Annotated in this window: 46 protein-coding genes, 4 tRNA genes and 1 riboswitch; of the genes, 19 read left to right on the top strand and 31 right to left on the bottom strand. The window is 62.3% G+C overall.

The window, feature by feature from the left end:
• Nucleotides 1-252: 252 nt before the first annotated feature.
• The 13 genes from PSET11_RS15195 to PSET11_RS15135 all read right to left on the bottom strand — a co-directional run bounded on the left by PSET11_RS15195 (nt 253) and on the right by PSET11_RS15135 (nt 14,222).
• Nucleotides 253-328: transfer RNA gene (locus tag PSET11_RS15195), tRNA-Ala, on the bottom strand.
• Nucleotides 329-630: 302 nt separating this feature from the next.
• A tRNA-Ala gene (locus PSET11_RS15190) sits at nt 631-706 on the bottom strand.
• Between the two features lie 113 nt (nt 707-819).
• The gene (gene rsfS, locus PSET11_RS15185; RefSeq protein WP_124093162.1) at nt 820-1,221 is read right to left on the bottom strand and encodes a ribosome silencing factor; all 402 of its coding nucleotides are present in this window, start codon (nt 1,219-1,221) and stop codon (nt 820-822) included.
• A gap of 87 nt (nt 1,222-1,308) precedes the next feature.
• Complete coding sequence (locus tag PSET11_RS15180) at nt 1,309-2,937, bottom strand: hypothetical protein (protein ID WP_124093161.1); 1,629 nt, start codon at nt 2,935-2,937, stop codon at nt 1,309-1,311.
• Between the two features lie 7 nt (nt 2,938-2,944).
• Complete coding sequence (gene nadD / locus PSET11_RS15175; RefSeq protein WP_282432717.1) at nt 2,945-3,601, bottom strand: nicotinate-nucleotide adenylyltransferase; 657 nt, start codon at nt 3,599-3,601, stop codon at nt 2,945-2,947.
• Between the two features lie 13 nt (nt 3,602-3,614).
• Nucleotides 3,615-3,848, bottom strand: coding sequence for a hypothetical protein (locus tag PSET11_RS15170; protein WP_124093160.1), 234 nt, complete (start codon nt 3,846-3,848; stop codon nt 3,615-3,617).
• Nucleotides 3,849-3,921: 73 nt separating this feature from the next.
• Nucleotides 3,922-5,295 (bottom strand): glutamate-5-semialdehyde dehydrogenase, encoded by a 1,374-nt coding sequence (locus PSET11_RS15165; protein ID WP_124093159.1) that lies wholly within the window; start codon nt 5,293-5,295, stop codon nt 3,922-3,924.
• 26 nt (nt 5,296-5,321) lie between these two features.
• The gene (gene proB, locus PSET11_RS15160; RefSeq protein WP_124093158.1) at nt 5,322-6,446 is read right to left on the bottom strand and encodes a glutamate 5-kinase; all 1,125 of its coding nucleotides are present in this window, start codon (nt 6,444-6,446) and stop codon (nt 5,322-5,324) included.
• Nucleotides 6,436-8,025, bottom strand: a complete 1,590-nt coding sequence (gene obgE, locus PSET11_RS15155) for a GTPase ObgE (RefSeq protein ID WP_124093157.1) — start codon at nt 8,023-8,025, stop codon at nt 6,436-6,438. The genes proB and obgE overlap by 11 nt, the downstream gene beginning before the upstream one ends.
• 116 nt (nt 8,026-8,141) lie before the next feature.
• The gene (rpmA, locus tag PSET11_RS15150) at nt 8,142-8,405 is read right to left on the bottom strand and encodes a 50S ribosomal protein L27 (protein ID WP_120949928.1); all 264 of its coding nucleotides are present in this window, start codon (nt 8,403-8,405) and stop codon (nt 8,142-8,144) included.
• 62 nt (nt 8,406-8,467) lie between these two features.
• A complete protein-coding gene (rplU, locus tag PSET11_RS15145; RefSeq protein ID WP_124093173.1) occupies nt 8,468-8,776 on the bottom strand; it encodes a 50S ribosomal protein L21 in 309 nt (102 codons plus the stop codon).
• A 264-nt stretch (nt 8,777-9,040) separates the two neighbouring features.
• Nucleotides 9,041-10,588, bottom strand: coding sequence for a bifunctional hydroxymethylpyrimidine kinase/phosphomethylpyrimidine kinase (gene thiD, locus PSET11_RS15140; RefSeq protein ID WP_377947625.1), 1,548 nt, complete (start codon nt 10,586-10,588; stop codon nt 9,041-9,043).
• Nucleotides 10,578-10,675, bottom strand: a riboswitch (TPP riboswitch). Its footprint overlaps the gene before it by 11 nt.
• A 112-nt stretch (nt 10,676-10,787) precedes the next feature.
• Nucleotides 10,788-14,222: an Rne/Rng family ribonuclease gene (locus PSET11_RS15135; protein WP_124093156.1), complete on the bottom strand. Its 3,435-nt coding sequence runs from the start codon at nt 14,220-14,222 to the stop codon at nt 10,788-10,790.
• A 90-nt stretch (nt 14,223-14,312) separates the two neighbouring features.
• On the opposite strand from PSET11_RS15135, the gene PSET11_RS17200 reads away from it, so the two are divergent.
• Both PSET11_RS17200 and PSET11_RS15130 read left to right on the top strand, forming a co-directional pair.
• Nucleotides 14,313-14,381: a hypothetical protein gene (locus PSET11_RS17200; RefSeq protein WP_377947632.1), complete on the top strand. Its 69-nt coding sequence runs from the start codon at nt 14,313-14,315 to the stop codon at nt 14,379-14,381.
• Nucleotides 14,382-14,657: 276 nt separating this feature from the next.
• Nucleotides 14,658-15,326 (top strand): vitamin K epoxide reductase family protein, encoded by a 669-nt coding sequence (locus PSET11_RS15130; RefSeq protein ID WP_124093155.1) that lies wholly within the window; start codon nt 14,658-14,660, stop codon nt 15,324-15,326.
• 97 nt (nt 15,327-15,423) lie between these two features.
• Here PSET11_RS15130 and ndk read toward each other — a convergent pair whose 3' ends face one another.
• Genes ndk through ileS form a run of 4 tightly spaced genes read right to left on the bottom strand, consistent with a single transcriptional unit; the run spans nt 15,424 to nt 21,037 of the window.
• Nucleotides 15,424-15,837 (bottom strand): nucleoside-diphosphate kinase, encoded by a 414-nt coding sequence (ndk, locus tag PSET11_RS15125; RefSeq protein WP_124093154.1) that lies wholly within the window; start codon nt 15,835-15,837, stop codon nt 15,424-15,426.
• A gap of 38 nt (nt 15,838-15,875) precedes the next feature.
• Nucleotides 15,876-16,349 (bottom strand): DUF4233 domain-containing protein, encoded by a 474-nt coding sequence (locus PSET11_RS15120; protein WP_124093153.1) that lies wholly within the window; start codon nt 16,347-16,349, stop codon nt 15,876-15,878.
• Nucleotides 16,350-16,351: 2 nt separating this feature from the next.
• Nucleotides 16,352-17,710, bottom strand: a complete 1,359-nt coding sequence (locus PSET11_RS15115) for a bifunctional folylpolyglutamate synthase/dihydrofolate synthase (RefSeq protein ID WP_124093152.1) — start codon at nt 17,708-17,710, stop codon at nt 16,352-16,354.
• 3 nt (nt 17,711-17,713) lie between these two features.
• Nucleotides 17,714-21,037: an isoleucine--tRNA ligase gene (gene ileS, locus PSET11_RS15110; RefSeq protein WP_124093151.1), complete on the bottom strand. Its 3,324-nt coding sequence runs from the start codon at nt 21,035-21,037 to the stop codon at nt 17,714-17,716.
• Nucleotides 21,038-21,412: 375 nt separating this feature from the next.
• Between ileS and PSET11_RS15105 the strand changes: the two genes are divergently transcribed.
• Entirely contained in the window at nt 21,413-22,465 is a 1,053-nt protein-coding gene (locus PSET11_RS15105; RefSeq protein ID WP_124093150.1) for an endonuclease/exonuclease/phosphatase family protein, read from the top strand.
• Between the two features lie 22 nt (nt 22,466-22,487).
• Here PSET11_RS15105 and PSET11_RS15100 read toward each other — a convergent pair whose 3' ends face one another.
• Nucleotides 22,488-23,240 (bottom strand): SDR family oxidoreductase, encoded by a 753-nt coding sequence (locus PSET11_RS15100; protein ID WP_124093149.1) that lies wholly within the window; start codon nt 23,238-23,240, stop codon nt 22,488-22,490.
• Nucleotides 23,241-23,353: 113 nt separating this feature from the next.
• Between PSET11_RS15100 and valS the strand changes: the two genes are divergently transcribed.
• Nucleotides 23,354-25,972: a valine--tRNA ligase gene (gene valS / locus PSET11_RS15095; RefSeq protein WP_124093148.1), complete on the top strand. Its 2,619-nt coding sequence runs from the start codon at nt 23,354-23,356 to the stop codon at nt 25,970-25,972.
• 329 nt (nt 25,973-26,301) lie between these two features.
• On the opposite strand, the gene PSET11_RS15090 is transcribed toward valS, so the two are convergent.
• From PSET11_RS15090 to PSET11_RS15065, 6 genes are all read right to left on the bottom strand, one after another.
• On the bottom strand, nt 26,302-26,916 hold the full coding sequence (locus PSET11_RS15090) for a mycothiol-dependent nitroreductase Rv2466c family protein (RefSeq protein WP_124093147.1): 615 nt from the start codon (nt 26,914-26,916) through the stop codon (nt 26,302-26,304).
• A 65-nt stretch (nt 26,917-26,981) separates the two neighbouring features.
• A complete protein-coding gene (gene clpX, locus PSET11_RS15085; protein WP_124093146.1) occupies nt 26,982-28,262 on the bottom strand; it encodes an ATP-dependent Clp protease ATP-binding subunit ClpX in 1,281 nt (426 codons plus the stop codon).
• A 177-nt stretch (nt 28,263-28,439) separates the two neighbouring features.
• Complete coding sequence (locus tag PSET11_RS15080) at nt 28,440-29,099, bottom strand: ATP-dependent Clp protease proteolytic subunit (protein WP_124093145.1); 660 nt, start codon at nt 29,097-29,099, stop codon at nt 28,440-28,442.
• 41 nt (nt 29,100-29,140) lie between these two features.
• The gene (locus tag PSET11_RS15075) at nt 29,141-29,758 is read right to left on the bottom strand and encodes an ATP-dependent Clp protease proteolytic subunit (RefSeq protein ID WP_124093171.1); all 618 of its coding nucleotides are present in this window, start codon (nt 29,756-29,758) and stop codon (nt 29,141-29,143) included.
• A 232-nt stretch (nt 29,759-29,990) separates the two neighbouring features.
• Complete coding sequence (gene tig / locus PSET11_RS15070; protein ID WP_124093144.1) at nt 29,991-31,379, bottom strand: trigger factor; 1,389 nt, start codon at nt 31,377-31,379, stop codon at nt 29,991-29,993.
• 81 nt (nt 31,380-31,460) lie between these two features.
• Nucleotides 31,461-31,535: transfer RNA gene (locus PSET11_RS15065), tRNA-Pro, on the bottom strand.
• A 139-nt stretch (nt 31,536-31,674) separates the two neighbouring features.
• Between PSET11_RS15065 and PSET11_RS15060 the strand changes: the two genes are divergently transcribed.
• Nucleotides 31,675-31,745: transfer RNA gene (locus PSET11_RS15060), tRNA-Gly, on the top strand.
• Between the two features lie 52 nt (nt 31,746-31,797).
• On the opposite strand, the gene PSET11_RS15055 is transcribed toward PSET11_RS15060, so the two are convergent.
• The 3 genes from PSET11_RS15055 to PSET11_RS15045 all read right to left on the bottom strand — a co-directional run bounded on the left by PSET11_RS15055 (nt 31,798) and on the right by PSET11_RS15045 (nt 34,336).
• On the bottom strand, nt 31,798-32,751 hold the full coding sequence (locus PSET11_RS15055) for an Fpg/Nei family DNA glycosylase (protein ID WP_124093143.1): 954 nt from the start codon (nt 32,749-32,751) through the stop codon (nt 31,798-31,800).
• On the bottom strand, nt 32,751-33,245 hold the full coding sequence (locus tag PSET11_RS15050; RefSeq protein ID WP_124093142.1) for a ribose-5-phosphate isomerase: 495 nt from the start codon (nt 33,243-33,245) through the stop codon (nt 32,751-32,753). The genes PSET11_RS15055 and PSET11_RS15050 overlap by 1 nt, the downstream gene beginning before the upstream one ends.
• Nucleotides 33,246-33,322: 77 nt before the next feature.
• Nucleotides 33,323-34,336 carry a hypothetical protein gene (locus PSET11_RS15045; RefSeq protein ID WP_124093141.1) on the bottom strand — a complete coding sequence of 338 codons (1,014 nt, stop codon included), beginning with the start codon at nt 34,334-34,336 and terminating at the stop codon, nt 33,323-33,325.
• Nucleotides 34,337-34,469: 133 nt separating this feature from the next.
• On the opposite strand from PSET11_RS15045, the gene pepN reads away from it, so the two are divergent.
• Nucleotides 34,470-37,022 carry an aminopeptidase N gene (pepN, locus tag PSET11_RS15040; RefSeq protein ID WP_124093170.1) on the top strand — a complete coding sequence of 851 codons (2,553 nt, stop codon included), beginning with the start codon at nt 34,470-34,472 and terminating at the stop codon, nt 37,020-37,022.
• Between the two features lie 49 nt (nt 37,023-37,071).
• The gene (locus tag PSET11_RS15035) at nt 37,072-37,542 is read left to right on the top strand and encodes an OsmC family protein (protein WP_124093140.1); all 471 of its coding nucleotides are present in this window, start codon (nt 37,072-37,074) and stop codon (nt 37,540-37,542) included.
• Between the two features lie 52 nt (nt 37,543-37,594).
• Here the strand turns inward: PSET11_RS15035 and PSET11_RS15030 are convergent, their stop codons facing one another.
• Nucleotides 37,595-38,584 carry an NAD-dependent epimerase/dehydratase family protein gene (locus tag PSET11_RS15030; RefSeq protein WP_124093139.1) on the bottom strand — a complete coding sequence of 330 codons (990 nt, stop codon included), beginning with the start codon at nt 38,582-38,584 and terminating at the stop codon, nt 37,595-37,597.
• A 66-nt stretch (nt 38,585-38,650) separates the two neighbouring features.
• Between PSET11_RS15030 and PSET11_RS15025 the strand changes: the two genes are divergently transcribed.
• Together PSET11_RS15025 and PSET11_RS15020 are read left to right on the top strand one after the other, a co-directional pair.
• Complete coding sequence (locus PSET11_RS15025) at nt 38,651-39,334, top strand: mechanosensitive ion channel family protein (protein WP_124093138.1); 684 nt, start codon at nt 38,651-38,653, stop codon at nt 39,332-39,334.
• Nucleotide 39,335: 1 nt separating this feature from the next.
• Complete coding sequence (locus PSET11_RS15020; RefSeq protein ID WP_124093137.1) at nt 39,336-39,779, top strand: globin; 444 nt, start codon at nt 39,336-39,338, stop codon at nt 39,777-39,779.
• 26 nt (nt 39,780-39,805) lie between these two features.
• Here PSET11_RS15020 and PSET11_RS15015 read toward each other — a convergent pair whose 3' ends face one another.
• Complete coding sequence (locus PSET11_RS15015; protein ID WP_124093136.1) at nt 39,806-40,471, bottom strand: DUF8185 domain-containing protein; 666 nt, start codon at nt 40,469-40,471, stop codon at nt 39,806-39,808.
• 63 nt (nt 40,472-40,534) lie between these two features.
• Between PSET11_RS15015 and PSET11_RS15010 the strand changes: the two genes are divergently transcribed.
• The gene (locus tag PSET11_RS15010) at nt 40,535-41,464 is read left to right on the top strand and encodes an acyl-CoA thioesterase (protein ID WP_124093135.1); all 930 of its coding nucleotides are present in this window, start codon (nt 40,535-40,537) and stop codon (nt 41,462-41,464) included.
• 115 nt (nt 41,465-41,579) lie between these two features.
• Here PSET11_RS15010 and ettA read toward each other — a convergent pair whose 3' ends face one another.
• Both ettA and PSET11_RS15000 read right to left on the bottom strand, forming a co-directional pair.
• On the bottom strand, nt 41,580-43,262 hold the full coding sequence (gene ettA / locus PSET11_RS15005) for an energy-dependent translational throttle protein EttA (protein ID WP_124093134.1): 1,683 nt from the start codon (nt 43,260-43,262) through the stop codon (nt 41,580-41,582).
• 103 nt (nt 43,263-43,365) lie between these two features.
• Nucleotides 43,366-43,809 carry a single-stranded DNA-binding protein gene (locus PSET11_RS15000; RefSeq protein WP_238989183.1) on the bottom strand — a complete coding sequence of 148 codons (444 nt, stop codon included), beginning with the start codon at nt 43,807-43,809 and terminating at the stop codon, nt 43,366-43,368.
• Here PSET11_RS15000 and PSET11_RS14995 point away from each other — a divergent pair.
• The 9 genes from PSET11_RS14995 (at nt 43,808) to PSET11_RS14960 (ending at nt 53,713) form a co-directional block, all read left to right on the top strand.
• On the top strand, nt 43,808-45,244 hold the full coding sequence (locus PSET11_RS14995; RefSeq protein WP_238989182.1) for a recombinase family protein: 1,437 nt from the start codon (nt 43,808-43,810) through the stop codon (nt 45,242-45,244). The genes PSET11_RS15000 and PSET11_RS14995 overlap by 2 nt on opposite strands.
• 423 nt (nt 45,245-45,667) lie before the next feature.
• Nucleotides 45,668-45,799: a hypothetical protein gene (locus PSET11_RS17020; RefSeq protein WP_282432715.1), complete on the top strand. Its 132-nt coding sequence runs from the start codon at nt 45,668-45,670 to the stop codon at nt 45,797-45,799.
• Nucleotides 45,800-46,099, top strand: coding sequence for a hypothetical protein (locus PSET11_RS14990; RefSeq protein ID WP_124093131.1), 300 nt, complete (start codon nt 45,800-45,802; stop codon nt 46,097-46,099). It begins immediately after the preceding gene.
• Nucleotides 46,100-46,386: 287 nt separating this feature from the next.
• Nucleotides 46,387-47,868 (top strand): AAA family ATPase, encoded by a 1,482-nt coding sequence (locus PSET11_RS14985; RefSeq protein WP_124093130.1) that lies wholly within the window; start codon nt 46,387-46,389, stop codon nt 47,866-47,868.
• Between the two features lie 338 nt (nt 47,869-48,206).
• Nucleotides 48,207-48,392: a hypothetical protein gene (locus PSET11_RS14980; RefSeq protein ID WP_124093129.1), complete on the top strand. Its 186-nt coding sequence runs from the start codon at nt 48,207-48,209 to the stop codon at nt 48,390-48,392.
• Nucleotides 48,389-48,598: a hypothetical protein gene (locus PSET11_RS14975; protein ID WP_124093128.1), complete on the top strand. Its 210-nt coding sequence runs from the start codon at nt 48,389-48,391 to the stop codon at nt 48,596-48,598. The genes PSET11_RS14980 and PSET11_RS14975 overlap by 4 nt, the downstream gene beginning before the upstream one ends.
• A gap of 938 nt (nt 48,599-49,536) precedes the next feature.
• A complete protein-coding gene (locus PSET11_RS14970) occupies nt 49,537-50,970 on the top strand; it encodes a hypothetical protein (RefSeq protein ID WP_124093127.1) in 1,434 nt (477 codons plus the stop codon).
• A 149-nt stretch (nt 50,971-51,119) separates the two neighbouring features.
• Nucleotides 51,120-52,154, top strand: coding sequence for a hypothetical protein (locus PSET11_RS14965; RefSeq protein ID WP_124093126.1), 1,035 nt, complete (start codon nt 51,120-51,122; stop codon nt 52,152-52,154).
• A gap of 2 nt (nt 52,155-52,156) precedes the next feature.
• Nucleotides 52,157-53,713 (top strand): phage major capsid protein, encoded by a 1,557-nt coding sequence (locus PSET11_RS14960; protein WP_124093125.1) that lies wholly within the window; start codon nt 52,157-52,159, stop codon nt 53,711-53,713.
• The last annotated feature ends 53 nt before the right edge of the window (nt 53,714-53,766 follow it).

The following is a 53,766-nucleotide window of genomic DNA, read 5'->3' as shown; positions in this document are numbered from 1 at the left end:
TGAAGACCTCTTAGTCGTTCGGTGTGTGTGGTAACCACCAACCTAAGAGGTCTTCACCCTTTTACGATGTAACCAACGTCCTGGCCGAGTACAGCTAGCTGGCGGGCACGTCGGCTGTAACCCGAAGCGGGGACAGCCGCGGTCAGCCAACTCGCTAGGCACGTCGGCTGTGACCCGGCGCGGGCTCGCGGTCCGGCGCATCTCGTTCCCAGCGAAAAAAATACCCCGGTCCAGAGACCGGGGTATTTTGTTTGGTGGAGCTGAGGGGACTCGAACCCCTGACCCCCTGCATGCCATGCAGGTGCGCTACCAGCTGCGCCACAGCCCCAAACCCTGCCGCTGCCGGTCGTAATCTCCGGAGCAACCTGATCAGCTTAATGCACTTTGGCGTCCGGCGCCAATCGGTTGGCAGACCGGGACGGACGCCGATTTACGGGCCGCTGATCCGACACCACTTGCTACCGGGTCGCCAATCCTAAGCTTGTTCGCAGATCTGGGCCTTCAAGGCCAGGATATGCGAACAAGCTTAGGATCTGTGGCTCAGCTGCCCAGGATTCTTGACATGGAGTGGGGCAGAGACAGAAATACCCTCGATTCACAGGTGCGAACCGGGGGTATTTCTCGTTGATCTGGTGGAGCTGAGGGGACTCGAACCCCTGACCCCCTGCATGCCATGCAGGTGCGCTACCAGCTGCGCCACAGCCCCAAACCCATTGCAATCCTTGCGGATATTTTCAGGTTTCCCCGAAGCAACTGAAATATCTTAGAACAGCCCCTCAGGGAATTCCAAATCGGGCAGCTTGGCGTCGCGACAGGAGATTATTCGCTGTCCGCGTCCGCTGGAGCCTTGGCTGAAGCGTCGTCACCAAGCTGAAGATCGACGACGGGGCAGTCCTTCCAGAGGCGTTCCAAGGCGTAAAACACGCGGTCCTCTTCGTGCTGAACGTGGATGACGATATCTGCGTAGTCCAGGAGGACCCAGCGACCGCCTGAGCGGCCTTCGCGCCGGACCGGGCGGAGGTCCTGCTTGGCGAGTTCTTCTTCGATGCCATCCACGATCGCGTTGACCTGACGTTCGCTGGGTGCTGACGCAATCAGGAAAACGTCCGCCAGCGCCAAGCGCTCACTGACGTCCAGGGCCACGATGTCTTGGGCAAGCTTGTCTGCGGCGGCCTTAGCGGCTGCCCGGGCAATGGTGATTGATGCTTCGATAGCAGTCATGGGACTTCCTTGTTGTCGAAAAAGATGATTCCGGCGATGCCGGTTGGCCCCGCCCGTTTAAGGCAGCGCCGGAGAAAGATCAGTGAGTCAGCTGGACAGTCCGCTGACGATGAGGATGATGCCGGAGATAAGGGCTACGACGCCGAACGCCAGGATGCCGATCTGCAGGAGTCTGCTTCGCTTGGCCCTGCCCAGGCCAGCGGTTGCGGCGTCCAGCGGTTCCAGTCCATGCGCCGCAACGGCCGGAATACGAGGCAAGTCGGCAAACAAGTCATCCGAGTTACCTTCGCGCGGTTCAGCTGACACTGCACCAACAGCCGGTTCCCCCGTGGTGCGGGCCACGGCTTCGGCCCGGGCGATAACCTGCGATGCTCGGCCAGCCGACTTCTTCCGCTGACCGGCAGGCTTCGCCTTCTTCGTAGGTGCGCCCGGACCAGGCATTCCCGGGGCACCGGGAATTGACAAGCCCGAAGCACCAGTCACCGCTGAACCGGAGCGAGTTACGACCGGGACATGCGAAGTGGCTGGACGTTTCATCACCGGACGGTCGAAGCCTGGCACCGTCTCGAATTCCAGCGGCGTGACCATGGCCAAGTTGTTGGCTGTGGACGGTGCAGCCGCATCCTGCGCAGGCTTCGCCGCCGGAGGCTTCGCAGCCAGAATCTTGGCTGCAGGAGTGTCGCCCGGCTTCGCCGAAGGCTTCGAGGGACGAGGCGTTTCAGCAGGAGCGACGGGGGCTTGATTGACTGCAGCGGCGCGTTTGGCCAGCGCAATCTGCTGCGTCAGGAGCTCGGGATCAACTGCCTCCGGGTCAGCCGCGGCGATGTGTTCCATCTTCGCGATCTGGTTCCGGGCCTGCTCGGCAATGAGCGCGCGCGCAGCCAGGGCCTGCTCAACCGTCATTCCTTTCGGGGACTTGGCGGGCTTCGGTGCCGGCGTCGCCGGCACGGGACCTGGAACTGCGGGATCCGGCACGGCGGGACTAGGCGCCGCCGGACCCGGCACCGCTGGCTTGGGATCCTGCACAGCCGAACCAGGCACCGCTGGCTTGGGACCCGGCGCCGCCGGACCCGGCACCGCAGGATTGGAATCCTGCACAGCCGAACCAGGCACCGCTGGCTTGGGACCCGGCTTCGGCGCAGCTGGCTTGGCGATTGCTGGCGCAGCTGACTCTGCATCTGGCAACGGAACCACGGGGTGCGCTGCCGTGAGCGCCTGTTCCTTGAGTTGCTGCAGACGCAACTGGCGGCGGGTGACCGGGCCGCCGTCGGCCTGCTGCCCGTCCTTGGCGTCTTGCTCCTTCTGTGTGCGCAGTGCTTCCCGGTCTCGGGCGCGGATCTGCGAGGATCGCTGCGTGAACGTCTCTTCCGGCGCTTCCGGAGTCCGCGGCACTGGACGCGCCGGGGCGTGGCCAGAATCAGCCGGGATGGAAGCCGGCTCTACTGGTTTAGCGGCAGCAGGTACAGCTGCTGGGCTGGCAGGTTTGGGCGCAGCAGGTTTGGGCGCAGCAGGTTTAGGCGCAGCAGGTTTGGCCTGGCCTGGCGTGGGCGAACCAGCACTCGTTGGGTTGCTGGCGGGTTGCGTCGGGGCAGGCGGGACTGCCGCTGTCGCCTGGGGCGCAGCGTCCTGCTGGTCCGTTGCTACGGACAACTGCTCGGCCTCGCGGGCCTTCCGGAGTTCCCGGCGGCTTCGGAAAGCTGGCTGTTCCTGACTCATTAAGAACTCATTCAGTGCTTGCTGGTTCGCGTACTTCGGACGTTGGTGCCGTCACGGACGTTTGTTTGTCAGCGTACAGCCCGTATTTGGCGATGTATTGGACCACGCCGTCCGGCACCAGGTACCAGACGGGGTTGTTCTCGGCCACCCGAATCCTGCAGTCGGTGGACGAAATCGCCATGGCCGGGACTTCCAGGAGGCTGACGTCGGTCCTGCCCATGTCATCGAGCACGTGCCCTGGCCGGGTCACGCCCACGAAATGCGCCAAAGACCAGAGCTCGTCGATGTCCTTCCAGGAAAGAATCTGTGCCAGGGCGTCGGCGCCGGTGATGAAGAAAAGATCAGCGTCTGGGCGTTGGGCGCTGAGGTCACGCAGGGTATCAATGGTGAACGTTGGACCCGGCCGGTCCACGTCCACCCGGCTGACCGTAAACCGCGGATTGGAGGCAGTGGCGATCACTGTCATCAAGTACCGGTGTTCGGACTCGCTGACCTTCTTGTGCATTTTCTGCCACGGCTGGCCGGTGGGAACAAAGACCACCTCATCCAGGTCGAACTTTGCTGCCACTTCGCTGGCTGCCACGAGGTGGCCATGATGGATGGGGTCGAACGTCCCACCCATCACTCCCAACCGCAGCTTGTCCGGTGAACTCCGGTGCCGCAAGGTACGGGAAATGTTAGTGGCCCTGGCCGTGATCGTGCTTGTTGGGGTGCTGGCGGTGCGGGTCAGCGTGCTCCTCGGTTGCGGTGTGGCGCAGGCCAAGGTTGCCATAGGACAGGGTCACGAACAGCAACAACAGCAGGATGCCGAAGATCACAACACCGAATACCCATGCGTCTGCCCACAAGGGGGCGAGCTCGTGCTCTTCGGCCTCGGCGGCAACGGACGTGATGATCTGCTGGAACAGCATTTCTTCCCCTAAGAATCAAGGTTGGGCAGCGGACATCCGCTGCAAATGACTTATCGACTATGTTACCGCGTTGCTACCCGCGAATCTGGCCTTCACCCTGGACGATCCACTTGGTGGTGGTGAGCTCGGTGAGCCCCATGGGTCCGCGGGCGTGCAGTTTCTGGGTGGAGATTCCCACCTCGGCACCCAGGCCGAGTTCGCCGCCGTCGGTAAAGCGCGTGGAGGCGTTGACAATCACCGCTGCAGAATCCACCTCGGCGATAAATCGTTCGGCGTTGGCCAAGTGGTTGGTCAGGATGGCTTCGGTGTGGCCGGTGGTCCATGTGCGGATGTGGCTGATGGCCTGATCCATGGAATCCACCATGGCCACCGCCAGGTCAAGGTCCATGTACTCGGTAGCCCAGTCCGTGTCATCGGCGGGCACCGACTCGATGGAAGCCGGCAGCGCCTGGCGCACGCGCTCGTCGACGTGCAGCCGGACACCTGCGGCGCGCAAGGCGGCCGCTACAGCGGGCAAAACGGTGGATCCGGAGTGGACCAGCAGCGTCTCCACGGTGTTGCAGACGCTGGGGCGTTGCGTTTTCGCGTTCAGGAGGATCTCCACGGCCATTTCTTCGCTGGCTGACTCGTCGATGAAGATGTGCACGTTCCCCTCCCCCGTCTCAATGACGGGAACGGCGGCATTGGTCACCACCGACTGGATCAGGTCACGGCCGCCGCGGGGAATCAGGACGTCCACCTTGCCCCGTGCACGCATCAACACAGCAGCACCCTCGCGGCCGTACTGGTCAACAGTCTGCACTGCGTCTGCGGGGAGGCCAACGGAGTCCACGGCCTCGCGCAAAATACTCACCAGGACCTTGTTGGTAGCCTCGGCGGCACTGCCGCCGCGGAGGATCACGGCGTTGCCGCTCTTCAATGCCAGCCCGGCAATATCAACCGTCACGTTGGGGCGGGCCTCGTAAATCGCGGCCACCACACCCATGGGGACGTTGACCTGGCGCAGGCGCAGGCCGTTGGGCAGGGTCTGGCCGCGGACCACGTTCCCCACGGGATCGGGCAGGCCAGCCAGGTTATCGAGGGCAGCTACCAGGCCGTCGATCCGGCTGCGGGTAAGCGTCAGCCGGTCCAACATGGCCGCCGACGTGCCGTTGGCCCGGCCTGCGGCAACGTCCTTGGCATTGGCCTCGAGGATAGCCTCGCTGTTGTCCCGCAGCAGACGGCCAATAGCCTCAAGTGCGCGGTCTTTCCACGCCCGGTTGGCCATGGCCATCCGGCGGGCAGCCTTGCGGGAGCGGTCAGCGATCGCGTGGACGGCGGCTTCCACATCAGCTGCTGAGCGCGGGACATCCACCGGCACGGTGGCAGGTACCACGGTGGCCGCCTGGAAATCGGCGGCGGCATCGCCAGCGGAGTCAGGTGCGGTGTGGGTCAGGGCCTCAGTCATCCCCCCAGTTTAGGCGAGTTGACCTGCTACACCAGCACCAGGTCATCAACGTGAACAACTTCACGGTCATATCCTGAACCGAGCTCAGCTCCGAGGTCCCGCGTTGACCGGCCAAGCATCCGCGGCAGTTCCACAGCGGAATAATTCACCAGCCCCCGGGCCACCACAGTCCCATCCAAACCGGCGATCTCCACGGCGTCTCCGGCCTCGAAATCACCCTGCACGGATGAGATGCCGGCGGGGAGCAGTGAGGTGTGGTGGTGTTGCACGGCGCGAACGGCGCCATCGTCGAGCACCAGCCGCCCCTGCACGGACGCCACATGGGCCAGCCACAGCAGCCGGACCGGTTTGCGCGCGCCGTTGACGGTGAACCACGTACCCACGTCCTCGCCGTTCAGCGCCGCAGCAGCATTCGGCGTCGACGTCACCAGGGTATGGATGCCAGAGCCAGCGGCCATGCTCGCGGCCTCCACTTTGGTCTGCATTCCGCCTGTGCCAACGCCGGCCTTACCGGGTTTGCCGATGGATACGTCTGCGAGATCCTTCGGTCCTGTCACCAAGGGAATCCGAGTGGCACCCAGGTCGGGCGGCCCATCGTAGAGGGCGTCGACGTCGGACAGCAAGATGAGTGCGTCAGCCCGCACCAGGTGCGCTACCAAGGCCGCCAAGCGGTCGTTATCGCCGAACCGGATTTCGTGGGTGGCCACGGTGTCATTCTCATTGACCACCGGAACCACGCCGAGGTTGAGGAGGCGGTTCAGTGCTCGGAAGGCATTGGTGTGCTGGCTGCGCCGCATCAGGTCTTCAGCAGTGAGGAGGACCTGGCTGACAGTGACACCATGCGCAGCAAATGCGTGGGTGTAGCGCGCCATCAGCAACCCTTGGCCAACACTGGCTGCGGCTTGCTGGGTGGCGAGGTCCCGTGGCCGTTTGGCCAGTCCTAACGGCGCTAAGCCAGCAGCGATGGCACCGCTAGAGACCAGGATGATCTCCGTCCCGGCGTTGCGCTTGGATGCCAGCGCATTGGCCAAGGCAGTGAGGGACTTCTCCGAAATGCCACCCTTGATGCTGGTCAGCGAGGAGGAGCCCACCTTGACCACAATGCGGTGCGCCTCGGAAAAGACACTCCGATCCGCTTCCTTACTCGCCATCGTTGACGTCCAGTCCACTCTCCTTGACGGGCTTCGGTGCTCGGCGGCTGCTTACGGATTCAGTCCAGATGCCAGCTTGGCGCTCAGTTTCAAGCTCGGCGCGGGCTGCAGCACGCGCGTCCTTGCGTTCCTGCTGCTCTTCGCGTTTCTGGCCACGGGTAGGTCGGTCGCCGAGGTCAGCAAAGCGCACGTCGGTGCCACGCGGGGAGGCCAGCAGTTCGGCGCCAGCCATCATGGTGGGCTCCCAGTCGAAGACGACGCCGTCGTCTTCGCCGATGACCACCATGTCGCCGGGCTTGGCGCCCTGTTTGAACAGTTCGTTCTCCACGCCCAGCTTTGCCAGCCGGTCCGCGAGGTAGCCGATGGCTTCCTCGTTGGTGAAGTCGGTCTGCTTGACCCAGCGGACGGGCTTGTCGCCGATGACGCGGAACAGGGGCTCCAGGGCCTTCTCTTCGCGGCGGATCTTGAAGCCGGACTCGTTGACGGCGCGGGGACGCAGCACGGGGGCCTGGACCTTGGGGGGAGCTGCGGCGAGCTCATCACGGGCAGCCTTGACGATCTCAGCCATGGCAAAGCCGAGCTGGCGCAAGCCCTCATGGCTGGTGGCGGAGATTTCGAAGACGCGGTAGCCGCGGGACTCCAGCTCGGGCCGGACAAACTCGGCCATGTCCTTGCCGTCGGGGAGGTCCACCTTGTTGAGGGCCACCAGCCGGGGGCGGTGGTTCAGGGGCACTACCTCGCCGTCCTGGCCGGCGTAGCTCATGTCTACGGCATACTTTTCCAGCTCGGCTTCGATGACGGCCAGGTCTGAGAGCGGATCCCGCTCGGATTCCAGGGTGCCGCAGTCCAGGACATGGACCAGGGCCGCACAACGCTCCACGTGGCGCAGGAAGTGGTGACCCAGTCCCTTGCCCTCACTGGCACCTTCAATCAAGCCGGGGACGTCGGCGATGGTGAACCGGACCTCGCCAGCCTGGACAACGCCAAGGTTGGGAATGAGTGTGGTGAAGGGGTAGTCGGCAATCTTGGGCCGCGCCGCAGACATCGCGGCGATCAAGCTGGACTTGCCGGCGGACGGGAATCCCACCAGGGCAATGTCAGCAATGGACTTCAGTTCCAGGACAACGTCACTGGATTCGCCTTCAATGCCCAGCAGGGCGAAGCCTGGGGCTCGGCGCTTTTCCGAGGACAGTGCTGCGTTGCCCAAACCGCCAATGCCGCCGGCAGCTGCAACGTACTCGGTGCCTTCGCCCACCAGGTCGGCCAGGACGGTGCCGTCCTTGGACTTGACCACGGTGCCATCGGGGACGGGGAGGATTAGCGTTTCGCCGTTCTTGCCGCCGCGCCAGTCACCCATGCCGGGGCCACCATTGGTGGCGTGCCGGTGCGGTGCGTGGTGGTAGTCCAAGAGCGTGGTGGTCTGGTGATCCACGCGGAGGATGACGTTGCCGCCGTCGCCGCCCTTACCGCCGTCGGGACCGCCCAGGGGCTTGAACTTCTCGCGGTGGACGGAAACGCACCCGTGGCCGCCGGTACCGCCGGATACGTGCAGTACTACCCGGTCTACAAAGCTGGCCACGTGGATCTCCTCAAAGCTGTTTCCTGGCAACCTGGCGGCGCCAAAATGATTGTCATGCGGTTAAAAGAACAGTGGAGCGGACCATCAGGCCCGCTCCACCGCTTCAGAACTTGGTATTACTCTGCAGCTGCAGCAGTAACGATGTTGACGACGCGACGACCGCGGCGGGTGCCGAATTCAACAGCTCCCGGGGTCAAAGCGAACAGGGTGTCGTCGCCGCCACGGCCAACGCCAGCGCCGGGGTGGAAGTGGGTGCCACGCTGGCGAACGATGATTTCGCCTGCGGAAACAACCTGGCCACCGAAGCGCTTGACGCCCAGGTACTGTGCGTTGGAATCGCGGCCGTTACGAGTGGAGCTCGCGCCCTTTTTATGTGCCATCTGAAATGCCTGCCTCTAAATTCTGGGGAATCTGCTGTAAACCTGAAACAGTAACCGGGTGGTTACTTGATGCCAGTAATCTTGACCTTAGTCAGTTCCTGACGGTGACCCTGGCGCTTTTTGTACCCGGTCTTGTTCTTGAACTTCTGGATGACGATCTTCGGACCACGAAGGTCTTCGAGGATCTCAGCCGTCACGGTCACCTTGGCAAGCTCAGCAGCTGCAGTGGTGATCTGGTCACCATCTACCAGGAGCAGCGCGGGCAGCTCAATGGTGCTGCCAGATCCACCGGCGACGCGGTTCAGGGTTACGTAGTCTCCAACGGAAACCTTCTCTTGCCGGCCGCCTGCGCGGACAATCGCGTACACCACTTGGGAACTCACTTCTCTCGACGTTTATACAAAAATTTGCGTGCGGAATCCAACGCATTTGATGGCTGGTTTCTCGCTGTGCCTCAACGCCGTGGGGTCGTAACCCAAGTGTTGGCGTAAGCACCGAAGATCTAGAATACGCTAATTCCGACGTCGGCCGCAAATGAGGCTGGTACCGGCGGGCTTCCCGTGATGTGAACCACAGGGATGCAACGGCGCGGTACCGTGCCCCACAATCCTACCGGGATCTGGACAGCCAGTCGTTCAGGCATGCACTCGCGGCGCGTCGAAAAACTCCACCTCGAGCCTGCACGCATGATTGAAAGCCTCCACCATCGCCGCCCGCTCACGTTCAGACGCGTCCCGCCCGGCCTGGTCAACGATCTTAATGGCCCGCCGCGTGGCGGCCGCAAAATCCTCGTCAGCGTAAGTCCGCAGCCACGCCGCGTAGGGGTGTCCCGCCGGTTCACCGGCTTCGATGAATTGGGCGTGGAGCGTCTGGCCCACCTCGGCGTACAGCCAGAAGCACGGCAACACGGCGGCTGCGAGGGTGCCGTAGCTGCCCGACGCCGACACTGCCGTCAGGTGGTCCACGTAGGCCTTGGTCACGGGTCCGGTCTGCCGCGGCGCCGGTCGGGAGGCCAGCCAGGTACGGTGCAGGTCCGACTCAACCTCAAGGCATTGCTGAGCAGAGCCAGCCCAGAAGACCTGTTCGGCTTCGGTGGGTGCCAGTGCGCTGGTCCGGGCCAGGACACGGGCGTAGCCGTTGAGGTAGATGGCGTCTTGGCTGAGGTAGTCGGCGAATTCATGCTCGGGCAGGGAGCCGTCCACCAACGCCCTGATGAACGGCAAGGTGTAGATCGCCTCGAGGTCCTTGGCTGCGCCAGCCCACAGCTGGGCGGCGAAGCTACCGGGCACCCCCTGGGTGAGATGGTGGAAGTGGTGGACCGGACCGTTGCCGGCCCCAACGTCAAGCTGGTCCGACGCCGTCAGCGCGCCAGCAAGCCAGGGTTTCACGGCCCGGAGCGCTGCTTCCCAGTCCCCCACCTGCGCCTGCACGGTGGCCATGGCGGAGGACAGTGTGCAGCCGGTGCCGTGACTGTTACTCGTGCTGATCCGCTCCCCCGCAAACTCCACCACCTCGGTGGCGAGCAGCCCGGTGGTGTTGACCAAGGCATCGGGGCAGCTGTCTCCTGGCAGGTGGCCGCCCTTGACCAAGACGGTGGCACCCGTAATGCTGGCCAGCTGCCTGCCTTGCGCCAACGCGCCGGCCCAGGTTTGCTGTTCCGCACCGCCCACCAACACAGCCAGTTCGGCAAGGTTGGGCGTGATGAGGTGGGCGAGCGGCAGCAACGCCAGCAACTCCGCCTCCGCGTCGTCGGCCAGGAGCCGGTCACCGCTGGTGGACACCATCACCGGATCGAGAACCACGACGGCGGGGCGCACCTCTTCGAGCCAGACCCGGACTGCGCGGATCACTGCGGCGTCGGCCAGCATGCCGATTTTGACGGCGTCAATGGTGATGTCAGCACTGACGGCCGCCAACTGCTGGGCCAGGAATTCTGCTGGCGGCACGTGAACTGCCTGGACGCCCAGGGTGTTTTGCACGGTCAAAGCGGTGATGGCTGCCATGCCGTAACCACCGTGGGCTGCAATGCTTTTCAGGTCGGCCTGAATGCCCGCTCCGCCGGACGGGTCAGACCCTGCGATGGACAGGACCCGGGGGATGGCGCGGATGCTGGGGGGTGCGGCCAGGCTCGCTGCGTGGGTGGAGTGGGCAGGAGCAGCCGAATCGATTAACGTCGATGACAAGAGACATCCCTTCGCCGGTGCTAACCGGACAGGTTCAACGGGTGTGAATCTCAGCCGGCTCTCTGCGCGGCACCCCGTGTCGAAGTTTCAGCCTAGCGGGCCTGCAACCGGGGACGTAAAGATGACTGTCATTTAACAGCCGAAGGCCCGGCGCTACCCTGATGGGCAAGTGCCGGGCCTTCTCCGCTGCTGGGGAGGCCTAGAGCTCCGAAGCCGGTACCCCCACGCCCAAGATGATGGGCTCGTTGGCTGGCTTGCTAGCCGGTACCGCCGCCGGCTCGGGAGCCTTGGCTTCGTGGCTGTGCCCGTAGCTGGCGGTGGCCACGTTTTGGTGCTGCTCCACCTGTGTCTCATTTGCGGCGCCCTGGGCACGGCTCGCGCTGCGCTGGCGCCGGACCCGGCGTTGAGGGGCTCCATCCTGCGATCCCGCAGCCTGTGCCTGCGCACCAACAGCGGGAGCTGCAGCTGCGGGCACGACGGCGGCCGGCTCAACGACGGCGGTAACTGCGGCCACCGTTTCGGGCGCCACCACCACAGCCACCTCTGCTGCCGGCTCACCGAGGTGCGCAAATGCTTCAGCCAACCGATCCAACGACAGTGCAGGAGCAGCAGGCGCCTCGCCGGCATGATCAACGAACGGAAGGACTACTTCCTCGCCGCCAAACGTCAGGACAGTCCCCGGACGTGCGGGTACGTCGGCGTCGTGCGCTTCGGGGTGCGACATCAGCGTTGCATCCGCAACCGGTGCTGCCGGCGTCCCCACAGGGGCAGAGCCGAGCCGGGCGGCCGCTACCTGATCGTCGTGGACGTGGGCCGCGTGTGCCGCTGCGGCGATGTTGGCCAACGCCAGGCGGGTGGCTTCTGCCTTGGCGGTGCGTTCCGGATCAACCGGCTCCGGGTGGACGGTGTGGGTCTGGACTGGCGCTGGCGGGGCCACCTCCACCGGCTGGCCGCCGCGACCACGACGACGCTTGCGCTCCGGACGGGTACCCGCCTGGGCGTCGGGACGCTCGATGCGGGGCTCGCTGGGGGTGCGGTGTTCCTGGCGGTTGTCCACCCGCTGCACGTGGTGTTCGGCGGCAACGCTGTTGGCCCGACGGTGCTCCACGGGATCATCGTGGGTCACGACGCCGCGGCCAGCACAGGCCTCGCACTGCTCGCCGAAGACTTCCAGCAGGCCGGTGCCCATCCGTTTACGCGTCATCTGGACCAGGCCCAACGAGGTGACCTCAGCGACCTGGTGCTTGGTCCGGTCGCGGCCCAGGCACTCCACCATGCGGCGAAGGACCAGGTCACGGTTGGATTCCAGGACCATGTCGATGAAGTCGATGACGATGATGCCGCCAATGTCGCGGAGCCGCAGCTGGCGGACCACTTCCTCGGCTGCTTCCAAGTTGTTCTTGGTGACGGTTTCCTCGAGGTTGCCGCCGCTGCCGGTGAACTTGCCGGTGTTGACGTCTACCACCGTCATGGCTTCGGTCCGGTCGATGACCAGCGAACCGCCGGAGGGCAGGAAGACCTTGCGCTCCAGTGCCTTGTGGATCTGCTCGTCGATCCGCCAGGCGGCGAAAATGTCCTGGTCCTTGGTCCACTTTTCGAGCCGGCCCACCAGGTCTGGAGCCACGTAGGTCACGTAGGCCTCGATGGTGTCCCACGCTTCTTCGCCGGAGACGATCAGCTTGGAGAAATCCTCGTTGAAGACGTCCCGGACCACCTTGATGGTCAGGTCGGGTTCGCCGTAGAGCAGTTCAGGGGCCAGGATCTTGGTGGACGTGGACTGGCTTTCAATGCCATCCCACTGGGCGCGGAGCCGGTTGATGTCGTGCGTGAGCTCCTCTTCCGAGGCGCCTTCCGCAGCGGTCCGGACGATCACGCCGGCCTGTTCAGGCAGGCGGTCTTTCAGGATGCGCTTGAGGCGGTTGCGCTCCACGTCGGGGAGCTTCCGCGAAATCCCGGTCATGGACCCGCCCGGGACGTACACCAGGTAACGGCCGGGCAGCGAGATCTGGCTGGTCAGGCGCGCACCCTTGTGGCCAACGGGGTCCTTGGTCACCTGGACCAGGACGGTGTCGCCGGACTTCAAGGCGTTCTCGATGCGGCGCTGCTTGCCTTCGAGGTTCACTGCTTCCCAGTTGACTTCACCGGCGTAAAGCACGGCGTTGCGGCCACGCCCAATATCCACAAACGCAGCTTCCATAGACGGCAGCACGTTCTGCACCTTGCCCAGGTAGACGTTGCCGATCAAGGAATCCTGCTGGGTCTTGGACACGAAGTGCTCGGCCAGAACGCCGTCTTCCAAGACGCCGATCTGGATTCTGTCGTCGCGCTGGCGGACGATCATTTGCCGGTCCACCGATTCACGTCGGGCCAGGAATTCGGCCTCGGTAATGACGGTACGACGGCGGCCGGTATCGCGGGAGTCGCGGCGCCGCTGCTTCTTGGCTTCGAGCCGGGTGGAGCCCTTGACGCTGGTCACCCTGTTGTTGACCACGGGCTCGGAGGCGGCACGCGGCGCCCGGACGCGGGTCACCGTGTTGGGCGGATCGTCGTCCTCGCCGCCGGTGAGTTCGAGGTCCTGGTCGCCGCGGCGGCGGCGACGACGCCGGCGGGACGTCACGCCGTCGTTCAGCTGGCCGGCGTTGTCTCCGTCGTTGTCAGCGTCGTCGGAGTCGGTGTCCTCGCCCTCAGCGGACTCGTCTGTCTCGCGATCGAAACGGGTACGGCCCCGGCGGCCACGGCTGCGGCGGCGGCGGTTGCGGTTGCCGGCGTCGTCCTGGTCCGAATCCTCAGCGTCGTCCTCGGCGTCATCAGCAACAGGTTCCGGACGGACCACCGTGCTCAGGTCCGGCGCCTGGAACAGCACGGAACTTGCGGCGCCGGGCTCTAGGAAGAGGGAACCGAAGGGGGACATGGGGGCGTCAGCGGCGTCCTGGCCAGCAGTTTCGGCTGCGGCAGGGGCCGCCAGCGGGGTGCTGAGGGGGGATTCTTCCACTTCGGCGGGGGTTTCTGCTACGGGTGCGACGTCCAGGGCGGCGGCGGAGACTTCTGCGGTCAGCGCTTCAGGGGCCACGACGGGTTCGGCAAGCACCGGCTCGGCAAGGACGGCTTCGCCCACCACGGGCTCGGCAATTCTCGGCTCCACGGCAGCGAGGGTGGCAGCAGCAGCTTCGACGAGCTGCTCGGTGGCGTCTGCGGGCAGGGCGGCTGGCTCGACAGCAGAGGGCTCGACGGCGGCGGGCTGGGTCGCAGGAGCTGACGTCTTCCGGGTGGCTACCCGACGGCGGCGGACCGGTTTGGTCTCGGCCTCGACCTGCGCGGCGGGCTCAGTGGCGGCGGGCGCTGCATCGACTGGTTCGGCGACGGCGGTCTCAGCGACGGCGGCGGTCTCAGCAACAGCGTCGGCGAAGGCGGGCAGCGGTTCGGTGGTGTCCACCTTTTTCTTTGCCCGGGTCCGGCGGACGGGCGCTTTTGGCTCTTCGGCGACCGTTACGGGCGCGTCTGTGGTTCCGGCGTCGGGCGCCAGATCCGTGGCTTTGGCCACAGCCTTGCGGCGCGTACGCGGCGCTTTCTTGGGGGCCGCAACGGCGTCTGCTGCTGTTGCTTCGTTGCCGGCCGGTACCTGTTCATTGTCCATATTTGGAACCACTCCTGCCCCGGACCTACCGCCACATCCGGTACCCGTAGGGCACATATTGTCAAAACCCGCAGGCGTTGACAGAAGTCGATGGGATACCTCCAGGTTCGCACCGACGGTGGGGTGCGGCAGCCCGTGGAAGCCGGTGAGGTGTTCTGAAAACCCGTTGCTCTTATCGATCAACCAGGTGCCATCCAATGGCGTCGCGGGCGGATTCGGAACATCCCGAAGCGTGCCCTGCGCATCACTGGCGGTCTTGGGAACAAGACACCGGACCGGAGTCCGAATGTGGATCGGCCTCCAGCCATGATCATTCTCTCATACCGGGCGGTAATCCCTGCGGAGGGTTGGCTACGAACCTTTCCTGAACTGTTCATCCAGCAGCGAGCGTTAGAATCTGCCAAGACGCACCCAACGCAAAAGGACGCAACGCACATGCCAAGCACCCGCCACCTCAGCGCCACCACCGCCCAAGGAGGTGAAACCCAGGCTCAATCGGCCGGGTCCTCGCTTCCCACCATGACGCAGGCCAAGCCATTCGGCTGGCTGCTGGTGATCACGGGCACCGTCGGCTGGCTGGCGGCGGGCACACTGGTCCTGGAAAAGCTCGCCGTCCTGCAAGATCCCAACCACGTCACCGTCTGCGACGTGAACCCTTGGATCTCCTGCGGCGAGGTAATGAAGACCTGGCAAAGCTCACTGTTTGGCTTCCCCAACATGTTCATTGGCATCGTGGCGTTCGCCGTGGTCATCACCGTGGGGATGGCGCTGCTGGCCGGGGCCCAGTTTGGCCGCTGGTTCTGGGTAGGTCTGCAGACCGGCGTGACCCTGGGCTTCGTCTTCGTGGTGTGGCTGTGGTCGCAGGCGCTTTACGACATCCACGTGCTTTGCCCGTTCTGCATGATCGTGTGGGCGGCCATGATCCCGATGTTCGTCTGGACCACTGTCCGGAACGTTGTGCACGGCGTCATCCCGCTGCCGGCCAAGGCCACCCGCGTGGTGGGCGACTCCGGCTGGATCGCTACCGCCCTGCTCTACGTGGCAGTGATCGCCACCATCTTCTTCGCCTTCATCCAGGTCTTCGCCGGGACCTCGGGCTTCTAGGCCCGTAACTCTCCCAAACACCTGCCCGCCGAGACAGCCAAGGCCAATGTTCGAGTCGAACATTGGCCTCAGCTGTCTCGGCTGGGGTTTGGACCGCTTAGAACCAGATGTTGATCTCGCGCTCGGCTGACTCCGGCGAGTCGGAGCCGTGGACGAGGTTCTGCTGGACCTTCAGGCCCCAGTCGCGGCCGAAGTCGCCACGGATGGTGCCCGGTGCGGCGGTGGTGGGATCGGTGGTGCCGGCGAGTGAGCGGAAGCCCTCAATGACACGGTGACCCTCGAAAATGGCCGCCACAACGTGGCCGCTGAGCATGAATTCCACCAGTGGCTCGTAGAACGGCTTGCCCACGTGCTCCTCGTAGTGCTGCTCCAACAGCTCGCGGGTGGCTGCAACCTTTTTGAGTTCCACCAGGGTGTAGCCCTTGGCTTCAATCCGGGCAACGATGGCGCCGGTCAGGTTACGGGCAACGCCGTCAGGCTTGACCAGGACGAGGGTGCGCTCAATGCTCACAACTGCTCCAATGTAGGGGTGGGGTTTTCGGACTAAGTCTACGGTGACTGCGGCAGGCCAGGACCCGCTGCAGCACTCGGCGAATCGGGGTGGGCGGCATCCCATTCGGCCTGCTCGCGGGCTCGCTGGGCGGCCTCACGATCCAGCCGGATCCCGGTGCGGATGCCATACCACCAGGCGATGGCGAAGAGGAGCCCCACCAGGAACATGGCCGGTTCGAAGATGCCTGTCAGGATCAGCACCAGCTGCAGGATCCAGCCCAGGCCGATTCCCCACGGCTTGGTCAAGACAGCGCACGCCACGATCATCACCACGCTGAGGCCTATGCCCACGCTGAGGATCAGGGCCGGTGCGAAGTCGTCGCGCCGCAACCCGAAAACAACCAGCGTGGCGAAAAACATCACAAAGGCCTCGAGCAGCAACACCGTGGAGGCAAAGAGCACCTTGGTGGAGCGGCGTTTCTTGGGCATCCCTGGGCGCCAGTCACGCTGGGCTTTGGTGAGCTTGGCCATTCCTACGCCTCCGTCTTTCCGAGCAGGATCCGGGCCTCAGCCACAAGCGTGATGGAGCCCGTCACCAGGACGGCACCCGAGAGGTCATCATTGGCTTCGGCCCGTGCCACCGCCCATTCGATGGCGTCGTCGAGCTTCTCTTCGACGTGGACGTTGTCCTCGCCAAAGCCCATTTCGATGGCCAGCTCCGCAAGGTCCGCGGCTGGCACCGCCCGTGGCGAGTTGGACTGCGTAAAGCAGAACTCCTCGACCTCACCGCCCAAGGATTCTTTGAGCTGGCGCAGGATTTCTTCGGCGTCTTTTTCCTTGAGCACACCAATGACGGGGACCAGCCTGGTGAAGGTGAAGGCCTCGTGCAGGGCGGCCGCGGTGGCCTTGATGCCGTCAGGGTTGTGGGCCGCGTCCACCACGATGGTCGGTGCGGTGCGGACCACTTCGAGGCGGCCGGGCGAGGTGACGGCTGCGAAGCCTTCCTGCAGGAGCTCGAAGTCGAGTTCCTTTTCGCCACCGAAGAAGGCCTCCAACGCGGCAATGGCCACCGCTGCGTTTTGCGCCTGGTGCGCACCGTGCAGCGGAACCAGCAGGTCCGGGTAGCGGCCAGCTATGCCTTGGACAGTGACCATCTGGCCACCGACTGCGACCGTGAGGTCTTCGACGCCAAACTCCACGCCCTCAAACCGGAAGGGAACGTCTGTCTCGCGGGCCTTTTCCAACAGGACCTGGGCAGCATCAAGGGGCTGCGCTGCGCTGATCAGGTAGCCGCCGGGCTTGATGATGCCCGCCTTTTCCAGGGCGATGTCACCAGTTGTATCGCCGAGCAGCTCGGTGTGGTCCAGCGAGATCGGGGTGATCACAGACACCTGGCCGTCGCCCACGTTGGTGGCGTCAGTAATGCCACCCAAGCCCACTTCGATCACCGCCACATTGACGGGCTGGTCCGCGAACACAGCGAAACCCAAAATCGTGAGGCACTCGAAGTACGTCAGCCGGGGTTCACCGTCTGCCACAAGCTCGGCATCCACCATTTCCAGGTAGGGCCGAATCTCGTCCCAGATGCGGACAAACGTTTCGTCGGACACGGGATGCCCGTCGATGCTGATCCGCTCGGTGACCTTGGACAGGTGCGGACTGGTGTACCGGCCCGTGCTCAAGCCGTAAGACCGGAGCACCGATTCGATCATCCGCGCGGTGGACGTCTTACCGTTGGTGCCGGTGACGTGGATGATCGGGTACGCCTTGTTGGGCTCACCCAACACGTCCATGGCGCGGAACAGCGGCGCAAGCCGGGGTTCCATTTTGTTTTCGGGCGCGCGGCCCAGCAACTCGGCGTAAACGCTTTCCACGGAAAATTCGTCAGTCATGTCCTAGACCTCCACCTTCGCCACCACGACGGCGGGTTCATCAACGTCTGCGGGTTCCACGCTCAGTTCTACAGTGAGCGTTTCTCCCTTGACCAGGTCGGCGTTCGCCAGGAGGGCGTCCACCACGTCCTGCGCTGCGGACACGGTGGTCCGGATCCGGTCGCTGACGTTCAGCCCGGCGTCTTTACGTGCCTGCTGGATGGCACGCACCAGGTCCCGGGCCAGGCCTTCCGCGGCGAGTTCCGGCGTGACCTCGGTGTTCAGGACCACGAAGCCGCCACCGGGCAGAACCGCCACGGCTGACGTTGCCGCCTCGCCGCCGTCGGACGCTGCCACCACCGTTTCCAGGGTGTATTCGTGCGGTTCCAGCGGCAGGCCGCCGGCCACCACCAGTCCGGCGTCATCCACGGACCAGTCGCCGGACTTTGAGCCCTTGATGGCCACCTGGACGTTCTTGCCCAGGCGCGGTCCCGCCGCGCGGGCGTTCACCACCAGCTTCTGCTCGATACCGAACTCCTCCGGCGAGGCCGTGGCCGCGTCGAGGAGACGGACGGAGCGCAGGTTCAGTTCATCAGCGACGACGCCGGCAAACCCGGACAGCGTATCTGCACCGGGTGCCACCACGGTCAGTTCTTGCAGGGGCAGCCGGACGCGCAGGTTTGCCGCCTTCCGCAACGAGGACCCGGTGGAGCAGATCTGCTGGACCCGGTCCATGGCGGTGACCAGGTCAGGGTTGGCGGGGAACAGGGCAGCGTCGGGCCAGTCGGCCAGGTGCACGGAACGGCCCCCAGTGAGCCCCCGCCAGATCTCCTCGGACACCAGCGGCAGCAGCGAGGCAGCTGCCCGCGACACGGTTTCCAACGCGGTGTAAAGGGCGTCAAAAGCGTCGTGGTCTTCGTCGAAGAAGCGTTGCCGGCTGCGGCGGACGTACCAGTTGGTGAGCATGTCGAGGTAACTGCGGAGTTCATCGCACGCACCGGAGATGTCGTACTCGTCCAGCCGCACCGTCATGGCTCGCACCAGGTCGCCGGTGTTGGCCAGGAGGTACTGGTCCAGGGTGTCGGCGTAGCCGTCGTAGCGCAGTTTCGCGTCGTAGCCGGTGCCCCCGCCAGCGGCATTCGTGTAGAGCGTGAAGAAGCTGTAGACGTTCCAGAGCGGCAGGATGACCTGGCGGACGCCGTCGCGGATGCCTTGTTCGGTGACCACCAGGTTGCCGCCGCGAAGGATGGGGCTGGACATCAGGAACCAGCGCATGGCGTCGGAGCCGTCGCGGTCCAGAACTTCGGACACGTCCGGGTAGTTGCGCAGGCTCTTGGACATCTTCTGTCCGTCCGAGCCCAGCACGATGCCGTGGCTGATGACGTTGCGGAACGCTGGCCGGTCAAAGAGCGCTGTGGACAGGATATGCAGCATGTAGAACCAGCCGCGGGTCTGGCCGATGTACTCCACGATGAAGTCGGCCGGGTTGTGGGTGTCGAACCAGGCTTCGTTCTCGAAGGGATAGTGCACCTGGCCGTACGGCATGGAGCCGGAGTCAAACCAGACGTCCAGCACATCCTCCACCCGGCGCATGACGGACTGGCCCTGTTCGGGGGTGCGCGGATCGTCGGGGTTGGGCCGGGTCAGTTCGTCGATGAAGGGCCGGTGCAGGTCAACCTGGCCCTCCTTGTTCAGCGGCAGCCGGCCAAAGTCGGCTTCGATCTCGGCGAGGGAACCGTAGACGTCGGTCCGCGGGTACTCCGGATCGGTGGACTGCCAGACCGGGATGGGGCTGCCCCAGTAGCGGTTGCGGCTGATGGACCAGTCGCGGGCGTTGGCCAGCCACTTACCGAACTGGCCATCCTTGACGTTGCCGGGGATCCAGTTGATCTCCTGGTTCAGCTCGGACATCCGGTCCTTAAACTGGGTGACCTCCACGTACCAGGAGGACACAGCGCGGTAGATCAGCGGGTTGCGGCACCGCCAGCAGTGCGGGTAGCTGTGCTCGTAGCTGGCCTGCCGGACCAACCGGCCCTGGGCGCGCAGCACCTGGGTGATGGGCTTGTTCGCCTCAAATACCTGCAGGCCCACGATGGTGTCCAGGTCACCGCCACGGAACAGCGGCAGGAACTTGGCGCCCTCGTCGACGGAGAGGACCACCGGGATGCCGGCTTCCTCGCAGACCTTCTGGTCGTCTTCGCCGTAGGCAGGAGCCTGGTGGACGATCCCGGTGCCGTCGGTGGTGGTGACGTAGTCCGCCACGAGGATCTGCCAGGCGTTTTCGGTGCCGTATTTTTCGGTGTCGCTGAAGTCGTTCCACAGCGGCTGGTAGGCAAGCCCTGCCAGGTCGGCGCCAACGTAGGTGGCCACCACGGCGTACTGGGCGGCTTCGAAGCTCTCGTAGCCCAGGTCCTTGGCGTAGGCTCCCACCAGATCCGCGGCCAGCAGGAAACTGCCGGTCACGGGCGCGTCCGGGGCTGCAGCCTTCACGCCTGCAGGACCGGCCGGCAGGACGGCGTACGTGATGGCAGGGCCGACGGCGAGCGCGGCGTTGGTGGGCAGCGTCCAGGGGGTGGTGGTCCAGGCGAGGGCCTGGACGCCGTCGAGCGCCTTGGACAGTTCCGAATCCCCGCCGAGGAGGGGGAACGTCACCGTGACGGTCTGGTCCTGCCGGTTCTTGTAGACGTCGTCGTCCATGCGCAACTCGTGGTTGGACAGCGGCGTTTCGTCCTTCCAGCAGTACGGCAGGACCCGGTAGCCGTTGTAGGTGAGGCCCTTGGTGTGCAACTGCTTGAAGGCCCAGAGGACCGATTCCATGTATTCGACGTTGAGTGTTTTGTAGTCGTTCTCGAAGTCCACCCAGCGGGCCTGGCGGGTGACGTAGCTCTTCCACTCGTCCGCGTACTTCATCACGGAGGCGCGGCAGGCGTCGTTGAACTTGTCGATGCCCATGGCTTCGATCTGGGTTTTGTCCGTCATGCCCAGCTGCTTCATGGCTTCGAGTTCGGCGGGCAGCCCGTGGGTGTCCCAGCCGAAGCGGCGCTCCACGCGCTTGCCACGCTGGGTCTGGTAGCGGCCCACCAGGTCCTTGGCGTACCCCGTCAGCAGGTGGCCGTAATGCGGGAGGCCGTTGGCGAAAGGCGGGCCGTCGTAGAACACGAATTCGTTGCTCCCCGGCTTGCCGCCTGGCAGGTCGGCGCTGCGCGCGTCAATGCTCGCCTGGAAGGTGCCGTCCTGGTCCCAGTACTTGAGGATCCGCTCCTCGATCTCCGGGAACTTCACGGAGGCCGACACGCCAGCGGCGCGGTGGGCGGGATCGGCGGCTGAGGCCTTGGGGTAATTCGTCATTCTCAACATCCTGGGGTGAGCGGGGCGAACTGCCGGCATGCGCCGGACGGTTCCGTTCAGGATGCGAGGACGGATTGCGTACTCTCCAAAGACACTGTCCAAGGACTGCACGATGACCGCGGTACCACCTCACTTACCAATGCCGCCCGTCCCCGGAGGACGCTTCGGCAGTGGCCACTTCATGACTGCTATGACGGGCATACCCGTCCGGGTCTACTGGCCTGCCTTGCCGCGGGGGCAGGGAAGGTGTTCTTCCGGAAGCTCACCGGTGATTGCCGGGTCAACGCCAGTTCCCAGTCTACGCTGGCCCGGCGGCGGTTCGCCATTCTGGGCCCCGGTTCAGTCGAATCGGTCCCGGGATCGGATAATGAACGCATGCGCCGTCCCTCCCCCGACTCCCCGCCGGCACGCCATCCTTGGCGCCGGACGCTCTGGTGGTGGGCGTTGGCAACCACCCTGGCGCTGCCGGCGATCGTCCTGACGGTGCTGCGGATCCACGTCTGGGACGTGGGCACGCCATGGGTGCAACTCCTCTCGGGCTACCCGCTGACACTGCCGCTGACGGTCCTGGCACTGGTGGCAGCCCTGCTCGGCGCCAGGAGCGTACGACGTCGGTTGGGTCGGCCAGCTGCCGCCGTGGCGGTTCCGGTGGTGGTCCTGGCTGTCCTCCTCACCCAGGCGGTCATGCTCGCACCCCGGGTGATCCCCGTGCTGGGCACCCCGGCAGCAGCGAGCGCTGCAGCCGGCACCCCTGCCAGCCAACGAACGCTGACCGTGATGGCGCTCAATATTGGCAGCAAAGGGTGGGATGCTCCCGCCATCCTTGCCGCCGCACAGGAGAATCAGGTAGACCTGCTGGCGTTGCCGGAACTGGGCCCGCTCAGCCTCGAGGCGCTGGACGCCGCCGGGATCGATGCTGCTTTCCCGCACAAGGTGACCGACGTGAACTGGGAAGACATCGGCAGTGGCATGTTTTCCCGGTTGCCGCTGGTGTCAGGTGGCAAGGTGCCGGGGTCCGAGTTCAACCAAAGCACCGGCACCCTGGACCCCGGATCGAGCTCAGGCCCGCCGGTAAAGGTGACAGCCGTGCACATCGATTCGCCCCGCCCCGGCCACATCCCCCGCTGGCGAACCGAGCTGGCGTACTTCTCCCAGCCGGCGTCGGCAACCATCCTGCTGGGCGACTTTAACGCCACCGTCGACCACCCGGAGTTCCGTTCCATCCTCTCGGCAGGGTTTACCGATGCGGCACTGGCGACGGGAGGTGGGTTGCAGCCCACGTGGCCGGTCAACAGCTCGTTCCCCGCGTACACCACGCTGGACCACATCCTGGTGAGCTCCGACATCACCGTCCAGTCCTACCGAACGGTGCAACTGCCGGGAACTGACCATGCAGCGGTTGTTGCCGTGCTCCAGCTTCCCGGCTGACCGCGGGGGCCACGGCGCTACATCAGTTGCGAATCAACTTGTGGTTGGCGGGCTGGGCCAGGGGCCGGATGACAATCTGGTCCAGGTTCACGTGATGCGGGGCGGTGACGGCGTAGCGCAGCACGTCCGCCACGTCCTCGGCCGTCAGCGGATTGGCCACGCCCTGGTAGACCTTGGCGGCAGCGGCTGAGTCACCGAGTCGATTGAGCGCGAACTCTTCGGTGTGCACCAACCCTGGTGCCACCTCAATGACGCGGACGTTGTGTTCCGCTTCTTCGAGGCGAAGGGCATTGGTAAAGGCCCGCTCGGCGAACTTAGCGGCGTTGTAGCCTGCGCCGCCTTCGTAGGCCGTCAGTCCGGCGGTGGAGGTGACGTTCAGGACGGTGCCCTGACCTGATTCCCGCAGCATGGGCAGGAACGCCCTGGTAATTTTCATGGTGCCAATGACGTTGACCTGGAACATCCATTCCCACCCTTCGGTATCGGCCTCTGCAAACGTGTCGGCGCCGCGGGCGCCGCCCGCGACGTTGACAAGGGTGTCAATGCCACCGGCTTCGGTGACAGCCGCCAGTAGGCTGGACACGTCGCCGTCGGCCGTGATGTCTGCAGGAATCGCGACGGCGCCGGTCGCCTCGGCCAGCGCGGCGAGCCGATCTGCGCGGCGCGCCACGCCGAAGACAGTCCAGCCTTCCGCCCGGAGGGCTTTAACGGTAGCCTCACCGATTCCCGTGCTGGCGCCGGTTACTACTGCTGCTTTGTTCGCGTTCGAAGTCATGAAACCACCCTAACGGGGGCACCTGGCTGTGTGTCGTCGGATGAACGGGAACCAGAATCTGGCAGCAGCCGGCGACCGTCGAGAGCGCCGTCCGGGCATGAAACAATTGGCAGATGGCTGAAAACACTCAGGGTACAGACACGCCCTCCACCGCGCCCACGAACGTTCCCGACAAGCCGGCCCTCGAGGGCCTTGAAGCTGCCCTGACGCAGCGCTGGTTGAGCGAAGGCACCTACACGTTCAACCCCAACACCACCCGGGAGGACGTCTACTCGATCGACACTCCCCCGCCCACTGCATCCGGTTCGCTGCACGTGGGACACATGTTCTCCTACACGCAGACAGACGTGCTGGCCCGCTACCAGCGGATGACCGGCAAGAACGTCTTCTACCCCATGGGCTGGGATGACAACGGCCTGCCCACCGAACGCCGCGTCCAGAACTACTACGGCGTCCGCTGCGATCCCACCATCCCCTATAACCAGGGCTACCGGCCGCCGGCCGAGCCGGCCAAGAACCAGCGCGACTTCGATGTGGTCTCGCGCCGGAACTTCATTGAACTCTGCGAAGAGCTCGCGGTTGAAGACGAGAAGATCTTCGAGAACCTCTTCCAGACGCTGGGCCTGTCCGTGGACTGGAACCTGACGTACCGCACCATCGATGACACCTCCCGGGCCATCTCCCAGCGCGCCTTCCTGGCGAACCTGACCAACGGCGACGCCTACATGGCAGAGGCTCCCACGCTCTGGGACGTCACGTTCCGCACAGCAGTGGCGCAGGCCGAACTCGAGGACCGCGAGGTGGCCGGCGCCTACTACCGGTACCCGTTCTTCACCGAAGACGGCGAAAAGATTTTCATCGAGACCACCCGGCCCGAACTCCTGGCCGCGTGCGCCGCGCTGGTGGCGAACCCCGACGACGAGCGGTACCAGCCGCTGTTCGGCAAGAAGGTCACCTCACCCGTCTTCGGCGTCGAGGTTGAGGTCCGGCCGCACCCGCTGGCCAAGCCCGACAAGGGCTCAGGCATTGCCATGGTGTGCACGTTCGGTGACCTCACCGATGTGACCTGGTGGCGCGAACTGCAACTGCCCACCCGCGCCATTGTGGGCCGGGACGGCCGCATCATTGGCGACACCCCGGACTGGATCACCACTGCCTCAGGCCAGGAGGCGTACGCCAAGATTGCCGGCAAGACCGTCTTCAGCGCCAAGGAAGCAGTGGTGGAACTCCTCGCCGCGGAAGACCTCCTGGACGGCGAACCCAAGAAGATCATGCACCCGGTGAACTTCTTCGAAAAGGGTGACAAGCCCTTGGAAGTTGTCTCCTCGCGCCAGTGGTACCTCCGCAATGGTGGCCGCGACGCCGACCGCCGCGAGCGGTTGATCAGCCGCGGCCAGGACATCGACTTCCACCCCGCGTTCATGCGCTCCCGGTACGAGAACTGGATCTCCGGGCTCAACGGCGACTGGCTGGTCTCCCGTCAGCGGTTCTTCGGTGTGCCGATCCCGGTCTGGTACCCGCTGGACGCCGACGGCAACCCGAACTACGACGCACCGATCCTGCCTGCCGACCAGCAGCTTCCGGTGGACCCCGCCGCAGACGCGGCACCCGGCTACGAGGAAGCGCAGCGGAACATCCCCGGCGGCTTCATCGGCGACGCGGACGTGCTGGACACGTGGGCAACCTCGTCGCTGACCCCGCAGATTGTGGGTGGCTGGAGCCGGGACGAGGACCTGCTCGCCAAGGTCTACCCGTTCGACCTGCGGCCGCAGGGCCACGACATCATCAGGACCTGGCTGTTCTCCTCCGCCGTCCGCGCCGATGCCCTGTTGGATTCCGCTCCGTGGAAGCACGCCGCGATCTCTGGCTGGATCCTGGATCCAGACCGGAAGAAGATGTCCAAGTCCAAGGGCAACGTGGTGGTCCCCACAGACGTCCTGAACGAATACGGTTCGGACGCCGTCCGCTACTGGGCGGCCTCGGCCAAGCTCGGTGCGGACACGGCCTACGAAATTGCGCAGATGAAGATCGGCCGCCGCCTGGCCATCAAGCTGCTGAACGCGTCGAAGTTTGTGCTCAACTTGGGCGCCACCGAAAACTCCGTCCTTTCCAGTGACTTGGCGCCGTTGACCAATTCCTTGGACCGGGCAGTTCTGGCGCAGCTGGCGGAGGTGGTGGAGCAGTCCACCAAGGCCTTCGCCAACTACGACTACGCCCGTGCCCTGCAGATCACCGAGAGCTTCTTCTGGCAGTTCACCGACGACTATGTTGAGCTCATCAAGGACCGCGCCTATGGTGCCGCCGGCGAGGCCGAACAAGCCTCGGTGTTGGCCGCCCTGGCCACCACGCTCGATACCTTGCTGCGGCTCTTCGCCCCATTCTTGCCCTTCGCGACCGAAGAGGTCTGGAGCTGGTGGCGCACAGGATCGGTGCACCGCGCCGAATGGCCAACGGCCCTGGACGTTCCCGGCGGCGACACCGCCATGCTGGCCACCGTGGGGCTTGCCCTGAGCGGTGTCCGGAAGGCGAAGTCTGAGGCAAAGGTCAAGCAGCGCACCGAGGTCATCTCCGGCACCATCGCGGCGTCTGCTGCTTTGACCGCGCAGCTCGAGGCCGGCCTGTCCGATCTGAAGGCGGCTGCCAACGCCCGCGACATCGCCCTGGTGGTGGGCGACGGCGAACTCACCGTCAGCGACGTGGTGCTCGCCACCGAGGAGCCTGCGAAGGCCTGAGCACCAGTTTTTGGGCAAAGGGGAAGCCCCATCAGCGTTTCGCCGTTGGTGGGGCTTCGACTTTCGGCCATCTGGTGACGCTTTGATGGTCTGGCGGGATCCGCCGATATTCAGGTCTTCCTACCCCGTCACGGATAGCTCACATCTGACTGTGCCGGTGGCTGCGTCGGATGCATATCACTGAATCTTTGGCTCCTGCGTCTCACTTCTTTCGAAGTGGGTAGCAGCAATTCTTGTCCTGCACCACAACAAAAACAAGGGCCCAGCCAGAACTACACGAGTGTAGTTCCGGCCGGGTCCTTATGTGGTGGAAAGCCAGCAGGTGAGTGTCAGTCGAATTCGGGGCTTTCGGTCCGGCTGCGCTTGATTTCGAAGAAGTGCGGGTAGGAGGCCAGGGTGGTGGTGGCGTCCCACAGCGTGCCAGCCACCTCGCCGCGGGGGATGCGGGTCAGGACCGGGCCGAAGAATGCGGTTCCGTTGAAGGCCACCACGGGTGTGCCGACATCCTGGCCGACCAGCGAGATTCCTTCTTCGTGGCTGGCCCGGAGCTGGGCGTCGTGGGCGTCGGTATCGGCAGCTTCTGCAAGCTCGGCCGGCAGTCCCACGGTGGACAGTGCTTCCTTGATCACCACGGCGAAGTCCTTCTGGCCGCCGTCGTGAATCTGGGTGCCCATGGCGTCGTAGAGATCCTTGACCACGCCGGGTCCGTGGGCTTCCTTGGCCGCGGTGATGACCCGCACCATGCCCCACGCGTTGTCCATGAGTTCACGGTACTTGGGATCCAGGTCGCGGCCTTCGTTGAGGACGGCCAGGCTCATCACGTGCCATTCGGTGGTGATATCGCGGACGGACTCCACTTCACCGATCCAGCGGGAGGTCACCCAGGCGAAGGGGCAGAGCGGATCAAACCAGAAGTCGGCCTTGTTCGGGGCAGTTTCAGTCATGGGAGGGTCCTTCCGTGGGGAGGTTGCCGCCCAGCAGGCGGCAGTAGATCGGGGGGAAGATCAGATCAGGCAGACTTGCGGCGCTTGGTGACGTGCGGCACCAAGGTAGGCTCGGCGCCCTTGAGGACCACGTCCTCGGTGATCACCACGCTGGCCACGTCCTCGCGACTGGGCAGATCGAACATCACGGGCAGCAAGACTTCCTCCATGATCGCCCGCAGGCCACGGGCACCGGTGCCACGGTCCAGCGCCTGGTCCGCGATGGCGTCGAGTGCTGCGTCGTCGAAAACGAGCTCGGCACCGTCGATCTGGAACATTTTCTGGTACTGCTTGACTAGGGCGTTCTTCGGCGTGGAGAGAATCTGGATGAGCGCATCCCGGTCCAGATTGGACACGGTGGTGATGACGGGGAGCCGGCCGATGAACTCGGGGATCAAACCAAACTTGAGCAGATCCTCAGGCATCACCTCACCGTAGGAGTCCACCTTATTGCTGGCCTCGTTCAGCGGCGCACCAAACCCGATGCCCTTGCGTCCGGAGCGGGAACCGATGATTTCTTCAAGCCCCGCGAAAGCGCCAGCAACGATGAAGAGTACGTTGGTGGTGTCGATCTGGATGAATTCCTGGTGCGGGTGCTTGCGTCCGCCCTGAGGCGGAACGGAAGCGACAGTGCCTTCCAGGATCTTCAGCAGCGCCTGCTGCACACCTTCGCCAGAGACGTCACGGGTAATGGACGGGTTTTCGCTCTTGCGCGAGATCTTGTCGATCTCGTCAATGTAGATGATCCCCTGCTCAGCTTTCTTGACGTCATAGTCAGCGGCCTGGATGAGCTTGAGGAGTATGTTCTCGACGTCTTCGCCGACGTAGCCGGCCTCCGTGAGGGCTGTGGCATCCGCGACGGCGAACGGTACGTTGAGCCGGCGGGCGAGGGTCTGCGCCAGGTAGGTTTTGCCACAGCCGGTGGGCCCGATCAGAAGGATGTTCGACTTGGCGATCTCAACGTCGTCATGGTGTCCGCCCTCGGCGAGGGTGCCGGATTTGGTGGCGTGCCCGGACTGGATCCGCTTGTAATGGTTGTAGACGGCAACTGCGAGGGAGCGCTTGGCGGGTTCCTGGCCAATGACGTATTCCTGCAGGAAGTCGAAAATCTCGCGGGGCTTGGGGAGTTCAAAACTGCCAAGGTCAGCGACCTCAGCGAGTTCCTCTTCGATGATCTCGTTGCACAGTTCGATGCACTCATCGCAGATATAGACGCCGGGTCCGGCAATGAGCTTGCGGACCTGCTTCTGGCTCTTTCCGCAGAATGAGCACTTCAGCAGATCCGTGGTCTCGCCAATCCGAGCCATATGGAAACCCCTTTGAGTATCTTGCTGCCGGGCAGCCTTGCACCGGTGCTGGAACCATCATTGCGGCTGAGACCCACAATGACTCCTTCCACTTTAGGTCACATTCGGCCCCAAAGCGTGGAAGGCAAAGGCCGGTGGGCCACATGACGTGGCTCCACCGGCCTTGTTGGTGCGCTGCTAGCGGGCAATCGCCTGCGGCTTGATCTTGCGCGAGTCGAGTACCTGGTCGATCAGGCCGTAATCAAGGGCCTCGGCGGCGGTCAGGATCTTGTCCCGCTCAATGTCGTTGTTGACCTGCTCGGAGGTCCGGCCCGAATGGTGGGCCAGCGTGTCTTCGAGCCATGAACGCATCCGCATGACCTCGGCCGCCTGGATTTCCAGGTCGGAGGCCTGGCCACCCTGGCCACCGGACAATGCCGGCTGGTGGATGAGGACGCGGGCGTTAGGCAACGCCAGTCGCTTGCCCGGCGTTCCGGCGGCCAGCAGCACCGCAGCGGCACTGGCAGCCTGGCCCAGGCAGACGGTCTGGATTTCCGGCCGGATGTACTGCATGGTGTCGTAGATAGCCGTCATGGCCGTGAAGGAACCACCCGGGGAGTTGATGTACAGGGTGATGTCGCGGTCCGGGTCCGTCGACTCAAGGACCAGCAGCTGGGCCATGACGTCATCGGCGGAAGCGTCATCCACCTGGACACCGAGGAAGATGATGCGGTCCTCGAAGAGCTTGGTATACGGGTCCTGGCGCTTGAAGCCGTAAGGCGTGCGCTCCTCGAACTGGGGCAGGACGTAGCGGCTGGTCGGAAGGTTTCCGGCAGTCGAGCCGAAGTTGTAATTCATGATTCTGGGCTCCTGATCTGAAGTGTTCGTCGAATGCCGGGTTAGTTCTGGGCGGTGCTGCCGCTGGCGTTGGAGGTTCCGCCGCCGCCTGCAACGGCTCCAGCCTGGGCTGCGATCTTGTCGAAGAACCCGTAGGCGAGGGCTTCCTCTGCGGTGAACCACTTGTCGCGGTCGTTGTCGCGAAGGATGGTCTCCACCGTCTGGCCGGTCTGCTCTGCGGTCAGTTCGGCCATGACCTTCTTCATGTGCAGGATGAGCTCGGCCTGGATCTTGATGTCCGAGGCCGTTCCGCCGATGCCGCCTGACGGCTGGTGCATCAGGACTCGGGCGTTGGGAGTTGCGTAGCGCTTGCCCTTGGTGCCCGAGGACAGGAGGAACTGGCCCATGGATGCTGCCAGGCCGGTTGCCACGGTGACAACGTCGTTCGGGATGAACTGCATGGTGTCGTAGATGGCCATCCCGGCGGTGACCGAACCACCGGGCGAGTTGATGTAAAGGTAGATGTCCTTTTCCGGGTTCTCCGCGGAGAGGAGCAGCAGCTGGGAGCAGATGGCGTTGGCGTTATCGTCACGCACCTCCGAGCCCAACCAGATGATCCGCTCCTTGAGGAGCCGGTTGTAGATGTAGCTGTCCTGCGCTGCAGGATCGACAGTCGCCATCCGGGGTGTCTGTGGGTGCTGTGACATGTTTGCTTACCTCTCGCTGGTGACGGTGACATCACTGAAAATCACTACTTGGACACTAACCGCTTTCCGCAGTGAATTGTTCGCGCTTTGTGGGCTGTTCGCTGACGGCGCACGATCAGCGAAGGATCTGTGGCGTCGGCTGGAATTAACGCAGAACGGCTCCCAGATCAGTGATCCGGGAGCCGTTCTGGAATGCGTGTGGAGGCTAGGCCTTGGCCTCGGCCGCCTCGTCCTTTTCACCCTCGGCAGCCTCAACAGCCTCAGCCTCGGGGGCTTCAGCAGCGGCTTCAGCTTCTGCCTCACCTGCGGGGCGGACAAAGTCGCTGAGGTCAACGGCGTTGCCGTTGGCGTCGGTCACGGTGGCCTGGCCCAGGACAACTGCCAGGGCCTTGCGACGGCGAACCTCGGAAACCATCATGGGAACCTGGCCGCTCTGGTCGATGAGCTGCGCGAACTGGTTCGGGTCCATGCCGTACTGGCTTGCGGAGGAAACGATGTAGTCGATCAGCTCGCTCTGACTGACGTCTACTTCTTCCTTCTCGGCAATGGCGTCGAGGATGATCTCGTTCTGGAAAGCGCGGGCAGTGTTGACGCGGATTTCTTCGCGGTGCTCTTCGGTGTCGTGCTCGCCGGCGCCGTGGCCGTTGCCTTCCTTGAAGTGTGCTTCCAGCTGCTCTTCAACGATGGAATCCGGAACAGGAACCTCTACCAGCTCAACGAGCTTGTCCAGGACCTTGTCGCGGGCTTCGACGCCCTGCTCGACAACCTTGGACTCAGCAGCCTGCTTGGCGAGGTCCTCGCGCAGTTCGGCAAGGGTGTCGAACTCGGAAGCCAGCTGGGCGAAGTCGTCGTTGGCCTCGGGAAGCTCGCGCTCCTTGACGGCGGTGACGACAACCTTGACCTGTGCGGCTTCGCCGGCGTGGTCGCCACCCACCAGGGTGGTGTTGAAGATGGCGTCTTCGTCGGCGCTGAGGCCGGTGACGGCTTCGTCCATGCCTTCAAGCATGGTGCCGGCGCCCACCTGGTAGGACAGACCAGCGGCGGTGTCGACTTCTTCGCCGTCAATGGAGGCGGTGATGTCGATGGTGAGGAAGTCGGCGTCGGCGGCCGGACGGTCAACGGAGACCAGAGTGCCGAAACGGCCACGCAGTTCGTCAAGCGCCTTGTCCACGTCTTCGTCGGAAGACTCTGCAGCAGCAACCTCAACGGCAATGCCTGCGTACTCGGGCAGTTCAACCTCGGGACGGACGTCAACCTCCGCGGCGAACTTCAAGACACCGTCAGTGGAAGACGGGTCCGGAACCTCGGTGATTTCAACCTCGGGACGGCTCAGCGGGCGGATGCCGGATTCCTGCACAGCAGCCTGGTACCAGTTGTTGAGGCCGTCGTTGATGGCGGTCTCCAGAACGTAGCCGCGGCCAACGCGCTGGTCGATGAGCTTGGCGGGAACCTTGCCCTTACGGAAACCAGGGACCTGGATCTGCGAAGCGACGGTCTTGTAGGCCGAGTCGATGCTGGGCTTCAGTTCCTCAAACGGAACCTCAACATTGAGCTTGACCCGCGTGGGGGTGAGGTTCTCGACAGCGCTCTTCACGGTCTAGTACTCCTGGGATTAGGGATTGATTTCTACACAACAGCAATATTCTGTCCAGACCGTGCGGTCCTGGCGCCAGAGTCGGGGTGACAGGATTTGAACCTGCGACTTCCTGCTCCCAAAGCAGGTGCTCTAGCCAAGCTGAGCTACACCCCGTAAGTGCACGAACGAGTCTACGGTGATAATCGCCAACTTTGCACATTTGACACGTGGGCACCCCATTGGGTTTAGTTGTACCCGGCTTGAACAGCCAGCCCGAAGAAGTCACCTGCCAGAACGGCAGCAACTTTTTTCCGGGGACGTAGCTTAATGGTAAAGCCTCAGTCTTCCAAACTGATTACGCGGGTTCGATTCCCGTCGTCCCCTCAAACAGAAAAAGGCCCCTCAGATGAGGGGCCTTTTTCGCGTCTGTCCCCGGTTAAGCTGCCTGGCAGCCAGGGCACCAGTAGAGCTTCCGGCCCACAAGTTCGGCCAGCAGGATGACTGTTCCGCAGACCCTACACGGGAGACCTTCACGCTTATAGACGTAGTGCGCGTCGGCCCGGACGGGAATGGCGGCGGACTTCTTGGGCAGGGAGGTGCTGCCGTCAGCGTTCTTGATCCGGCCAGTCTTTCCATTGCGCCGGGTCCAATACTTGGCCGGCGTGGTGATGATCTTGCCGTCAACCACGCCGTCGTTCATGAGGCCCACCAGATCGCGCCACAGCGCCCGCGCGGTGGATTCAGCGATGGCACTACCGGGCAGGTAGGGGTGAATTCGTCGCCGGAACAAGACTTCGGCGCGGTACACGTTGCCCACGCCGGCAATGATTTTCTGGTCCATGAGCAGCGCGGCAATGGAGGGTTTGCGGCCGGCAAGGTTGGCCACGAAGCGGCCTGCATCGCCACGAAGATTCCGGAGCGGATCGGGCCCCAGCCTGGCCAACACCGCGTTTACCTCGGCCTCTGTGATCGCCTCGCAGGTGGTCGCCCCGCGGAGGTCAGCCCAGCCATGGTCGCCGACCAGGCGGACCCGAACGGCACCCACGGGAACCGGCGCGCCTGCGTACGGCAGGCCGTCGTCGTGCGCGGCAGCCGTTTCCTGCTCCCCCACCCGGCGCGGGGCACCAATGCTGGAGGCACCGGCGAAGGTACTGTCGCCGCCAAAGCTCCAGGCGCCGTAAAGCCCCAGGTGGACGTGCAGCACCACGGCGTTCTCGAAGTGCAGGAAGAGATGCTTTCCGTGCGCTTCGGCCGCCACGAGCCGGTGCCCGTCCAGGAGTGCAGCGCCGGAACTGAACCGGCCCTGCGGGCTGGCCACCGAGAGCACCTGGCCAGCGAAAACGTCGCCGAATTGCCGTGCCAGGCGCCGGACGGAGTGGCCTTCAGGCACTAGGCAACAACCTCGCCGGTGGCCTCGTAGGCTGCGATCTTGCCGATCCGGCGCACGTGCCGTTCGTCGTTGCTGAAGGGTTCGGCGAGGAATGCCTCGATCAGGCCGGTGGCTTCCTCAACGGTGTGCTGGCGGCCGCCGACGGCAATAACGTTGGCGTCGTTGTGCTCGCGTGCCAGGGTGGCGGTGGAGTGGTTCCAGGCCAGGGCCGCCCGGACGCCCTTGACCTTGTTGGCGGCGATCTGCTCGCCATTGCCTGATCCGCCCAGCACGATTCCGAGGGCGTGGACGCCGGCCTGCTGGTCCGCGACGACGGCGAGGGCTGCGTTGATGCAGAAGGAGGGGTAGTCATCGAGGGCGTCGTACTCTGCCGGCCCGTGATCCACCACGTCGTAGCCCTTCGCGGTGAGGTACTGGACCAGGTGGGCGCTGAGTTCCATGCCTGCGTGGTCGGTGGCGATGTGGACCCGCGGGAAGGCAGGAGTTGAAGTCACGAGCTTGAGTCCGTTCGGTTGTGGGGGCGCCGGTGCCGGTCATTCGGGGAGCGCTGGGGGCAACAACGTCAAGAATACTAGGCTGCCGGCTGCCCGTCCGGTGATGTGTCGCCGCGCCGGGCCCGCTGGGCAACGCGGGTGAGGACTTCCGCGAGCAAGGCTGCTGAAGCCTCGTTGCCGCCGCTGACTGCGAGGCGCCTGCCGTCGGTTTGGCGAACGACGACGGCGGGACCGCTGGCGACGAGCATGGCCGCGGTGTCGCCGTGGTGCCGGTAGCCCCACCCGCCATAGTCGGCGGCCTTCACCTCTGCCGCGTCCGCAGTGGAGATAGCTGCCGCGGGGATGTTCATGACGGGGAGCAGGCCTGCGATCCGGACCTGGAGCCCGGTTCGGTTGGCGGTGACCCGGGCGAACAGGAGTGCTGCGCCCAGCACGGCCAAGACGGCGAGCAGGGCCGCCAGCAGGGGCAACACGGGGACGAGCAACGCTGCGGGGAAGAGGAACGCGATGCCGATCATCACCAAGACCGAACTGCGGGCGTGGACCCATAGCCGGACGTTGTCCCTGGCCAGGTCCGGGTCCAAGGCGTGGGCGATCGATGCCTGCAGGGCCAAGTCATCGTCCGGGGACCATTGCTGGTCGGCCTTGTAGACGCATGCCATCACCACCCCGAGCGCCACTGCGGCGCCACTGCCTGCCGCCAGCACGGTCAGGTCAACGTGCGAGTCACGGGCATCAGGAACGCCGGCCTGGCCTACCAGCCCGGCTGTCAGCACGGTGGTGACAAAGAGGGCCAGGAACAGGCCTGTTCCCATCATGAGTCGGCGCATCAGCACGGGCCGGCCCAGGGGCACCGCCTGGAGGAGTACCAGCCACCCCGCCACGGTGATGAGGGCTGCGCCCACCCCCACATAGGCGGCGAACGACGCGAAGGCGGCTCCGCCGTCGTCCGTCCACTGGATGGCGAGCGGTGCGGGGAGGTCCGGGCCGAGCAGGAAGGCGGAGAGGACGAACGCCGCAGCCAGCACCAGCGGGAAGCCGAGGGCGAAGCGCAACGCCCGCACGTCAACGGTGTCCCGAATCTTTCGCATGCCTCCACGCTACTCCCGCAGCATGTGTTGGCAGGTCCTGCCAACCAGCAGTGGCAGTGCAAGAATGAGCAGTGCCAACGCTGGCCACCGCCGGCGGCATCCCGACTTCTCTGGAGGACCCACCTTGCCAGGCATGAACCTGACCCGCGCTGAAGCCCGCGGGCGCGCTGAACTACTCACCGTCGATTCGTACGCAGTCGCCCTGGACCTGACCCGGGGCAGTGACGTTTTCGGCAGTACCACCACCGTGACGTTCAACGCTGTGGCGGGATCGTCAACGTTCATTGATGCGGTCACCGCCGCGGTGCACAGCGTGACCCTGAACGGTGTTGAGCTGGACCCGGCCGCCGTTTCGGACGGTATTCGGATCCAGCTGCCGGACTTGGCTGAGCAGAACGAGCTGACCATCGTGGCGGACGCTCCGTACATGAATACGGGCGAGGGCCTGCACCGCTTCGTGGACCCGGTGGACGGCGAGGCGTACCTGTACACCCAGTTCGAGGTGCCAGATTCACGCCGCATGTTTGCCGTCTTCGAACAGCCTGACCTGAAGGCCACTTTTGCGTTCACGGTCACGGCGCCCTCGCACTGGGACCTGATCTCCAACTCCCCCACCCCGGAACCCGTCACTGTGGCGCCGGGGCCCGACGGCGGTGCCCGCTCCGTCTGGACGTTTACTCCCACCCCGCGTCTGTCCTCCTACGTCACCGCCCTCATTGCCGGCCCGTACCAGTCGGTGCGCAGCGAGGTGACCAGCTCGGATGGCCGGGTGGTGCCGTTGGGCGTGTTTGCCCGCAAGTCCCTGATGCAGTATCTCGACGCAGACAACATCTTTGAGCTCACCCGGCAGGGTTTCGAGTTCTTCGAAGCCCAGTTTGGCTGCCCGTACCCGTTCGAAAAGTACGATCAGCTGTTTGTGCCGGAGTTCAACGCGGGCGCCATGGAAAACGCCGGCGCCGTCACCATCCTTGAGGGCTACGTGTTCCGTGGGAAGGTCACCGGCGCCCAGGTGGAGCGCCGCGCCATCACCGTGCTGCACGAACTGGCGCACATGTGGTTTGGCGATCTGGTCACCATGCGGTGGTGGAACGACCTGTGGCTCAACGAGTCCTTTGCCGAATACATGTCCCACCTTGCCGCCGTCGAAAATACCTCGTTCACCAGCGCCTGGACCACCTTCGCGGCCGTGGAGAAGTCGTGGGCGTACCGGCAGGACCAACTGCCCACCACGCACCCGATCTTCGCCGAAATCAACGACCTGCAGGATGTTGAGGTGAACTTCGATGGCATCACCTACGCCAAGGGCGCCTCGGTGCTGCGACAGTTGGTGGCCTGGGTGGGTCCCGAGGAGTTCATGTCCGGCGTGCGCGAATACTTCGCCAAGCACTCCTGGCAGAACACCGAGCTCAATGACCTCATGGTGGAACTGGAGAAGGCCAGCGGCCGCGACCTGGACCAGTGGGGCAAATTGTGGCTCGAGACCGCTGGCGTCAACACCCTGACGCCCGACGTTGAGGTGGACGACGACGGTACGCTCACCTCGTTCGCGATCATGCAGACCGCCGTGGCCGAATGGCCCACCATCCGCCCGCACCGGCTGGCGGTGGGCTTCTACAACCTCACCGACGCCGGCACGCTGGAGCGGGTGCACCGGGAAGAGCTGGACGTGGACGGCGAGCGCACGGAAGTGCCCGCCCTGGTGGGGTTGGCGCGCCCAGATCTGATCCTGGTGAACGACGACGACCTCGCCTACGCCAAGGTACGGCTGGATCCGGCGTCGCTCACCACGGCGACGGCGCACCTGAAGGACTTCGCGGAAAGCCTGCCCCGGACCTTGGTCTGGAACTCGGCATGGGATGGCGCGCGCGACGGCGAAACTCCTGCCCGGCAGTACGTCCAGTTGATCCTGGCCAACGTTGCCGCGGAGACGGATTCCTCCGTGATCCTGGTGCAGTTGCGCCAGCTGGCCACCACGCTGAGCTTCTACGTGACCGAGGAACACCGGGAAGCCACCACCCTCGCTGCTGCGGACACGCTCTGGACCCTGGCCGGCAGCGTCCCTGCCGGTTCCGACGCCCAGTTGCAGTTCATCAAGTCCTTCGCGCTGCTGGCCGGCAACGACACCCAGCTCGATACCGTAGCCGGGTTGTTGGACGGGTCAGTGGAACTTTCCGGGCTGGCCATTGAGCAGGACCTGCGGTGGGAACTGCTGACTTCACTGGTAGCTGGCGGCCGGGTGGGTCAGGAAGGCATCGATGCTGAACTGCTGCGCGACAACACCGCCAGCGGCCAAAACGCGGCGTCGCTCGCGAGCGCCGCAATTCCGACCGCCGCGGCGAAGGCAGCAGCGTGGGAAGCCATTGTGGTTAAGGGCGAACTGTCCAACGCCCTGCAGGGTTCGGCAGTGGCCGGGTTCATGCGGGTCCGGGACCGGTCTCTGTTGGCTCCGTACGCCGAGAAGTACTTCGCGGCGGTACCGGCGATCGTCGCCAACCGGACTCATGCGTTGGCTTCGCAGATTGTGGTGGGGCTCTACCCTGCGCTGCTGACCAGCCAAGCTACCGTTGATCAGACGGATGCCTTCCTGGCTGCGTTGCCGGCCGAGAGCGCTGCACTGCGTCGCATGATGCTGGAAAACCGGGACGGCGTGGCCAGGGCGCTGCGCGCCCGGGCAGCTGACGCGTAAGCACCGATTGACCGTGCGACGGCCCGTCCGGCCTGTTTAGACTGGCCGGATGGGCTTGCACGAACATCACTATGAGGTGACCATCCAATGGACCGGCAACCTCGGAACAGGGACAACTAACTACCGCGGCTATTCGCGGGACCACGACGTCCTGATTCCCGGGTTGCCGATACTTAAGGGCTCGGCGGACCCCACCTTTCACGGCGACCGGGAACGCTACAATCCCGAGCAGTTGTTGCTGGCCGCCCTGGCCCAGTGCCACATGCTGTCCTACCTGCACGTTGCGGTGAAGCACGGCGTGGTGGTGACCGATTACCGCGATGAAGCCACCGGCCTCATGCAGCTCAACCGGGACGGCAGCGGACAGTTCGAATCCGTCACCCTCCACCCGGTGGTCACCCTGGCAGACCCGGACCAGGCCGATTTGGCCCAGCGCCTGCACCACGATGCCAACCAGGTGTGCTTCATTGCCCGCAGCGTCAACTTCCCGGTGCAGCACCAACCTCGCATAGCCGAGTAGCACCCGGCTGGCCTCAGCCGCTCTGCACCAACCACGCCCGGCCAGGCTGGCCTCAGCCGCTCAGTGCCTCGAGCAACTCTTTCTCCCTGGCCGCATCCAGGCCGGCTTTCCGCGGCCGGTCCAGGCCGATGCCCCGCTCGAACTCCAGGGTTGCCGCGAGCGTTTCCTGCCAGGGGCGCAGCTCCAAGCCAGCGACGATGGCGGCATGATTGCTCCGATTCATGAATCCGTCATGCTGGGGCGGCAGCCACAGGGGCAGCGAATCCGGCCCGGCCCAGTACTCCACGCCGTGGGCCAGCAGGAAGTCCTCGCTGGCCGTCCGGGTGTTGCCGGTGTAGCCGGCCAGCTGCCGGGCTGCCTGGAGGTACGCGCCGAAAGGGACGGGATCCCCCATGGCGTTCAGCGCTCCGGTCACTCCCCTGCCGGCCGCAGCGAGGATCCACGCGGCCAAATCGCGGACATCGATGATCTGTGTCGGGTGGTACGCGATATCCGGGATGAACGCTGGTTGGTTGTCCCGGGCAAAGCGGGCCGGCCAGTAACCGTACCGGTCGGTGGGGTCGCCCGGTCCGCTGATCAGGCCTGCCCGGCACACATGCGCCCTGCCGCCGGTTGCTGCAAGAGTCGCTGCCTCGATGGCAGCCTTGGCCGCGCCGTAAGTCTCAGCCGTAACTGGAGTTCCAGCTGCCAGCGGCGGCAGCAAAGACGCTGATTCGTCCTCCTGCGGAACCGAATGGTCAGCGTAAACGGATGAGGTCGACACGAAGGTCCAGTGCGCGGCCCGGTCCGCCAGAGACTCCAGTGCGCCGGCAGCGAACACAGGGTCTCGAGCCACTTCCACGACGGCGTCCCACTCCTCCGCGGCCGCCGCGGCATAGGCGTCCGTACCCAGGGTGCGGTCGGCACTCAGCCAGGTGGCGCCGTCGGGCGGTCGCTGTGAATTGCCACGGGCAAGGCAGCTGACCTGGTGCCCCTCCGCCACGGCCTGCCGGGCAATTTCTGCGGAGAGGAAAGCCGTTCCACCTAAAATCAGAATGCGCATGGGTCCACGCTACGGCGCTAGGGTTGAAAGGGAACAGATCCCCGCCCCAAGGAGTACTTTCCCCCTATGCACAGCGCCACGTCCATTATTCCGTCCGCAGCCACGAATCCGGACGGCGTCAGCCTCACCGGAATCATCATCAGCATCGCCGTTGGTGTTGCCTTTTGGCTGCTGGCAACGTTCGTGATTGCCCGCATCACCAAGCGCGTGGCGGCGGGCAGCAACTTCTTCAAGCGGCCCACGTTCAAGTGGGCAGCGCCGGCCCTCCGGGCCTTGGACCACGAACGCCGGGTTCAGCGGGCGGAAACCATCGGTTCCCTGCTGAACAGTGTGGTGGGTGTCCTGGTGGTGGTCATTACCAGCATGTACGTGCTGCAAAACCTCGACATCAACATCGCCCCGCTCCTGACCAGCGTGGGCATTTTGGGTGTGGCCATTGGTTTCGGCGCGCAGCAGCTCATTCGGGATTTCCTGGCCGGAATTTTCATCACCATCGAGGACCAGTACGGGATTGGTGACGTCATCGAAACCAGCGAAGTGGTGGGCGTGGTGGAATCGGTGGGCCTGCGTATCACCCGGGTTCGGGCCTACGACGGCGCCGTCTGGTACCTCCGTAACGGCGAAATCCTGCGGGTAGGCAACCGATCACAAGGCAGCTACGTGCCGCCCACCGAAACTGCTAGTGAAACCACGGCAGTTGCTCACGATGCCACCGAACCACGCAAGACCGAGCAGAAAGCCGGCGAGTAGCATGAGCCTCCCCCTTGAACCGAAGCGGCCGCTGATGCAGAACGATCCGTTCAGCAAGCCCGCCTACACGGACAGTTTTTACGATGCCGTGGGCGGGCATGAGACGTTCGTGAAACTCGTAGATGTTTTCTACGACGGCGTTGCTACCGACCCGCTGTTGCGGCCCATGTACCCGGAAGCCGACCTGGAGCCCGCCAAGCGACGGTTCCTGATGTTCCTCGAGCAGTACTGGGGTGGGCCCACCACCTACGGCGAGGAGCGCGGCCATCCCCGGCTGCGGATGCGGCACATGCCGTTCGAGGTCACGCCCGAGGCCAAGGATCGCTGGCTCTTCCACATGCGGACCGCCGTCGACGCGCTGGAACTGCCGCCGCTGTACGAAGGAACGCTGTGGGACTACATGGAGCGTGCGGCGCTGTCCATGATCAACAGCCCGTCGGCCTAGCTCGCCTCAGCTGAGGCCCAGCCGGGCTAGCCAAGCCCCAGGCCGCTGCCGGACCGAACCAGCACGTGGCCACGGTCCCCGGAGAGCCGGAACCAGCGGCCCGACCGGTAGAGCGTCTGGCTGCCAGCACCAAGGAAACCGAGGGCGAGTGCCGCAAAAGCTGCACCCGTGGGCATCCCGGTGTCCGCCACGGTGCGGCCCCAGACGCTGGCCCTCGCGTTGTTGACGATCAACGCGCCGGGTTTGTCGGGGACGATGCCCGCCACCTCAGCAATGCCGGCGTCTGCGATGCCGCGCAGTTCCGCGTCGGTGCTGACGGCGACCTTTTCCCAACCACCCCTGGGGACGCCTACTCCCGTCCACGATTCGGTGACGGCGCTCGGCGGAACCGGCAATTCGACGTCGTGCGTTCCGCTCCTGGCCAACCGATCCAGGACGGCACCCAGCGGGACGGTGACGTCTACGTTTGAGGGTTCGGCGAGGGCGATGGTGCGCAGGCCAAGGATGGTGGGGGTGGCTTCGCCGAGGATCCGCGGCCGGAGGACGCAGACGTAGGCGGCCAGTACGTTGCCAGCGGCCTGGAGCCGGATGGCACCATCGTCAATGGATTTGGCGCGGGTGGCGAAGGTTTTCAGGTCCGCGAGGTCCTGCGGGTCGTTGAAATGAAAGGACGGGGCAGGATGAACAGGCACACCAAGAACACTACCGGGCCTGCCTTGTTGAGACCGTCCTCGGGTGCCGTCTAGAGTCGAACCATGACTGAAGCCGAAGCAGGTTCGCTGGCCGCATTCCGCGAGGACCCCACCCATATTCTCACCACGTTGCTGGACCTGAGCGAGGTGGAAAGCACCGGCGGCGACGAAGAATTGTTTGTTGGTTCCACGCACCGGCAGCCGCTGCCCCGGGTTTTTGGCGGCCAAGTCTTGGCCCAGTCGCTCATTGCGGCGATGCGGACCGTCGATGCGGACCGGACCGTGCACTCGATGCACGGGTACTTCCTCCGCTCGGGCGATGCGAAGAAGCCCATCACCTTCGGTGTGCAGCAACTGCGTGACGGGCGCTCCTTCTCGGCCCGCCGTGTGCATGCCTACCAGGATGACCTGCCCATCCTGTCCATGATTGCGTCATTCCAGACTCATTCCGAGGGTGTGAACCACGCGTCGACCATGCCGGCTGGCATTCCCGATCCTGAGTCGTTGCCCACCACCGCCGACCTGCTCGGCAGCCTGGACCACCCTGTGGCCAAACATTGGGCCTACGAGCGGCCCTTCGACATCCGGCACGTTGACCCGGCCCTGTACGTGCAAGGTTCAGCGGAGAAGACCCCGCACAACATGGTGTGGATGAAGACGTTTGGACCTATGCCAGACGATGCCAACCTGCAACAGGCGGCGTTGGCGTATGCCAGCGACTACACCTTGCTGGAGTCCATCTTGCGCCAGCACGGCCTGAGCTGGGTGACGCCGGGCATGAACGTGGCCAGCCTGGACCACGCCATGTGGTGGCACCGGCCGGTCAGGGTGGACGAGTGGCTCCTCTACGTCCAAGAGTCGCCAAGCGCCCAGGGCGCCCGCGGGCTCGCCACCGGGAAAATCTTCAACCGGGCCGGGCAGCATGTGGCCACCGTGGCGCAAGAGGGAATGGTGCGAGTGCAGCCCGAGACGCTGGGCGGCTCCGCCAGCTGACCTGGTCTGGGATGGCGCAGCGCCGCTGAACCGCCGTCGGATGACGAAGGACGGCACCCGAGATGGGGTGCCGTCCTTCGTCATGTTCCGCTTTTATGCGTCGTGCCCGCTGCGACTAGTCGCGGGTCAGGCGACGGTGTGTCACCCGGTGCGGCTTCGCGGCGTCTGGGCCGAGTCGCTGGATTTTGTTCTCCTCGTAGGATTCGAAGTTACCTTCGAACCAGTACCACTGGGAGGGGTTTTCCTCGGTGCCTTCGTAGGCCAAGATGTGCGTTGCTACCCGGTCCAGGAACCACCGGTCGTGCGAGACCACCACAGCGCAGCCCGGGAATTCGAGCAGTGCGTTTTCGAGGCTGCTCAGGGTTTCGACGTCGAGGTCGTTGGTGGGCTCATCGAGGAGCAGCAGGTTGCCACCCTGTTTGAGGGTCAGCGCCAGGTTGAGGCGGTTACGCTCACCACCGGAAAGCACACCGGCCTTCTTCTGCTGGTCCGGACCCTTGAAGCCGAACGCGGCAACGTAGGCACGGGACGGCATTTCAACGTGACCCACCTGGATGAAGTCGAGCCCGTCGGACACAACCTCCCACAGAGTTTTGTTGGGGTCGATGCCGCCGCGGCTCTGGTCAGCGTAGGAGATCTTGACGGAGTCGCCGATCTTCAGCTCGCCGGCGTCGAGCGGCTCCAGGCCCACGATGGTCTTGAACAACGTGGACTTGCCAACACCGTTGGGGCCGATGACGCCAACAATGCCGTTCCGCGGCAAGGTGAAGGACAGCCCATCGATGAGAACCCGATCGTCGAAGCCCTTCTGCAGGTTCTTCGCTTCCAGGACCAGACCACCCAAGCGCGGTCCCGGCGGAATCTGGATTTCCTCGAAGTCGAGCTTGCGGGTCCGGTCAGCTTCCGCTGCCATCTCCTCGTAGCGGGCAAGGCGAGCCTTGGACTTCGTCTGACGACCCTTGGCGTTCGAGCGGACCCACTCTAGTTCCTCGGTGAGGCGCTTGGCTTGCTTGGCGTCCTTCTTGCCCTGGACCTCGAGTCGGGCCCGCTTCTTCTCCAAGTACGTGGAGTAGTTGCCTTCGTACGGGTACAGGTGGCCGCGGTCGACTTCGGCAATCCATTCCGCCACGTGGTCCAGGAAGTACCGGTCGTGAGTGACGGCAAGGACTGCGCCTGCGTAGGAGGACAGGTGCTGCTCGAGCCACAGCACGCTTTCGGCGTCGAGGTGGTTGGTGGGCTCGTCCAAGAGCAGCAGGTCAGGCTTCTGCAGGAGCAGCTTGCAGAGCGCAACCCGGCGGCGCTCACCACCAGAGAGGTTTGTCACCTCGGAGTCGGCCGGTGGGCAGCGGAGTGCGTCCATGGCCTGCTCCAACTGGGAATCGAGGTCCCAAGCGTCGGCAGCGTCAATGGCTTCCTGCAACTGGCCCATCTCTTCGAGGAGGACATCGTAGTCAGCGTCGGGGCTGGCCATTTCCTCAGAGATTTCGTTGAATCGCTGGATCTTGCCGTAGATCTCACCGACACCTTCCTGGACGTTGCCCAGGACAGTTTTTTCTTCGTTGAGGGGCGGCTCCTGCAAGAGGATGCCCACGCTGTAGCCAGGGCTCAGCCGAGCTTCGCCGTTGGAGGGGGTATCCAAACCGGCCATGATCTTGAGGATGGTGGATTTACCAGCACCGTTGGGGCCCACGACGCCGATCTTGGCACCGGGGAAGAAAGACATGCTTACGTCGTCGAGGATAAGTTTTTCGCCAACGGCCTTGCGAGCCTTGGTCATTGTGTAGATAAATTCCGCCATACTTCCAAATCTACTGGGTGCGTGGGCATAACTTCCATTTGCCAGCGGTCGGTGACCCCAATCCGGGTGCAAGCGGACCCCTGCCTGCACCCCGTCCCGATGCCTATGCCCGGTTGTCTGCCAGTTCCCCCGTCTCCAGATCCAACGTGGACAGCGCACCGTCGGTGTCTTCCACCAACACGTCGTGCTCGAAGCCCTGGGCGCCAGGATCCTCCCCGTCCGGGGACGGCTGGAAGGTACCGCTCCCCCGGTTCTCTGGATCGGCGTCGTCCGCTGAATCCTGTTCCATCAGGGACATGACCGGCCTGGTGGGGTTTTTCGTGTAGTTGGCGGTCCCGCTCTTCAGGTCCTGGCCGATGGAATCTGCGTCGATTTCGATCACGAAATAGTTCCTGCCCTCGTATTCCCAGCTCCGGACCTTCATCCGGCCCACCACAATCACCGGTTGACCCTTGCGCAGGCTGCAGCTCACGTTCCCGGCCATCTGCCGGTAGGCCTGGACTTCATACCAACAGATGGTGACAAATAGTGCTACCGTTTTTTTCATGACAACTTGTGCTGTGTACCTCCGCATCTCTGCTGACAAGGGAATCCGCCTAGGTGAGGAGGGCCTAGCTGTAGACCGCCAACGCGCCGACATCAATAAGATGCTGGCTCGCAAGGGCTGGACCGCTGGCAAGGAATACCTCGAAAATGACACCTCAGCATCCGGCAAGGTGCCCCGTCCGCAGTACGCGCAGATGCTGAAGGACTTCGAAGCGGGAGAGATTGACGCCATAGCCGCATGGGACCTTGACCGACTCTGGCGCGTGCCGATGGAGTTTGAACATCTGCTGGCAATGGTGGATCAGCAAGGCCTCATGTTGGCGACGGTGGGCGGCGACGCTGACCTCTCGACAGATAACGGCATCCTCTACGCACGCATCAAAGTCGCCGTAGCTGCCGACGAGCTAAAGAAACGTGCTGCCCGTCAGCGTGCCAAGTTCGCACAGGACCGAGAAGCTGGTAAGGATCACTGGCGCGGACGTAGGCCATTCGGCCTGACCCTCGAAGGTAAAGAGATCAAGGAAGAGGCAGACGCCATTAGGTGGGTTGCTGAGTTCATTATCGACGGCGGCACAATCTCCGATGCTGTACGTGAGCTGAATGATCGAAAGGTAGCTACATCATTCGGTAACACGTGGGCACGTGGACCACTCCGGACAATCCTTCTCAAACCTCGCGTGGCAGGTCTGATGGAACACAATGTAGTGAGGGACAAGGACGGTAAGAAGGTCAGCTTCGATCTGGTGCCGGGTAACTGGGACGCCATTCTAGATTTGGATACGTGGAAAGCGGTCTGCGCGGTCCTCAAGACGCCGGGACGTGGACAGGCCAAGCGTACGGATAAGGAATACCTATGCTCCGGTTTGATCACGTGTAGTGAGTGCAAGGAGCCTGTCTACGGGACCTACTCACCGCGCAAACTTAAGAGCGGCGTTGAAAACCAACGGTGGATTTACCGCTGCCAGCACCAGCACATCTCGAAGGTTATGGACAAAGTAGATGACCTTGTCATCATGAATACCCTTCTCGAATTTGCCTCCCTAGACACTGCCGAGATTGTGGCCGATAAGGAGGCGCTACGGGGCCTTAGGGCCTCTCGCGCATTGGAAGAGAAGGACTGGACAGACTGGATGAAAGAGGCCGCTAGAGACAAGATGAGGCCTTCCGATATCAGACCATTCCGTGACGCGCATGATGCCCGTATGGCCGAGCTGGATCAAAAGATTCGGGAGTTCGAGAAGGTATCACTCGTACGCGTACCGACTCCGGAAGAGGAAGCCGACAATGTTGCCGTGGTGTTTGAGTGGGACGCTATGCCTCTTGCCAAGCGTCGCCGGATGATTGAAACCGTCTTCGAGTCGATCACCTTTCTACCCTCGAAGAAAGGCGCACGCTGGCGTCCTGAACTGGTGGTGTTCAAGAAACGCTACGCTTGAGAGGTGCGGATGTTTCGAGAAGCACACAGAGAGGCCCCTTAGCTCCGATAGCTAGGGGGTCTTTTTGCTGCCCAAAAGGAAGTTAATAATGGTTGTGAAGTGTCGGAGAGCGACGAGAAAAACCCCTAGAATACGCGGCTAAACGGGGCATTTGAGGGGGCGCTGAGAAAAGTTTGCACGCACCCTTATTTTATGTGCATGAGATAATAGGTACATAAGAAAAACCCTACAGAAAGAAACGAACATGTCCCATCCCGGCATCTACCAAAGAACCGAACTATCCGAAGCCAAGCGACGACTCTCTATGAGCGAAACATTCTACAGCCAGCTACTTGAGAAGAACCGCAAGAAAGAGGCGGACTACCGCCAGAAGCTTATGTACCTAGAAGACCGAGTAGAAGAACTATCCACAGAGGAGAGCAAGTGAAGCGCAAATACGAAATGACACAAGAGCAGATCGATAGAGTACAAAAAGCATTTGACGATTCGATGACTCTTACCGAAGCGCTTGAGAAGTACCCAACAACAGCAACAAAAACCGAAAGAGAGAACTAAATGAGCTTTGCACGTCAAGAACAGATCGACAGAGGATTCACCGCACTACCGACAGGTTGGTACAACTACTACAACAGTGAAGGCAAGGTTTATTGCACATCCTGCCCCGGCCTGTTGAAGGTTGAAACCGTCAACCACTACACCGATGGGCGAAAAGAACACGGGGCTTTCGAATACAAGGCCACGGAGTTTGACGGCGGTTTGATCATAGAAGCCGAAAGTCTCGGATACATCGGAACCTTTGCCGACAAGGTCTGGGAAGAAACCACTAACCCACTGGAAATGGAAGACACAAAATGAGAATCGCACCCAATATCGAAGTATTGTCAGTAACTCCGGTCAGTGACGGGAGAATGGTCCTATTACTACTCAGGGACCGTAACAATGGGAACCAATACTTCTATAACATTCCCGGACTTGTAGGGAGTCTCCCTGACTCCGCAGCCACTGAAGGAATATTCCCAGAAAACTAAGTAAGGCCCCTGCTGGAAACAGAGGCCTTACCGATTAATTTATTTACCGCAGACACTCTCTATTATACCTCCTGCGAAGAGACTAGAGATGTCCACAATGAAAGGCTACATACCGTGGACCTAGAAATCAAATCCGAGAGTGAAATCCTCGAAGCAATATTTTCCGATGACCGCAAGCTTGCGTTTGAGAAGAGCCTTATTGGCGACGGCGTCACCCCTGAGACCATACCCGGCACCGAGCTGGCTATCGCTAAGGCTCTGGCTACGTTCATCAAGGGTGGCGTTGTGTACGTGAAGACGGAAGCAGCTTGGTACGTACATGATGGGACAGAGTTCATCAAGACCGAGGGTGATTGGTTCATCCACAAACTCATCAAGAGGCTAGCAGCCAGCTACCTAGTAGTAACGGATGCTATCTATCACTCGCTCCCAGCCCTGAAGAAGACCGACCCAGAAGCAGCCGATAAGTTCAGCTCGCACTTCTCAGCAGGTCACAAGCTACAACAGGCCTCAGCGCTGGAAAGCTACTCGAAGCTCTTGAAGTCAGAGCTTGACGAAGCACCGGATGGAATGGTGAAAGACGCCGAGTTCCTGACAGTGGACTTCCTGAAGATTCGTGAAGCTCTCCCGCACCTAGTCCAGGACCACATCCCTTCTGTAGGCATCGGACAGCTCTATGGGCAATCCTCTGCTGGCAAGACAATCGCCATGGTTGACCTAGCTCTAAGCATCTGTGCAGGGCTGGACTCGTGGCAGAACCTACCGCTCAACACCAGAGGCCCCTCACACGTCCTGTATGTGGCCGCAGAGGGTGGGCAACCGTTCTGGGACATGGTTGAAGCTTGGAAGGCTAAGCACCCCTCAGCGGACGTTTCTAAGCTTCTGGTCTGGGACGCAGCGGAAGGGCAGACACTTACTGTCAGCACAACTCTGGAAGTTGCCCCCGGCCTCTTTGGACTGAAGGCAATGAGAGAGAAGATCACCAAAGCAGGAATTGACCTAAGCCTTGCTGTCTTCGATCCTCAGGCCAATATCCTGTCTGGCGTCGATGAGAATTCCAACGTGGATATGGTGGCCGCTCTGAAGCCAATTCAGGATTGGGCGAACGAAGGTAAGTTCCTTGCATTGCTTATCCACCACGAGGGCAAGACCGATACAGGCTCAGGCCGTGGCGCTTCCTCTCAAAAAGCAATGATGGATTTGCTTATCAAGCTCAAGAGAAACGCAACGGGAACAAGGACACTCTCTTTTGAGAAGGTGAAAGGCTCCAAGGACCCTGACAAGAAACTGAACTATGTTATCGAAACTGTTCACTTCGAAGGTGGATCAGGTTCAGGCGGCGTGGCTATCCCTGAAGGGCCTCAGCTATCCATTGCTGAGCGTCAAGAGCGCGTCGGTATGCTCGATGAAATCAAGGTCCGTGAAGCAATCGGCGCAGGCTGTACTTCAGCACTCAAGATTGCTGAGAAGACCTGCCTTAACCGCAATGTAGTTTCAGAGCATCTATCCACCCTCGAATACAAGGGGATCATTCAGAATCTCGGAAATGATAGCCGTCCTAAATGGATGATGGTATCTGTCGATTCGGATGACTAAGACCTGACTTGCCTACTTGCATTGCACCCCCCTATAGGGGGGGGTGCAAGTGTGCAGGTTATTGGCTCCATGCAGGTTTATGCAGGTTTAACACAAGTCCATGCAAGTCTATGCAGGCTTATGCAAGTAAAAAACTTGCACAGAGACTTGCACGGACTTGCACAGAGCTAATCACCAAAAGACGCAGCGACGCTCCAATAACACACGACCGCAGGAGCGGATATGAACGCATCACTAGAACGATATGTAGCCGAGATGGAACGCAACCGAGAAGAGACCACGGAAGAAATGGTACGCAGGATAGTAGTCGAGGAACTGAAGAAAGCAGGAGTTATCCAATGATCGAAGTACCGGGCGTGATGATCGCATATGGAGATGCAGCGTGGATTGAATACCACACGGCGGAACACCTAGCAATCATCCAAGGATGGGATACATACCAGCGCGCACTGGACAGCGGAGCATGGCGACATGGAACGCCTGAAGAGTATGCAGAGTATCTAAAAAGTAAGGAGGAGAAATGAACACAGAGAAGATGATTCGTTACTACTCAAAGGTAGTAGCGGATAATCGCAAGGCTTACGGCGAAGACTGGAGGACCGCGAAGTATCAGGGAGTCTTAGACCGAATCCTAGAGCTAGAAGATAAGCAGGACCTCACAGCAGAGGAAGAGCTATTCATGAGATGCCGGGAAACAATGGCTGAAGCATTTGGAAAGGGGGAACAATGAGAGACAAAGGCGCAGAGTTGAAGGCCGAGATTGCAGTCTTCCGTGCTGAACTCGAAGCACTACTTGCCCTAGGCAATGGTATAATTGAAGTGTCAACTACTTGACAAATAGTAGTTAGGAAGACCTGTGGATTACACAAGCCTTCTAGGCCTACCGCTTGAAGCCATAATGGTTATCGTGGTTGGGTTCTACATTCTAGAACTTGCCAAGCTAATCATTGCCAAAGTAGGCAATAAGAAATCCGACGAGGTTAATACGTTAGATAGCAATCCCCCGAAACCTAAAGGGTAATGACTCAGGTGACACGCAGGAAAGACTGCGCCCCCCAGGGTATGAGGCCCAACCGGAGCTGACCGGAGAAACAGACAAATGACGAACTGACTTAAACATCTAGGTATCGTCATGACTGAAACAGTATGCGTGAATTGCTCCGCACTAATTGAGCAAGTAGGCAAGAGCTGGTATCACCGCCCGTCTACAGGTAAGTACATCAAGGCCTGCCCCGCGTGGGGATATGTGGCTACACCGCAGGTGCTAAGTGCCTAGCGGGTACAGTGCCAAGCGCAGCAACCGTGCGCGTGCAATCGTACGGGCCACGCTGCCTGCTCCATGCTTCCGTTGTGGCGGGATAGTCACCGCCGAGATGAACTGGCACGCCGACCACACAACTCCTCGTGCGTTCGCTGAACTGGCTGGACTGAGTGAGGCTGACATCGATAGCCCGTCGAGTCTCGCGGCTAGCCATGCGTCATGCAACATGAAGGCGAACGCAAGACCGAGCCAAACTAAAGTGCAACGAGTTCAGTCGCGCATAAAGAGGGTCGAACGTCCGCAATTTGAAAATATTTTAGAAAATTCTGAAGTTTTTTCTGACGACGACCAAAGCCCCGCGTCCTGCTCCACAAAAACCCTCCCTGATGCCGCTCAGGAGTCACAGAATGACCGCTGAGACATTTATAGCGCAGCCCCGACACAATTCCCCCATTCCTAATTCCGTGGACCTCACAGGGGCACACAAGGCCGCAGCCGATATGGGGATTGAATTACTCCCGCAGGGAATTCAAGTTGCGGAATTGCTCGAAGCCAAGAACGAAGACGGTACCCCGCTATACCCCGAGGCCGTAATTCAAATGGGCCGACGTGCTACGAAGACTTCCAGCATTCAAGCCACCCTGCTAGCTCGCTGCTTCAATATCCCCGGCTACAAGATCATCTCCACAGCCCAGAGCGGAACTCTCAGCCAACAGTTCTTGGCCGAGCTGGGCAGTCAACTGGAAATGGCATACCCCGACGAAACCACACGCCCGTTCCGGTTCTACAAATCCAACGGATCGATTCGCATAGTTTGGGAGAACGGTAGCTCTTGGCGTGCTGTCAAACCTATGGCGTCTGCCGTCCGGGGCATGGCTGCTGACTGCATCCTGCTAGATGAAGCTGGCGAATACGACTCCAAAGTCTCTGACGATCTGCTATCCGGCGCTATTCCGGTACTAGCTACCCGTCCTAACGCTCAACTGATCATCACAGGTACTCCCCCACGTACTCGCGAGGGCCTGCTCTGGCAGTACCTAACCGCAGGCCGCAAGGGTACAGAGGACCTAGGAATCCTGGACTACTCCATGCTCTCTACGGATGATGCATCTGATGAGTCGGTCTGGCACCGCGTGTACCCCGGCCTCTCCTCTGGTCTTGTCTCCATCAAGTTCCTTAGGAAGGCCCTCGCTACACAAGGCCTCCTCTCGTTCGCTAGGGAGTTCCTGTGCCTTGACCCGTCCGCGTCCTCTATCGCTGCAATTGATCCTGAAGACTGGGCCGCTACGCAAGTGCCGGATATGTTGCCCTTGCCTACGGCTAACTTCTCCGTGAGCTTCGACGTTGCACCAGACGGTTCCAGCTCAGCGTTATCCGTGGCTTGGTACTCGGAACAGGGAACGCCTTGTGTGCAAGTCCTAGCCCACCGTGCGGGTTACTCATGGCTCCCCAATGAGCTGGCGAAGCTACTCCGAGCTACACGCGGCGTGCCGGTTGTCTATGACCGTATTGGCAACAACCTCGCAGTCATACAGGAGCTACAGCGCCTCCGTGGGGTTCCACAGTCTGGCATCGAGTCCATCGGCGCTAAGGAAGTGTCGGCAGGCGTGGCAATTCTCATGAGTGCCCTGTCAGACCGGAACCTCATTCACGCTCTAGACCCATCCCTAGATTCCGGTGCTGAAGGTGCGAACTTCCGCTATGTGAATGACGCTCGCCTCTTTGGCCGTAGGAACTCAACGGCGGACGTGGCTCCCCTAGTCGCTGCATCCAACGCACTGTACGACGCCGCAGGCCGCAAGAAACGCTCTACTAATCGACCTCGCGGCGGGGCATACTAGCACACTTCTCTGCACTGCATAAATATTCAATGGTATAATTAGTTATACACCGAAGCAATTACTTCGGTAGACAAATGACGCTCCCTCCGCCCAGCCTGCAAATTGGTTGCGCGGGGGTCGAGCGTCTTTTTATTTAACACGGAGTTAGCTTGGGCATTTTCTCAAAACAAAGCTGGGTTGCTAATGCAGCGGCCTCTATTTCCCTGCCCGCAGGCATCCTCTCACCTACCGCAGCTCTTGCGCCGGTCATCTTCCCCGATATTGACACCTCAAACTTCCCTGTAAGCGTCGCAGAGGCCATGCAGGTACCTGCTGTAGCTCGTGCAATCCACCTTTTCAGCGGCATTTCTAGCCGATTCACTCTAGATTCAGACGACAATTCAACTCCATGGCTCGCTGAAGGCTATGGATTCGTGACCCCGCAGCTCCGAATCGCCCTCACAATCCACGATTTGATCTTTTATAACTGCTCCCTCTGGCAGGTTGAGCGCGACGAAAACGGAAATATCACCGCAGCACAGCACGTTTCGCGCGAACGTTGGGGAGTAGACGCTCAAAGCGCTGTCAAGATTGATGACAAAGTTGTCAATCCTGTTGACATTATTTTCTTCTCCGGCCTAGTTCCCGGTAACGGCTTCCTCGATTCGGCCCGTAGTTCCGTGCGCCAATACACCAGCATTTCTCGCACGATCAATAACCGCGCAGCCGTGGCCGAGCCTGTCACTTTGGTCAGCGAAACCGTCGCAGGTGCCGAAAACACCAAAGAAGAAGTTCAAGACGCAATGGACGACCTACGCGACTCACTCACTGCGAATCGCGGCGGAATGGTTTATGTCCCTTACGGAATCTCCATTGAAGGATTCGGCGCATCCGATAACGCCAACACCTTTATGTCTTCCGCGAGGAATGCAATCCGTCTAGACCTCTCGAATCACTTGAATATCAAGGCTGAGCTTTTGGAGGGTGCCGCAGACGGTTCGTCAGACACCTATTCCAGCACCTTACAAAACAAATCGGAACTCCTCGAACTGTCTATCAAGTCCTTTACCGAACCAATTGCCGACCGACTTTCTCTAGCAGACGTGACTAATCCCGGCACACGCGTTCGTTTCGACTATTCGACATTCGATACCGCACCTAATGACACCACAAAGGGCACCGTGCCCAATCCAAACGAGGACTAACTATGACTGAAACATTCTCAACGGGACAGCTAATTAGCTTCTCGGAACAGCGCGGAACACTCCGCTACAAACTTGCACCGTATGGCGAAAAGGCTCGCGACCGTGACGCTACATTCTCCACTGGAAGTATCAACTTCTCAAATGCTGAAGGCGCAATCGTCAACGTCGAGCACGATAAGTTCCGCCCGATTGGCAAGCTCTCCAATTTCGAATCTACGTCCGAGGGACTTTTCTGCACCGTAACGCTTGCAGATACAACTCTAGGCCGCGACACCTTCACCGAAGCAAAAGAAGGATTGCGTACAGGCATCTCCATGGAGCTGTCCGAAATGTCCCCAGCAACCGGACTCATTACGTCCGCCACCCTTTCCGGTGCCGGTATCTGTGTCAATCCGGCGCTTGGTTCAGCCCGACTAATTCAGGCCTTCTCGGAGGACGAAGAGATTAGAGCGGCGCTGGAAGAAATCAAAACTTCAATTGACGCAATTGATGCAGCACTTGAACCAACTTCTGAGGCCGAAGCCGAAGAGGATTCCGAAGAGGAATCACCACTAACAACACCCGAAGAATCCTCAGAAGAGGAAAACCCGAATGGATTTAACATGAACGAAAATGCAGTTCCAGCACCTACACAGCCAGCCGTAACCCTTTCCTACGAATCCCTTGCCGAAGCTCGCAAGGATGCACGTGTACGTGAGGCCCTTATTGACACTGGGCTTGCAGGCGAAACAAACGCCTTTGCCCTCTCGCCGGTCACCCACACCGGCCACACCTCGAAGATCGAACAGGCTGCCTTCCTTGGTGAGCTTTGGAGTGGTGCACGCTACCAGCGTCGCTTTGCTCCTCTCGTATCCACAGGCGTCTTGACCTCTTGGAAGGTTGAAGGCTTTAAGTTCGTTGGTGACTTCCTCGTTGACACCTACGCCGGTGACCTTGCAGAGATTCCATCGAACGCTGTAACAACCGTTGCCTACTCCGAAGAGGCCCTACGTTGTGCACACGGCGTCAAGGTTGACCGCAAGTTCCGCGACTTTGGTAACGCTGAGTTCCTCCGCAGCCTCTTCGAGAAGCAGACCGAAGGTTACGCCAAGCTCTCTGACAAGCGAGTCCTAGACCGCATCAAGGCTATGGCTACCAACACCACAGCCAAGGCATACGTTGCCGGTGTAGCTCCGGGCTTCTCCCGCATCCTAGACGGCGCTCTTGCCGTACTGGCCACAACAAACGAACTTCCTACGTTCGCCATTCTTTCCGCTGACCTACACCGCGAAATGGCTCTAACCACTGAGTTCGACAACCTCAAGTTCCTTACCACTTCCCTAGGCCTTGCTGATGGATCGATGGACGGAATGCAGATTGTTGTTGCTAACGATCTCCCAGCCAACACCGTTTATGTCGGTCACAAGAACGCACTTCAGTTCTTCGAATTCGGATCGATTATTCGCGTAGAAGCCGAAGACGTTTCCCACGGTGGATTTGACGAAGCTGTATTCGGCTACACCGCATTTGTCGAGCACGAAAAGAAGGCCATTGTCAAGGTCCTTCCTCCTACTCCGTAATTCATTTTCTCCTACTAAAGAAAGGGTGGGCGCATGTATTGGAACTACGAAAA

The sequence above is a fragment of the Arthrobacter ulcerisalmonis genome (assembly GCF_900609065.1).
Taxonomy (GTDB): Bacteria; Actinomycetota; Actinomycetes; order Actinomycetales; family Micrococcaceae; genus Arthrobacter; species Arthrobacter ulcerisalmonis.
The sequence above is the reverse complement of the archived record's forward strand: the minus strand, read 5'-3'. Positions and strand labels throughout refer to the sequence as shown.

Excerpts from the sequence above, each read along its gene's own strand:
- PSET11_RS15075 (WP_124093171.1), bottom strand. The coding sequence starts at position 29,758 with ATGGCGACTGTCGATCCTGCAGCGCAGGACAGCTACATCTACAACCGG.
- proB (WP_124093158.1), bottom strand. The coding sequence starts at position 6,446 with ATGGCGAGTAAGGAAGCGGATCGGAGTGTCTTTTCCGAGGCGCACCGC.
- PSET11_RS15045 (WP_124093141.1), bottom strand. The coding sequence starts at position 34,336 with ATGCGAAAGATTCGGGACACCGTTGACGTGCGGGCGTTGCGCTTCGCC.
- PSET11_RS14995 (WP_238989182.1), top strand. The coding sequence starts at position 43,808 with ATGACAACTTGTGCTGTGTACCTCCGCATCTCTGCTGACAAGGGAATC.
- PSET11_RS15080 (WP_124093145.1), bottom strand. The coding sequence starts at position 29,099 with ATGAATTACAACTTCGGCTCGACTGCCGGAAACCTTCCGACCAGCCGC.
- clpX (WP_124093146.1), bottom strand. The coding sequence starts at position 28,262 with ATGGCTCGGATTGGCGAGACCACGGATCTGCTGAAGTGCTCATTCTGC.
- PSET11_RS15000 (WP_238989183.1), bottom strand. The coding sequence starts at position 43,809 with ATGAAAAAAACGGTAGCACTATTTGTCACCATCTGTTGGTATGAAGTC.
- PSET11_RS15035 (WP_124093140.1), top strand. The coding sequence starts at position 37,072 with ATGGGCTTGCACGAACATCACTATGAGGTGACCATCCAATGGACCGGC.
- PSET11_RS15105 (WP_124093150.1), top strand. The coding sequence starts at position 21,413 with ATGCGCCGTCCCTCCCCCGACTCCCCGCCGGCACGCCATCCTTGGCGC.
- PSET11_RS15090 (WP_124093147.1), bottom strand. The coding sequence starts at position 26,916 with ATGACTGAAACTGCCCCGAACAAGGCCGACTTCTGGTTTGATCCGCTC.
- PSET11_RS15115 (WP_124093152.1), bottom strand. The coding sequence starts at position 17,710 with ATGACTGACGAATTTTCCGTGGAAAGCGTTTACGCCGAGTTGCTGGGC.
- PSET11_RS15030 (WP_124093139.1), bottom strand. The coding sequence starts at position 38,584 with ATGCGCATTCTGATTTTAGGTGGAACGGCTTTCCTCTCCGCAGAAATT.
- rpmA (WP_120949928.1), bottom strand. The coding sequence starts at position 8,405 with ATGGCACATAAAAAGGGCGCGAGCTCCACTCGTAACGGCCGCGATTCC.
- PSET11_RS14975 (WP_124093128.1), top strand. The coding sequence starts at position 48,389 with ATGAACACAGAGAAGATGATTCGTTACTACTCAAAGGTAGTAGCGGAT.
- PSET11_RS15100 (WP_124093149.1), bottom strand. The coding sequence starts at position 23,240 with ATGACTTCGAACGCGAACAAAGCAGCAGTAGTAACCGGCGCCAGCACG.
- ettA (WP_124093134.1), bottom strand. The coding sequence starts at position 43,262 with ATGGCGGAATTTATCTACACAATGACCAAGGCTCGCAAGGCCGTTGGC.
- PSET11_RS15130 (WP_124093155.1), top strand. The coding sequence starts at position 14,658 with ATGCCAAGCACCCGCCACCTCAGCGCCACCACCGCCCAAGGAGGTGAA.
- ileS (WP_124093151.1), bottom strand. The coding sequence starts at position 21,037 with ATGACGAATTACCCCAAGGCCTCAGCCGCCGATCCCGCCCACCGCGCC.
- PSET11_RS14960 (WP_124093125.1), top strand. The coding sequence starts at position 52,157 with ATGACTGAAACATTCTCAACGGGACAGCTAATTAGCTTCTCGGAACAG.
- PSET11_RS15165 (WP_124093159.1), bottom strand. The coding sequence starts at position 5,295 with ATGACTGAGGCCCTGACCCACACCGCACCTGACTCCGCTGGCGATGCC.
- PSET11_RS15010 (WP_124093135.1), top strand. The coding sequence starts at position 40,535 with ATGACTGAAGCCGAAGCAGGTTCGCTGGCCGCATTCCGCGAGGACCCC.
- PSET11_RS15135 (WP_124093156.1), bottom strand. The coding sequence starts at position 14,222 with ATGGACAATGAACAGGTACCGGCCGGCAACGAAGCAACAGCAGCAGAC.
- valS (WP_124093148.1), top strand. The coding sequence starts at position 23,354 with ATGGCTGAAAACACTCAGGGTACAGACACGCCCTCCACCGCGCCCACG.
- PSET11_RS14980 (WP_124093129.1), top strand. The coding sequence starts at position 48,207 with ATGATCGAAGTACCGGGCGTGATGATCGCATATGGAGATGCAGCGTGG.
- PSET11_RS14990 (WP_124093131.1), top strand. The coding sequence starts at position 45,800 with ATGAGCTTTGCACGTCAAGAACAGATCGACAGAGGATTCACCGCACTA.
- rsfS (WP_124093162.1), bottom strand. The coding sequence starts at position 1,221 with ATGACTGCTATCGAAGCATCAATCACCATTGCCCGGGCAGCCGCTAAG.
- pepN (WP_124093170.1), top strand. The coding sequence starts at position 34,470 with ATGAACCTGACCCGCGCTGAAGCCCGCGGGCGCGCTGAACTACTCACC.
- PSET11_RS15180 (WP_124093161.1), bottom strand. The coding sequence starts at position 2,937 with ATGAGTCAGGAACAGCCAGCTTTCCGAAGCCGCCGGGAACTCCGGAAG.
- PSET11_RS15120 (WP_124093153.1), bottom strand. The coding sequence starts at position 16,349 with ATGGCCAAGCTCACCAAAGCCCAGCGTGACTGGCGCCCAGGGATGCCC.
- PSET11_RS15025 (WP_124093138.1), top strand. The coding sequence starts at position 38,651 with ATGCACAGCGCCACGTCCATTATTCCGTCCGCAGCCACGAATCCGGAC.
- PSET11_RS14970 (WP_124093127.1), top strand. The coding sequence starts at position 49,537 with ATGACCGCTGAGACATTTATAGCGCAGCCCCGACACAATTCCCCCATT.
- PSET11_RS15170 (WP_124093160.1), bottom strand. The coding sequence starts at position 3,848 with ATGCTGTTCCAGCAGATCATCACGTCCGTTGCCGCCGAGGCCGAAGAG.
- PSET11_RS15020 (WP_124093137.1), top strand. The coding sequence starts at position 39,336 with ATGAGCCTCCCCCTTGAACCGAAGCGGCCGCTGATGCAGAACGATCCG.